We start from the raw sequence: 57,159 nt of genomic DNA on the forward strand, positions 1-57,159 counted from the left end.
AGCTCGTAGGTGAGGCGGCGCAGTTTCGCTTTGCCCGCCCGCACCGCTCAGCTGCCGGAGAGGTCCCCGCCCCGCCCGCACCGCTCAGCTGCCGGAGAGGTCCCCGCCCCGCCCGCACCGCTCAGCTGCCGCTGAGGTCCCCGTCGCCGCCGGTCAGGAGGCCGATGACCTCCTTCGAGCTCAGGCCGCGCCCCCGGGCGCTCTCCTCCTCGTAACGCCGGGAGCCCAGTTCCTCGCGCAGCCGCTCCAGGGCCGGCGCCACCTCGGCCTCCTCCACCGCCGACCGCGGGCTGTGCTCCCGCCAGCCTCCGGCCGCCGCGAGAATCCGCGCCGACGTGGCGCACCGGCCCAGCTTCACCAGGATGATCCCGGCCGCCTCCGCCAGATGCGCGGTGAAGGCCTCGGCGCAGCCCGCCTCCACGGCCAGCACCAGCGCATCGGTCACCCCAAGCAGTCCCCCGGCCGGTCCCCCCGAGGGTTCGAAGACGCTGATGCGCGCCGAGAGGCCGAGTACGGCCGCCTCGAACTGCGGCGGCCTGCCGCCGTAGGACTGGGCGCCCCGGGCCGAGTCGACGTACCGGCGCGCCCTCGGGATCTCCCCGGAGGTGAGGGCGATCGAGGCCCGCAGGAAGTCCACGTAGGCGCGCGCGTCCAGCACATGCCTCCGCTCGGCCTCCGCCTCGGCCTCGGCCAGGCCGTTCCAGGCGGCCTCCAGATCACCGGTCTGGTAGGCGAGTTCGGCGAGTCGGCCGATCAGGAACGGGGTCTCCGCGTGGGCGCCGACCTCCTGGGCCAGCTCCAGCGCCTCCTGATAGGCCGCCCGCGCTTCCTCGTACCTCCCGCGCTTCATTCCCGCCTCGGCGGCGGCGCTCGCCACCTGGCCGCGCAGATAGCGGTCGCCGACCCGGCGGCTCAGCAGGCGCAGTTCGGCGAGGTCCGCGTCGACGCCGTCCATGCCCTCGGGTCCGTGCGGGGTGTCCACCACCATCTGGGTGCGCGACATCAGGGTGAAGCCGTACTCCCAGTCGCCGCCGTACTCCCGGGTGCAGGCGACGGCGGCGTCGAAGTGCGCGTGCATGTCGCGGGTGAGGTCACGGTGGACGTACGACGTCATCGGCCAGAGCAGCCCGGGGAAGCGGGCGGATTCGGGGCCGCACGCGCCGAAGGCCCGGGCCACGCGGGTGATCATGGCCTGGAGCTCCTCGTCCTCGTAGATGTTCTCCGTCGGCCTGTTCTCCACGGCGAGGAAGAACCGCAGCATGTGCAGGTGCATGCGGGGCCAGTGACGGGGGTCGGCCGGGTCGGCGGGGTCCTCGCCCAGTGCTGCCGCCCGGTCGGCCCAGGAGAGGCCCTCGATACGGAAGTTGCGCAGCCACCAGAACCACCCCATGGCGAGCACCAGGCGCAGCGCGTCCCGTTCGCAGGGGCTGCCGTGGACCGTGCGGTGCAGGGCGGCGCGGATGTTGTCGAGGTCCGCCTCCAGCCGTCCGATCCAGGGCATCTGCCCACCGGAGCGCAGCTGCGGGTCGGCTTCCTCGGCCAGCGCGGTGAAGTGGGCGAGGTGGGCCGTGTGCGCGGCCGTCCGGAGGGCCGGGGTCTCGGCGGCGCGCTCGGACGCGTACTCGTGGATGGTCTCCAGGAAGCGGTAGCGCATCTCGCCGCCGTCCGCGGGTGCCGCGACCACGAGCGACTTGTCCACGAGTGCGCCGAGCAGGTCGGCGGCGTCGGGTCCGGCCACGGCCTCGGCGGCGGCCAGGTCCCACCCGCCCGCGAAGACGGAGGCCTGCCGCAGCAGGGTCCGCTCGTCCGGCGACAGGAGGTCCCAGGACCAGTCCACGACCGCCCGCAGCGTCTGCTGCCGGGGCAGCACGGTGCGGCTGCCGCTGGTGAGCAGGCGGAAGCGGTCGTCGAGGCGGTCGGCGATCTGGCGCGGGGTGAGCAGCCGGAGCCGGGCCGCGGCCAGTTCGATGGCGAGCGGAAGGCCGTCCAGCCTGCGGCAGATCTCCGCGACGGCGTCCGGGGTCCCGGCGACGGCCGGCTCTGCTCCCGCTCCCGTCTCGAAGTCCGGCCGCACCGCCCGTGCCCGCTCGGCGAAGAGGCGGTGGGCCGGGTCGGGCGGCAGCGGGCCCAGCGGGCGCACGGCCTCGCCCGGCACCCCGAGGGGCTCGCGGCTGGTGGCGAGGATGCGCAGTCCCGGGCAGTGCGTGAGGAGGGTCTCCGCGAGGGCCGCCGCGGCGTGGACGACGTGTTCGCAGTTGTCGAGCACGAGGAGGAAGGGGCGGTGGCGCGACCGGAGGGAGAGATGTTCGACGAGCCGCTCGGTGGGGTCCGCACGCGGCACGTGCCCGGCGCCGCCCTGCAGAAGAGTCGTCTCGCGCAGGCCGAGCGCGGAGAGCACGGCGCCCGGTACTGCCGACGGGTCGTCGACCGGGGCCAGTTCCGCGAGCCAGGCGCCCTGGCCTGCGGCGGACTGCTCGGCCAGCCGGGTCTTCCCCGAGCCGCCGGGGCCGGTGAGGGTGACGAGGCGGGCGTTCGACAGATCGGAGCGGATGAGGCGGAGCTCGGCTTCGCGGCCGACGAAGGAGGTGAGCCGGGGGCGGATGTTGCCCTCGGCGGGGTACGTACCGCCCGCATGTGGCGTGGAGGGCTCCCGCGCGTCGAGGAGCTCCCGGTGGAGCTCGGTGAGCTCCGGCCCGGGATCGGTGCCCAGGCCGTCGGCGAGGGCCCGGCGGATCTCCTCGTACGTGACGAGCGCGTCGGCCTGCCTGCCCTCGGCCCGCAGGCCGCGCAGCAGTTGGGCGTGGAGCGGCTCGTTGTACGGGTGGGCCGCCGTCAGTTCCCTGAGCTCGGGTACGAGTCCCGCCGTGGCCCCGCGCCGCAGGTCGGCCTCGACGCGCTGCTGGAGCGCGGTGAGCCTGCGTGCCTCGGCCCTGAGCCCCTGCTCGTGTCCCGGGAGATCGGCGAGTGCGGGACCTCGCCAGAGGGCCAGGGCGTCGCGCAGGGTGCGCGCGGCGGCCTGGGGGTGGCCCGCGTCGAGCTCGGCGGCGCCCTGGCGGGCGAGGCGTTCGAAGACGTACAGGTCGACGGAGTCGGAGCCCGCGGCGAGCGCGTAGCCACCGGGGGTGGCGGTGACCGTCTCCCTGCCGAGGGCACGGCGCAGCCGGCCGACGAGTGCCTGGAGCGCGGCAGGGGCGTCCTGCGGCGGTTCGTCCGCCCATACGTCGTCGATGAGCGCGGCGACGGGTGCGGGGCGGCCCGCGCGCAGGGCGAGTGCCGCGAGCAGGGTGCGCAGCCGCGTACCGCCGACGGGCAGCACACCGCCGTGCTCGTCTCGCGCCTCGGTGACGCCCAGGATCAGGTACCGCACCGGGCCATTGTGTCCTGGCGGGACCGGCGCACCGCAGCCCGCCGGGGAAGCGGTCAGGCCTGGAGCGTCCGGCGGGCCGGGACCACTCCGCCCGCCACCGCGCGCTGGCGCGGGGCCGCCGTGCCCGTCCAGCAGGTGCCCCGGCGGGTGACCAGGCGGCGGAGCCAGAGTTCCGTGGACGCCAGCTCGGCCAGGCCGTCCAGGGGCAGGGGCTCGCCCTCGCACGCCGCGCGCAGGGCCTTGCGGACGACGCGGGCCTCGATCAGACCGGCGTCGGCGAGCAGCGGGGCGTCGAAGAGGGAGATCAGCTCCGGGAGCGCGGTACGCAGGCCGATCCGGCCCGCCGCGTTCGCGGTGGCCTGCGACGGGGTGCCCCAGCCGGGCGGGAGGTCGTGGATGCCCGCGCCCGCGAGCACCCTGCGCAGGATGGCCGCCCGGGCTCCGGGCTGGACCCGCAGCGATTCGGGGAGGGCACGGGCGGCGCGCACGACCTGGTTGTCCAGGAAGGGGGCGTGCAGCCGCTGGCTGCGGATCTCGGCTGCCTGCTCCAGAATCCGCTGGTCCGCGGCGTGCCGGGCCAGCGCCGCGCGGGCCCGGGCCTCTCCCGGGCGCTGGACCGACGCCGGGCGGATCGCCGCCTCCTGGAGACGAACCGATACTTCCGCGAGGGCCTCTCCGGTGAGCCAGCGCGCCGCCGGACCCGGCCGGGACCAGGCCAGGGAGGCGAGCGAGGCGTCGGCGGGGGTGTCGAGGTCGGGGGCGTCGCGGTTGGCCTCGGGCAGCAGGGAGGCCGCCGTTTCGAGACCGGTGCGGTACGACGTACGGGCCAGCCTGCGGGCGGCGCGGTAGACGGCCAGCGGGACGAACAGGGAGTGCGTGGAGGGCCCTTCGGCCCTGGCGAGCGCGGCTACGGGCCGCAGGAGATGGCGTCTGCGCCGGTCCATGAGGAGGTCGGCCAGGCGTGCGGGGTGCGCGTCCAGGACCTGCCGGGCGCCATGGCCGACGAAGTGGTCGGCGCTGCCCGCCGCCAGTCTGCGGCGGTGGCGTTCGGCGACGACCAGGGAGGGGGCGGGCTCGTCGGTGAGCGGACCGCTCTCCAGCGACGCGTAGGGCAGGGCCTCCTCGCCGGCGGCGACGACCACATGGTGCAGCCGTGGGTCGGCCGCGATGACCCGGGCGCGCTCCAGCTCGTCCTCGCGTCCCTGGGTGGAGAGGTCGTTGAAGGTGACGGCGAGCAGCCGCTCCCCCGCGCCCGTGCCGTGGCCCAGCACGGTGCCCGGCAGCCCGGGCAGTCCCGCCGCCAGCAGGGCGAGGGTGGCGGACGCGCTCCCGCCGGAGAGGTCCGAGCCGATACCGGGCACGGGCGCCCCCCGGGCCGCGCGGCGTTCCGCCGGCCCCATGCCGGGGACCGGCCCCGGGTCGGGCGGCAGGGTCTCCGGGGCGTGCCGCGGGGCCGTGAGCCGAGCGCGCACGGCCTCGACCAGCGCGTCCCGTACGCCCTCGACGGCGCTCACCGGGTCGGCCTGGGGCGCGGCCACGGCGAGCGAGGCCACCGCCTCGTACCCGGTGATCTCGCGCGAGCCCTCCCGCAGGATCAGCGCGTGGCCCGGCGGGATCCGCTTCACGCCCGCGTACGGAGTGCCGTCGCCCAGCGCCTCCGGGGTCTCCGGGCAGGCCAGCAGCGCGGCCAGGTGGCCGATGTCCAGCTGGGCCTCGATGAGGTCGGCGAGCGGCAGGGCTGCGGTGGCGTAGGCCGTGCCGTTGGCCCAGGGCGTGTGGAAGACGGGGCGGGCTCCGGCGAGGTCTCCGGCGACGGTGATGCGGCGGCCGATCTGCACCACGGCGGTGTAACTGCCCGGCCAGGCCGTCAGATGGCGCAGCGCCCCGCCCCGGGCGGCGAGCAGCCCGACCCGCAGCTGCTCGTCGGTGGCCCCGCAGCAGCCGAGGACGGCGAGACGGGTCGTGGGCGCGCCCTCGGGGGTGGCGACCGTGATCACCCGGATCTCGTCGGGGCGCCAGTCGCCGACCGCCCAGAGCGGATCGGGGTCGCCCCACAGGAGCTGGGAGCCCACGGGATGGACGGTGCGCCCGTCCCCGTGGTGGCCGACCGCGCCCACGGTGCCGAAGCTCGCGGCGATACTGCTCCACCCCACCAACCAACGCACCGCCGCCTCCACAGGCTGTGGACGAACCGGCGGACCAGGACACGGGAACGCCGTTGCGGGACATGCTGCCACGACAACGGCGACCCGGAGGGGGTACGGGCGGCGCACACCGGATGTGCATGCGCCCCTGGCAAAGGCCCGGCCGCACCGGGCCGGTCCCCCGGCAACGAAGCTGGCGCCCGCGGGGGTTGGGGCGGTCGGCTCCCAAGAAGGGCCCCGCCTCGGCCGGTTCCCGCGACAGACACAATCCGGCCATAGTCGGACCACTTCCCGGTGCACCGCTCGACCGGCGCTATTCGGCCATTCTCCGATCGCTGAGATACCGCGCGTTTCGCCGCCGGCCGCCCTCCGCGGGGCCCTCGCCCGGCTCCTGGCGCCCCCCGGGAGCCACCTCCGGGTCCACCGGCGGAGCTCCCGCGCACCGGCCGCGGCGGGGCGGTGGCGTGCGGGCCGGCGCATCCCCCCGGTGCGCCGGCCCGCACGTCCGCTCCCCGTGGCACATCCCGTACGGCGCACAGTCCGGGAGGTGTTCGTCACCTCCCGGACCGGTTCGCCGCCCGCGGGGATTGGGGCGGCGGTCTCCCCCAGCCCGCAGAGTCCAGTTCGGCGGGCCGACCCACGCAGGACCCATCGAAGCGCTTGCGTACCGGCCGGACCAGAGCGCACGGCCGGGCGCACGGCCACACACCAGGAGCACGGTGCCCGTGCCCCCCGGACCGTACGGACAACATTCCCGCCATACGGAGGTCTGCCCCTTAACGGTGGGGATGCGGCGAACTACGCTGGGTTTACCGATGTTCTCAGCAGAGCGGCATATTCCACGGGGCTCGGCCAAATGCGTGTGCGGCCGGAGTGCCCGGGACCGTAGCTGGGGAGGACACGGTACGAATGCCGCGCGCCCGACGGTGACGCGGCGGCCGTCTGTGTGTCGAGGGGTGGCGCATGTCCAGGGAGCAACGCGGGCCGAACGAGAAGCTCGGCACGGTTCTCGCCCTCGCGGGAATCAGCAACGCCGGGCTCGCCCGGCGGGTCAACGACCTCGGAGCGCAGCGCGGTCTGACACTTCGCTACGACAAGACCTCGGTGGCCCGCTGGGTCGCCAAGGGCATGGTGCCGCAGGGTGCGGCGCCCCATCTCATCGCGGCGGCGATAGGGGCCAAACTCGGCCGTCCCGTCCCGCTGCACGAGATCGGTCTCGCCGACGCCGATCCGGCCCCCGAGGTCGGGCTCGCCTTCCCGCGTGACGTGGGCGAGGCGGTGCGTTCCGCGACCGATCTCTACCGGCTGGATCTGGCGGGCCGCAGGGGCGGCGGCGGCATCTGGCAGTCGCTGGCGGGTTCCTTCGCCGTGAGCGCCTACGCGACCCCCGCCTCCCGCTGGCTCATAACCCCGGCCGACCCGTCGGTCGCCCGGGGCCCGTCCGCCGTCCAGGGCCCGGTCCCCGGACCGGAGGGCGCACACGGGGCGCCCGGCGGCATCCCCGTGCAGCCCGGCCCCGACACCGCGTCCGACGTGTCGCTCCTGCGCGTCGGCCACAGCGATGTGACCAAGCTGCGGGAGGCCGCCCAGGACGCGCGCCGCTGGGACTCCAAGTACGGCGGCGGCGACTGGCGTTCCTCCATGGTCCCGGAGTGCTTACGGGTCGACGCCGCGCCTCTCCTCCTGGGTTCGTACAGCGACGAGGTGGGCCGGGCGCTCTTCGGCGCCTCCGCCGAGCTGACCAGGCTCGCCGGCTGGATGGCCTTCGACACCGGCCAGCAGGAGGCCGCCCAGCGCTACTACATCCAGGCGCTCCGCCTGGCCCGCGCCGCAGCCGACGTACCGCTCGGCGGCTACGTCCTGGCATCGATGTCGCTCCAGGCGACCTACCGGGGCTTCGCCGACGAGGGTGTGGACCTCGCGCAGGCCGCGGTGGAACGCAACCGGGGGCTCGCCACCGCACGGACCATGAGCTTCTTCCGGCTGGTGGAGGCGCGCGCCCACGCCAAGGCCGGCGACGCACCGGCCGCGGGGGCCGCGCTCAGGGCCGCCGAGAGCTGGCTGGAGCGGTCCCGGACCGGCGACTCGGACCCTGCCTGGCTCGGCTTCTACTCGTACGACAGATTCGCCGCCGACGCGGCCGAGTGCTACCGCGACCTCAAGGCGCCCCGCCAGGTGCGCCGCTTCACCGAGCAGGCCCTGTCGAAACCCACCGACGAGTTCGTCCGCTCGCACGGGCTGCGGCTCGTCGTGTCCGCGGTCGCCGAGCTGGAGTCGGGCAACCTCGACGCGGCCTGCGCGGCGGGCACCCGGGCGGTGGAGGTGGCGGGCCGCATCTCGTCCGCCCGCACCACCGAGTACGTGCGCGACCTCCTGCACCGCCTGGAGCCGTACGGCGACGAGCCGCGCGTCGCCGAGCTCCGCGAGCGGGCGAGACCGCTCCTGGTCGCCCCGGCGTAGGGGCTGTCCCGTGGGGGCCGCCGGAACGCCCCGGTATGCCCGGCCCTGTGACGGCCGCGCGCCACGCCCGCCGCAACCCGTGGTTTGAGCCCGTTGTCAGTGGGTCAGTGCACTATCGGGGTGGGAGGTGGCGTGATGATGACGCACGCGGCGTACGACTGCGATGTGCTGGTGATCGGCGGCGGGATCGTCGGTCTGTCGACGGCGTACGCGATCACGCGCACCGCGCCCGGCACCAGGATCACGGTGCTGGAGAAGGAGTGGGGTCCCGCCCGGCACCAGACCGGGCGCAACAGCGGGGTGATCCACAGCGGCATCTACTACCCGCCGGGCTCGCTCAAGGCCCGCTACGCGGTGCGGGGCTCCGCCGAGCTCGTCGAGTTCTGCCGGGAGCACGGCATCGCCCACGCGGTCACCGGCAAGCTGATCGTGGCGACGGACAGCGCCGAGCTGCCGCGGCTCCACGCCCTGGTGCAGCGCGGCCGGAAGCACGGCCTGCCGGTCCGGGAGCTCGGCCCCGCCCAGATCGCCGAGTACGAGCCACGGGTGCGCGGCCTCGCCGCGATCCGGGTCGGCACGACGGGGGTCTGCGACTTCACCGCGGTCGCCGCCCGGTTCGCCGCCGAGGTGACCGCCTCGGGCGGCCAGGTGCGTTACGGCGCGGAGGTCGTCGCCGTCGACAGGCGCCCCTGGGGCGTCGCGGTGCGCACGTCCGACGGACAGGTGGTCAGGGCCAGAGTGCTGGTCAACTGCGCGGGGCTGTACAGCGACCGGGTGGCCCGGCTCGCCGGCGACGACCCGGGAGCCAGGATCGTGCCGTTCCGCGGGGAGTACTACGAGCTGGCCAGGCCCGAGCTGGTGCGCGGGCTGGTCTATCCGGTGCCGGACCCGGCGTTCCCCTTCCTCGGGGTGCATCTGACCAGAGGCGTCGACGGCACGGTCCACATCGGGCCGAACGCGGTCCCGGCGCTGGCCCGCGAGGGGTACGGCCGGACGGCCGTGCGCCCGGGCGAGCTCGCCGGCACCCTGGCCTGGCCGGGCTCCTGGCACCTCGCCCGGCGGCACTGGAGATACGGGGCGGGCGAGCTGCACCGGTCCCTGTCGAAGAGCGCCTTCACCCGGGCCGTCCAGCGGCTCCTGCCCGAGGTCACCGAGGCCGACCTGCGGCCGTCCCCGGCCGGCGTCAGGGCCCAGGCGGTGCTGCGGGACGGCACGCTGGTGGACGACTTCCTGATCAGGGACGCCCCGCACACCGTGCATGTGCTCAACGCCCCCTCACCCGCGGCCACGGCTTCCCTGCCCATCGGGAGGGAGGTGGCGCGACGGGCCCTGCTGCGGGCTCGCGCGACGGGATGGACGCCTCCCGCCGTAGAATCGGGTCATTGTGTCTGAGCCTGTGAACCCCACCCCCAAGACGCCCGGCCCCAGCCCGGAGACGCCCGGTTCCGCCCCGGAGACTCCCCGTGCCACGCCGGAGACCGCACCCGGCCACGCCACGGAAGCGGATGCCGACGCCGCCGCGCGCCGGGCCGCCTCCTTCGAGCGCCAGCGCAGGCTGCGCCAGGAGCCCCGCTTCCCCGGCGGTCCCGCCGCCGACCCGGCGGGCTCGCACCACGAGCGCCGCATCCGCAGCTTCCAGCCGCGCCGCAGCCGGGTCACCACCGGCCAGGAGGACGCCCTTCAGCGTCTGTGGCCCTTGTGGGGCCTGGACATCGACGGCCGCAGCGTCCTCGATCTCCCGGAGCTCTTCGACGGCCTGCCCGTGGTCCTGGAGATCGGCTTCGGCATGGGCGAGGCCACGGCGCAGATGGCGGCGGACGACCCGGGCACCGGAATCCTGGCCGTCGACGTGCACACCCCCGGCCAGGGCAATCTGCTGGGACTCGCCGAGCGGGCGGGGCTGACCAACGTCCGGGTCGCCAACGGCGACGCGATCATCCTGCTCCGCGAGATGCTGGAGCCCGAGGCGCTGGACGGGCTCAGGGTCTTCTTCCCCGACCCGTGGCCCAAGAAGCGGCACCACAAGCGGCGGCTGATCCAGCCGGAGTTCCTCGACCTCGTCGCGGGGAGGCTGAAGCCGGGCGCGGTCGTCCACTGCGCGACGGACTGGGAGCCGTACGCCGAGCAGATGCTCGAGGTGCTGACGGCGCACCCCCTGTTCGAGAACACCCAGGCGGACGGCGGCTATGCCCCGCGGCCCGCGTTCCGGCCGCTGACCCGCTTCGAGGGCCAGGGTCTGGACAAGGGCCACGTCGTGCACGACGTGCTGTTCACCCGTCGCTGATCAGCCACGGCCGGGCGCCCGGGCGAAGGCGCCGTGGCCAGGTGTCAGTCCCCCTCGTTAGGGTCGACAGGTGTCCGAGGGGTCCGTGCAGCACCAGCAGCCGGCCGTCCCGGTTCTCGAGGAGCAGCGGCTCGACGAGTTCCTGGGCGCCGTCCCGGAGCGTGGCCAGTGGCGTTACCGGCCGCGCCGCGTCGGCATGGTCTGGCGCAGCAAGGCGTTCCGCGCCGGGGCGGTGATCACGGTGCTCGCGCTCTGCGGTCTGTTCATCCTGGCCCTGGTGCGCGAACAGACCGGCACCGAGGGCTTCCTGGTGGGGCTGGGCCTGGCCGTGCTGCCCGTGCCGCTGCTGATGTCGGCGTTCCGCTGGCTCGACCGGGTGGAGCCAGGCCCCTGGCGGAATCTGCTGTTCGCGTTCTTCTGGGGCGCGTGCGCCGCCGCGCTGGTGGCGATCCTGGCCAACTCCTTCGCGACCCGCTGGATAGCGACGGCCACCGCCGACCCGGGAAGCGCCGACACCCTCGGGGCCACAGTCATCGCGCCGGTCGTCGAGGAGAGCGCCAAGGCCACGGCGGTCCTGCTGATCTTCCTGTTCCGCAGAAGGGAGTTCGGCGGAGTCGTCGACGGCATCGTGGTCGCCGGATTCACCGCGACCGGCTTCGCCTTCACGGAGAACATCCTCTATCTGGGCAACGCCTTCGGCGAGGACCAGGAGCTCGGCACCACGGGCTTCGCCTCGGTGACGGCCGGGACCTTCTTCGTGCGCGTGGTGATGTCCCCGTTCGCGCACCCGCTGTTCACGGTGCTCTCCGGCATCGGCCTCGGCATGGCGGCGCTCGGAGGGCGGCGCCACCGGATACGCCGGATCACGCTGCCGCTGCTCGGGCTCGTGCTCGCCATGGGCCTGCACGCCCTGTGGAACGGCTCGTCGGCCCTCGGCCCGTACGGCTTCTACGTGGTCTACGGCGCGTTCATGGTGCCGTGCTTCGCCCTGGTGACCTGGCTGGCGATCTGGTCGCGCCAGCGGGAGCTGCGCACGCTCTCCACCGAGCTCCCGGTGTACGCGGCGGCCGGCTGGCTCGCCCCCGCCGAGCCGCTCGCCCTGGCCTCGATGCGGGCGCGGGGCATGGCCCGGGACATGGCCAGGCACTGGAACAGCCATCCGGACCGCGGCCGGGGCAGGGCCGCCGCCCGCACGGTCGCGGAGTACGAGTCGTTCGCGACGTCCCTGGCGATGCTGCGCCGCAGGGCCCGGCACGACGGCGCGGGCCCCGACTTCGCCCTCCGCGAGCAGGAGTTGCTGCACCACCTGTGGCACCGCAGGCTCGTCGCGTCCCCCGCCCTGACGCACGCCGCCCACGCGACGGGCCGGGTGCGCGTGCCCCGGCCACCCGCGCCTCTCCCGTTCCCCCGTCAGATGCCCTACGGGGACGCGGCCGTGCGGCAGCCGCCCGCGCCGCACCGCCACTACGGCGGCTACAACCCCTACCGGGAGGACAGCGGCGGCGCCCAGGGCGGCCGCTGAAGGTCAGGCGGAGGCTTCGGTGAGCTCCGCCAGGTCCTGCTCGGTCAGCCGCAGATCGGCCACCGCCACCAGCGCGGGCAGCTGTTCGACCGTACGGGCGGAGGCGATCGGCGCGGCCACGGTCGGCCGGGCGGCCAGCCAGGCGAGGGCGACCGTCGCGATCTCCGCGTCGTGCTCCTGGGCGACCTTGTCGAGCGCGGCAAGGACCTTGCGCCCGCGCTCGGTCTCCAGATGCTTGCCCGCACCCTGGGCCCGGGCGCTCTCCACGGAGGCCCCCGGCCGGTACTTGCCGGTGAGGAAGCCCGAGGCCAGCGCGTAGTACGGGACGGCCGCGAGCCCGGCGCCGGCCGCCGTCTCCTGGAGCGCGCCCTCGTAGGTGTCGCGCGAGACGAGGTTGTAGTGCGGCTGGAGCGCCACGTAACGGGCCAGGCCCTCGCGCTCGGAGAACTCCAGGGAGGCCCTGAGCCGCTCGGGGCTGATGTTGGACGCGGCGATCTCCCGCACCGAACCGGCCTTCACCAGCTGGTCGAGCGCGGTGACGATCTCCTCGACGGGGACGCTCTCGTCGTCGAAGTGCGTGTAGTAGAGGTCGATGTGGTCGGTGCCGAGCCTGCGCAGCGAGGCCTCGGCCGCCGCCTTGATGGTGGTCGCCGAGAGCCCCTTGTACTCGGGGTGGGCGCCGACCTTGGTGGCGATGACGACATCGTCGCGGCGGGAGCGGGCCGCCAGCCACGTGCCGATGAGCCTCTCCGACTCACCGCCCTCGTTGCCCGGTATCCAGGCGGAGTAGGAGTCGGCGGTGTCGATGAAGTTGCCCCCGGCCGCCGTGTACGCGTCGAGAACCGCGAACGTCCGCTCCTCGTCGGCCGTCCAGCCGAAGACGTTGCCGCCGAGTGCGAGGGGGAAGACCTGGAGGCTCGAAGAACCGAGCGGGCGCAGAGATGTCATACCCAAGGTCAACCGATCGCCCGAAGGAGCTATTCCGCTTCAGCGGGCGCATGGGCCGCACACGGGACCGGCGGCCCTGACGTCGGGGGGTCGTGCGTCAGGGCCGCCGGGGTACCGGTGCGCCGGGTGCCGGCGCGTGGGCTCAGATGGTGAGGCCCTTGCCGCGCAGCCAGCTCATGGGGTCGACGCCCGAGCCATCGGCGGTGTGGATCTCCAGGTGGAGGTGCGGGCCGGTCACGTTGCCCGTGGCGCCGACGCGGCCGATGGTGTCGCCGGTGGTGACCTTCTGGCCCGCGGTGACGTCCATCGAGGACTGGTGGCAGTACCAGATCTCGGTGCCGTCATCGAGCTCCAGGACCGTGCGGTAGCCGTACGAACCCGACCAGCCGGCCGACTTCACCGTGCCGCTGTGCACGGCCTTGACCGGGGTGCCGGTCGGCGCCGCGAAGTCCAGCCCGGTGTGATAGCCGGAGGACCACATCGAACCGGCCTGACCGAAGGTCGAGGTGATGGTGTACGAGGAGGTCGGGACGGCGTAGCTGGCGGCGAGCTTGGCAAGGCGCTCGGCCTCGGCCTTCTTCTTCGCCGCCTCTTCGGCCGCCTTCTTCTCGGCGGCCGCCTTCTTCTCGGCGTCGCTCTGCTGCTTCGCGGCCTGGGCCGCGGCCGCCTCGGCGGCCGCCTGCTCCTGAGCGGCCTTCGCCTCGGCGTCGGCGCCGGCCTGCTGCTGCTCGGCCTGCTGGAGAATCCGGGCGCGCAGCGCCTCGCCCGCGTCGGTGGCGCCCTGCTCGGCCTCGGCGGCGGTGATGCCCGCGGTGGTGAGGGGGGAGGACGCGGCGACCGTCTCGTGGTCCGAGTCGGAGTCGCCGGACATGAACGCGCCGACACCGGGAAGGGACTTGGCGTCGGGGAGGTTGTCCGCGATCGAATCGGGAAGGGAGATGGAGACCGGCGGCTTGCTCTGCGCGGTGGCCATGCCACCCGCACCGACGGCCGCGATGACACCGACACCGAGGACGGTGGAGCTACGGGCGAGGCCGCGCTGCTTGGCTACGCGGTGCCTGCCGCGTACGGGACGGATGGACTCCTCGGTGGGGTTCCATTCCTCCCATGACCTGTCCTCATCACCGAAGCTTCCGGGCCTGAAGGATGACGGGGCCTCGGGGGCAGGCTGGTTTGACGCCACGTGGGCGCACTCCTTTCCTTCCTTCTCGCCTACCGGGTTAGCTGACGGGTTCGGAGCAGGAAGGTCTCCTACGGGCCCCTTCGTCTCTCACGAGACACAGGTGTCCGATTCACCCCATGTAGGTGGTTCCCCGGTTCCCTTGCGGAATTCGGCGCTGCGCACGGTGCCGCCTCTTGCGACGACAGGTACAACCGCGCTGCGTTATCGAACGTTAATAGACACCCGGGTCCGATTCCAAGCTGTTCCCACAGATCGTTCAGCGCTCTGGCCTGGACTTTAAGGGCCCAAACGGTCGCAAACGGGCGAGTTGAGCACCCCGCGACACCCCCTCAGTTTCTGACGGTGTGTCAAATGTTATGCGGAGAGATGCCCCTCGGCTACGGAGTGTCGCCGTCGGTCATTCACTGTCCCGTCCCACGATCTTCACGGTCGTCCGCCGGTCCGGCTGCCCCCGGGCCGGCCGGCCGACCGCGAGGAGCGCCAGGTCGTCCGTCGACCTGCCCCCGGTGTGCAGCCGCACGTCGTCGGTGAGCGCGGACAGCAACTCCTCCGGCCCCGGGAAGATCCGGCCGCGCAGCCGGGCCTCCGGGTCGTAGAACACACCGTGCGCGTCCCGCGCCTCGGACAGCCCGTCCGTGAACGCCAGGAACGTCGAACCGGCCGGCAGCGGCCACTCGTCCGAACGGTCCGGCCAGGTGCCGAGCCCCATCCCCAGCGGCAGCGCCGGCACGGTGGGCGCCAGCACGTCGAGCGCCCCGTCCGGGTACAGCAACAGCGGCTCGGGATGGCCCCGGTTGATGGTCCGCAGCGTGGCCGAGCCCGCCGGGATCTCGGCGAGCACCGCGGTCACGAACCCCTCCGTGGAGTCGAACCCCCCGCGCCGCGCGCCCTCACGCGCCAGCGCCCGCTCCAGCCGCTGGACCACGCCCTCCAGCGACCGCTCCTGCTCGGCGGCCTCCCGGAACGCCCCGATCACCACGGCCACCGCCGCCACGGCGTCCAGCCCCTTGCCCCGTACGTCCCCGACCACCAGCCGCACCCCGTACGGGGTGTCCGTCACGGCGTACAGGTCTCCGCCGACGAACTCGTCCGCCTGCGCCGCCTCGTAACGCGCCGCGATCTGGAGTCCGCCGATCCGGGACTCGGGCATCGGGAGCACCGCCCGCATCGCGGTCTCGGCGATGACCCGGGCCGAGGCCAGCTGCTCGTTCCCGCGCCGCACGACGCCGTTGATGACGACGGCGAGCACGGACACGGTGAACAGGGTGAGGAGATCGGTCAGCGGGGCGACCCTGAACACCACACCGTCCGAGATCCGGATGGCGAGCACGACGAGGATCGCGGCCACTCCGACGCGGACCGTGGAGGCCAGCGAGAAGAACGGGGCCGCGACCAGCGCGGCGGCGGCGAAGAGCGGAACGGCGGTCACCTCGGCCGGTGTGCCCAGGTCGAAGGCCACACCGACGCAGATCATCAGCGCGGGCAGCATGCGCACGAACCGCCGCGCACGGGCGTTCCCGGCAGCACCCCCTCGCCGTCCGTCCCGCATCCCCACCTGTGCGCTCCTGCCCCGTCCGTCCACGGCTGCGGACGGTACCGCGCCCCACCCAGGCTGGCCGGAGCCGCGCCGAGCGGCGACCCGTCATCGGCCAAAGGGAGGAGCGCGCCGGAGCCCCGCCCCGCCGGAGGTCAGCCGGAGAGCCGGTGCTGCGCGTAGACCGTCAGTGCATCCCGTACGAAGACGGCCGTTCCGTCCCCGTGCCGATCGTAGTTCTTCGCGAAGCGCGGATCGGCGGCGTACATCTCGGCGAGGCCCGTCACATAGGAGCGCGTGGGCTCCCTCGTGACCGAGAGCCAGTCGCAGTGCCGGCGCGCGATGTCCTGCACCTCCTCGGCGCCCGCGTCCCGTCCGGCCGCCCTCGCCCGGCCGTAGTCCCGGGCGATGGTCTCGTGCTCCTCCTGGAACCGGGCCCGCTCGGCGGGGCCCAGCCCGCGCCACCACCGGCCGCTCCGCTCGTACGCCTCCCGGCCCCAGCGCTCGGTGACCTCCTGCTCGTACACCGTGTGATCGAAGCCGTCGAACACTTCCTCGGCCATGAGCCCCTCCCCTTCCTCGGTCCTCCGGAGAGTGGTCCGCACCGAGGAGATCTGCCGCCCGATGCGCTCCCGCTCCTGCTCCAGCAGGCCCAGATGGGCCCGCAGTGCCGCGGAGGCGTCCCGCTGCCCCTCCAGTACGTCCTTGATCGCGGGCAGCGAGAGCCCCAGCTCCCGCAGCAGCAGGATGCGCTGGAGCCTGACCAGGGCCTCCTGGTCGTAATAGCGGTAGCCGTTGGCACCCGTGCGGCTCGGCACCAGGAGGCCGAGGTCTCCGTAGTGCCGGAGCGTGCGGCTCGTGGTGCCCGCGTGGCGGGCTATCTCCTGTATGGACCACTCCATGCGGGAAACGGTAGATCTTTACGCAACGTCAAGGTCAAGCCCGGAGCGGACGACCGCACGCGGGCATACGACAGAGGCCCGGATCCTTGGAAGGATCCGGGCCTCTGTCTTCAGTAGCGGGGACAGGATTTGAACCTGCGACCTCTGGGTTATGAGCCCAGCGAGCTACCGAGCTGCTCCACCCCGCGTCGTTGTGAGAGCAACTCTACGCCATCCCGGAGGCTGCCCTGACCACCCCGCCCTGCCGCCCGTCCACACCTCCGGACACAGGGGAACCCCTCATCACCGATTTCTCGCACCAACAATGGGTGCTTTTCCCGCAGTTGGCAGGCATAGTGCCGTGATCAAGGGTGTTTGCCGCACCCCCGAACCTGCTCATCGCCTGTCTGGAGGGCCTCCCACCATGTCCACACCGCTCAGACCTGCCCGGACCCCCGGTTCCGCACAGTCGCCGCTCCGCGCCTCGCTCGTCAACGGGCTGATCGGCGCCGTGTTCGGGGCGGTGATCAGCGCCGCCGTCAACTACCTGGTCATCGGTGTGCCCGACAGCGCTTCCGCCAACGCGCTCAACCACGCGATATCCGGGCTGTTCAGCGGGTTCGCGGCCGGGTTCATCGGGCTCATGGTCCATCTGCGCGGGACGGCGCGGGAGCGGGAGGACGCGACGGCGTCCCCGGCCGGAGGCGCGGAAGCACCTCCGGCCGAGGGCGCGGCAGCAGCACCGCAGGCGTGACCCCGTGCCGTGCCCCGGCCCGCACCCGGGGCACGGCACCGCGCGATTGCGGGCCCTGCCCGGCGGCGGGACGCTGGAAGGACCAGCCATTCGGTGTTCGGTCCCGTCTGCGCGGCATCCAGAGGTGCCTGCGTCGACCTCAGCAGCCTCACCCGATGCACGGAGCCAGGGGAGGCCGGGCGCACGCGCGCTAGGAGACGACCATGGACGGCACCACACTCGAAACGATGCGAGGCGCGTTGCGCGGCCCCGTCATCGGCCCCGACGACCAGGAGTACGGGCAGGCCCGCACGGTCTACAACGCCATGATCGACAAGAAGCCGGCCGCCGTGGTCATGTGCCACGACACGGCCGACGTCATGGCTGCCGTCGACTTCGTGCGCGAGCACGACCTCTCCGTCGCCGTACGCGGCGGCGGACACAGCGGTCCCGGCCTCTGCCTCGCCGACGACGCCGTCACCCTGGACCTCTCGCCCATGCGCGGCGTACGCGTCGACCCCGCCACCCAGACCGCGCAGGCCGACGGCGGCGCGAAGCTGGGCGACCTCGACCACGCCACCCACGCGTTCGGCCTCGCCACCCCGGCGGGCATCATGTCCACGACCGGTGTCGGCGGGCTCTCCCTCGGCGGCGGCCACGGCTACCTCACCCGCAAGTACGGCCTCGCGGCGGACAACCTGGTCTCGGCCGACGTGGTACTGGCCGACGGCACCTTCGTACCCGCGAACGCGAGCGAGAACGCCGATCTGTTCTGGGCGCTGCGCGGCGGCGGCGGGAACTTCGGCATCGTCACGTCCTTCGACTTCGAGCTGCACCCCGTGGACACCGTGGGGGTCGGGGTCACGGTGTGGCCGCTGGACCTCTTCCACGACGTGATGCGCTGGTACCGCGAGTTCCTGCCGCAGGCGCCCGACGACCTGTACGGCTTCTTCGCCTCGCTGACCGTCCCGCCCGGCCCGCCCTTCCCCGAGGAGATCCACGGCCGGAAGATGTGCGGCGTCGTCTGGTCCTCGACCGCGGACCCGGACGCGCTGGAGGAGACCCTCCGCGTGGTGGACGAACCGGGGCCGCCCGCCTTCCACTTCACCTCGCCCATGCCGTATCCGGCGCTGCAGACCATGTTCGACGAGCTGCTCCCGACCGGTCTCCAGTGGTACTGGCGCGGTGACTTCTTCGACCGGATCACCGACGAGGCCGTCGATGTGCACGCCTCCTTCGCCGAGAAGCTCCCCACCGGTCTGTCGACCATGCACCTGTACCCGGTCGACGGTGCGGCGGGCCGCGTCGGGCCCGACGACACCGCCTGGGCCTACCGCGACGCGCTCTGGTCCGGCGTCATCGCGGGCATCGACCCCGATCCCGCCAACGCGGGGGCCCTGCGCGACTGGGCCGTGGGCTACTGGGAGGAGCTGCACCCGCACTCCATGGGCGGTGCCTATGTGAACTTCCTGGGCGCCGGTGAGTCCCAGGACCGGGTCCGGGCCACCTATCGCGGCCACTACGACCGCCTCGCCGAGGTCAAGCGGACGTACGATCCGCACAACCTCTTCCACGCAAACCAGAACATCGAGCCCGCGCCGCCGCACTGACCGTCATGCCGGGCTCGCAATTCCGGGGGAAAGCCGTGCTGGGAGGGTTACAGTCTGCATGCACCGCACGATGATCCGGACGCCCCCGGAGCGGCGCGGCACCGGTAGCGGCACCTCGTAGCCGTACCGGTCGGGACCAGTCCGGCATTTCTCCCAGCGGCTCGGTCACAGGGCTCTCACCGCACACCTACGTACAGGACACCGAGATGACCGACATGCCCGCCCGCACGACCCAGCGGCACCCGGACAGCACGACCGCGACCGACGGGCCGGGCACCGCGGCACCGCTGCCCACTCCGCAGTACGCCGGGCTGTTCATCGAGCCCGATCTGCCGCCGGTCACCGACGAGCCGGAATGACCCCCGCGGCCGTCGGCCGGGCCAGTGACCGGCCCGGCCGTACGGTCGTTGGGAGACCATGCGCATCCGTATCGGTGTGGTCGTCCTCGCAGTGGTCCTGCTGATCGCCGCGTTCATCTCGAACATCCCCACCCGGGCCGAGACCGAGACGGCCTGCCGGCGGGCCCTCGACAACACGTCGACGTGGACCAACCGGCCGGACGTCTGCCTGGACGTGTCCGCGGAGACCTACCGGACGTTCCTCCTGATGTACGAGCTGCGCGAGGAAGGCCTGGACTGAGGGCGGACCCGCCGGGTGTACGACGACCTCAGCCCTGCTGTTCCTTCCACTCCGCCTGGGCCTCGTCGAGGCTCTCGGCGAAGGTGTCCAGGAACTCCTTGGCGCTCGTCTTGCCGAGCAGCACCTTCTGGAAGCCCGCTTCGCTGTCGGCCTTGGACAGGGTGTTCCAGTCAGGCAGGTAGTACGGCAGCTGGACGATCCTGGTGTCCCCGGAGAACAGCGCGTCGGCGCCCAGCTTGGTGGTCTCGGCCTTGTCGAGCCACGGGTCCTTCGCCGCTTCCTTGTTGGCCGGGATGAGGCCCGCGGACTCGCTGAACTTGGAGTTCGAGGCGTGCGAGGCGGCGAACTCGATGAACTTCCAGGCCGCCGCCTTGTTCTCCGAGGACTTGAGCAGCCCGAGGCCTGACACCGGGTTGGAGACCATCACCCGGGTGCCGTCGGCCAGTTCGGGCTGCGGGATGCCGCGGAACTTGGACACGCCCAGCGAGCTCACATGGTCCTGGTACGAGCCCAGGTTGTGGTTGAGCATGGCGATGCTGCCGGAGTCGAACTGGGCGACCATCTTGGTGAAGTCGTTGTTGAGGTCGGCCTCGGGGGTGGCCTTCTTGTACAGGCCGACGTACTTCTCCAGGGCCTTGACGTTCTTGGGGTCGTTGACCGTGGTCTTCGTCCCGGACTCGTCCCAGAAGGACTGGATGCCGGACTGCCCGTACATCGCGTCGAGCGCCTGGGCGATGGAGCCCGGGCCGCCCCGGATGGTGTAGCCGAACTGGTTCTTCCGCTTGTCCGTCAGCTTCGCGGCGGCCGCGTAGAACTCGTCCCAGGTGTCCGGCTCGTCCAGTCCGGCCTTCTCGAACAGGTCGGTGCGGTAGTAGAGGACGCCGTTGGTGGCGGAGATCGGCACCGTGTAGACCTCGTCCCGGCCGGCCGCGCTCCGTACGTTCTCGATCATCGCCTCGTTGAGCTTGCCCTTGAGCGAGCTGTCCGCGATCCGGCCGTCCAGCGGCTCCAGCGCGTCCTGCGCGGTGATCCCCGCGACCATCGCGGCGCCGACCCCTCCGACGTCCGGCAGGCCGCCGCCCTGGATGGCGGTGTCGTACTTCGACTGGGCCTCGGTGGACGCGATGCCGACGTACTGCACGTCGATGTCCGGGTTGGCCTTCTCGAAGTCGGCGATGATCTCCTTCCAGATCGCCGTGCGGACACCGCCGTTCTCGTCCCAGAAGACGATCTTCCCGGTGCCCGAGCCCTCGGCGCCCTTCGCTCCTGCCATGCCGCTGCCGTCGTCACCGCAGGCTGTCGCGGTGAGGGCCAGGGCGGAGACCAGGGATACGGCGGCGGCGAGACGGCTGCTGCGGGGCTTGATCATGTATCGGCTCTCTTCTCTGGGATACGGAAGCGCGGGAGCCCGGCGGTCCCTCCGTTCTCGGCTCTCATATCGCGTCTCATATATGACATACGAAGGGCAACGCGAAGAACGTAAGTCGGCCCACACCCATGGTCAATGCCCGTGCAGCAGAAAGTTCCGCGCACGCGGAAGCGCCCCGTCCGGCGGACGGGGCGCTTCCGTGGGCTGCGGCCTGGCTCGGCCGCGTACCTCGGTCAGGCTTCGGCGGCGACCTTGCCGGCCGGGACGGCGCCGGAGGTGTCGTCGTCCTTGGCGGAGCGGACGAGGCCCGGGATGAGCGCGGCGACAGCGGCGGCGACGAGGGCGACTCCGCAGCCGATCATCAGGCCGACACGGAACCCGTCCTCGGAAGCGAGCGAGAAGCCGCCGAGGTTGATGGTCATCTGGGCCAGCACCACGCCGATGACGGCCGATCCGATGGTGGTGCCCAGCGAGCGCATCAGGGTGTTGAAGCCGTTGGCGGCAGCCGTCTCCGAGAGCGGCACCGAGCTCATGATCAGCGCGGGCATCGCGCCGTAGGCGAGGCCGACGCCGCTGTTGATGACGATGCCGACGACCATCAGGCCCCAGGCGGAGCCCATCAGGAACAGGGAGAGGCCGTAACCGGCGGAGATCACGAGCGCGCCGAGCACGAGGGCGATCTTGGGGCCGCGGGCGTTGATCAGCTTTCCGCCGAGCGGGGAGACGATCATCATCATCACGCCACCGGGAGCCATCCACAGACCGGCGGCCAGCATCGACTGACCCAGGCCGTAGCCCGTGGCCTCCGGGAACTGGAGCAGCTGCGGGGCGATCAGCATGAAGGAGTACATGCCGACGCCGACCAGGATCGACGACACGTTGGTCAGCAGCACGCGCGGGCGGGCGGTGGTGCGCAGGTCGACCAGCGGGTCACGGGTGCGCAGCTCGTAGAAGCCCCAGGCGCCGAGCGCCACGACCGCGACGGCGAACAGGCCGAGCGTGGTGCCCGACCCCCAGCCCCAGTCCGCGCCCTTGGAGATGGCCAGCAGGAGCGAGACCAGCCCGATCGCGAGGCCGACCGCGCCGGGCGCGTCGAAGCGCTGCCCCTTGGCGCCGGCCGGGATGTCGGGGACGAAGGACCAGATGAGCACGGCGATGGCGAGCGCGAGCACCGCCGAGCCCCAGAACAGGACGCGCCAGCTGGTGTACTCGGCGACGGCGGCCGATATCGGCAGACCGAGGGCGCCGCCGATGCCCATGGAGGCGCTGACGAGGGCGATCGAACCGCTGAGCTTCTCCGTGGGCACCACGTCACGCAGCAGCGCGATCCCCAGCGGCACCATGCCCATGCCCATGCCCTGGAGCCCGCGCCCGACGATCATCGGCACCACGGAGGAGGCCAGCGCACACACCACGGAGCCGACGATCAGCGGGACCGAGCAGGCCAGTAGCATGCGGCGCTTGCCGAGGAGGTCGCCGAGCCGGCCGGTGACCGGCACGCACACGCCCGCGACCAGCAGGGTGACGGTGACCACCCAGGCCGCGTTCGAGGACGAGGTGTCCAGGATGCGCGGCAGCTCGGCGATGAGCGGGGTCACCAGCGTCTGCATCACGGCGGCGACGGTGCCGGCGAGTGCCAGCGTCGTGATCACACCGCCTGCGCGGGCTGTGGGCTGGGACGTGTCCATATGTCGGGCCTCGGCTATCCGGTCGGTTCGATGGGAAGATTGGCATCGTACACATCTATTGCATCATGCATGTCGTGTGGCATATGCAAGTCTTGGTAAACATACGATGAAGCCGGCACGCACGACGGCACGACGACACACCGGCCCGCCCGGCAGGAAGCAGGAGGTGCCCGCGATGAAGAGGGCAACGCATGAGGTCGAGTACGAGCAGATGCTGCTCAGCCGGCACGGCCTGCTGACCCACAGAAAGGGCCGCCGCAAGGACGGCCTCCTGGAGCGCAGCGCATACGTCCTGCTCAGCCGCATCCGCGTCCAGGGCCCGATGTCCGTCGGCGAGCTCAGCGAGGCCTTCGACCTCGACGTCTCCACCCTCAACCGGCAGACCGCCGCGGTCATGCGCGCCGGCTTCGTGGAGCGCATCCCCGACCCGGACGGGGGCATGGCCCGCAAGTTCCGCATCACGGAGGAGGGCGCGAGGACCCTCGACGTGGAACGCGAGGGCATGGTCAGCTCCCTGGAGCGCGTCATGGCCGACTGGGCCGACGAGGACATCTCCGCCTTCGCCGGCTACCTGCGGCGCTTCAACTCCGACATCGAACGCATCGGCGGCCGGCCCTGGCCGCGCCCCTGAGACCCGCGAGGCGAGATACGGCCACCACGGCAGCCGGATACAGGACGGACTCCGTCCTGTACGGCTCCTAGCCTGCGACGTGCACGACCACCAGCACGCCTCAGGAGCCCGGAATGAACATCGTCTCCATCCGCATCATCACCGATAACGTCGCACGCCTCGTCACGTTCTACGAACGAGCCACAGAGGTGAGAGCGACATGGGCCAACGGGGACTTCGCCGAGCTCAGAACCTCCGCGGCCACCCTCGCGATCGCGAGCACCCGTACCGTCCCGGTCTTCGCCCCCGGCTCCGCCCGCCCTGCGGAGAACCACAGCGTGATCACCGAGTTCCTCGTGGACGACGTGGACCGGGCATACGGGAACCTGCGTTCCTTCGTCACCGACGTCGTGACCGAGCCCACCACCATGCCATGGGGCAACCGGTCCCTGCTCCTCCGTGACCCGGACGGCAACCTGGTCAACTTCTTCACGCCCGTCACCCCTGCCGCCGTCGCGAAGTTCACCCGCTGACACGGCCCAGACCCTCGTGCGCCCCGTACCCGTTGAGGACGGAGCACTCCGCGAGGCCGAGTCGGCCGTCCATGCGAACATGGGTACGGGTACTCATGCCGCATCCCGCCACCCGACGGCATCATGTGTCTCACACCGGGCAACACGGGGGTTCGAGTCCATGACGACGTGCAAGAAGTGCGGAGCGCGGAAGCGCCGTTGGCCCCGCTCCTGTTCCCGGTGCCGTTCAGGATCTTCGGATCGGGCGGAAACAGCCGTGGAGACCGCCGAACTGGCCGCGGAACTGGGGCTGCTCGGCTGGATCGGGCGAGGCGTCATGACCATGGTGCGGCTGGCGCTGCGCGCGATCGGCTGACCGGAATCGCTCCCCGTGACGCACTGAGGCGCTCTCCTCGGCGGTGGGCGCACTCGCCCATCCTGTCGGGCCAGCAGCACTCACGCATGCGGCCCGGAACAGCAGTGGACCCCTGCTCACACGCGCTCTGAGCTGGGGTCCAGTGGTAGGCCGTGTGGGACTCGAACCCACAACCAACGGATTAAAAGTCCGCTGCTCTGACCAATTGAGCTAACGGCCCATGATGGATCACCCCCGAGCATAGCTGCCCCTGGCCCGGCAGCCGATCGGGTATCGGGTGCCGGGCCCTGTCGTGGTCGGGGCGGTCCGGGTCAGTCCGTGGTTTCGTCCGTGATCGTGCCCTTGTGAACCGGGGTGGTCTGTTTCAGGAACCAGTGGCGGGCCGAGACCAGCCACCAGACGGCGGCGAAGCCGAGGACCACCAGGACGGCCAGGGGTGCGTAGTTGAAGCTCTCCCAGGTGACCGGGGACACCTGGGGCAGCATGAACAGCACCGTGATCACCGCGACCCAGGACACCGCGACGATCCCGATGGGCCGGGACCAGCGGCCCAGGTGCCAGGGGCCCCGGACGAAGTCGTCGCCGCGCAGGAGGCGGAGCAGGGTGGGGATGACGTAGGCGATGTAGAGGCCGATGACCGCGATGGAGGTCACCGCCGCGTACGCCGTGACGTTGATCAGGTACGGGAGGCCGAGGGCCAGGGCACCGAGTGCGGCCAGCCAGACCGCGGCGACGGGGGTGCGGGTGCGGGGGCTGACCGTGTGCCAGACGCGGGAGAAGGGCAGCGCCCCGTCGCGCGAGAAGGCGTAGATCATGCGGCTGTTGGCGGTCACGGAGGCCATGCCGCAGAAGAGCTGGGCGCCGATCACGACGAGCAGCAGGAGTTTGCCCGTCGTGGCGCCGAGCGCGTCCAGGAGGATCTGGGCGGGCGGGGCGCCGGTCGGGGAGTTCAGGGCGCCGTCGTACGACTGGATGGCGAAGGTGAAGCCCAGCAGGAGCACGAACCCGGCGATCCAGGACGTCCAGATCGACTGCACGATGCCGCGCGGGCCCGCCACGGCCGCGTCGTGGGTCTCCTCGGTCATATGGGCTGAGGCGTCGTAGCCGGTGAAGGTGTACTGCGCCATGAGCAGGCCGATCATCACGACGTAGAACCCGCTGCCCCAACCGGTGTTGTTCACGAACTCGGTGAAGACGTACGACGCCGACTGGTGCGAGTCGGGTACGAAGGTCAGCGCGCCCACGATGACGGCGACCCCGACCACGTGCCACCACACGCTGACGTTGTTGAGGAAGGCGACGATGCCGACGCCGAAGGTGTTCAGCAGGCCGTGCAGGATCAGGATCGCCGCGAAGAGCAGGATCGTGCGGCCCGGGGTGACCTCGAAGCCGAACTGGAGGTTCAGATAGGCCCCGAGGAAGGACGCGGCGCCGAAGTCGATACCGGCGGTGACGGCGACCTGGCCCAGCACGTTGAACCAGCCGGCGAACCACGCCCACGCGGCGGCGGAGCGCGGCGGGGCGAGACGGTGGGCCCAGAAGTACAGGCCGGCGGAGGTCGGGTACGCCGAACAGATCTCGGCCATCGCGAGGCCCACGAACAGCGTCATCAGCCCGACGCCGACCCAGCCCCAGGTGATGACGGCCGGCCCGCCCGTGTTCATGCCGAACAGATACAGCGTCAGGCAGCCGGAGAGCACCGAGATGATCGTGAACGAGACGGCGTAGTTGGAGAACGCGGACATCCGGCGCGCGAGCACCTGGGTGTAGCCGAGTTCGGCCAGCCGCTCCTCGTCGGAAAGGGGAGCGGCCGGGGAAGGAGGAGCGGGCGGGCCCGCGGAAGCGTCGGGTGGTGGCACCGCCACGGCGGCATCGTCGTTTGTCATGCCCCCAGCGATGCCCTCGCCGGGGGCACGGCATGCGCCCCTCACTCCATGCGTCGTACCGCTAAGGACGGGGGTGCGTTTCGAACCCGTTCAATGGCCCGGCATCCCGGCAGGTCGCGCACAACGCCGCAGGGCCCGTACGGCACCGGAGTGCTGTACGGGCCCTGCGTCGGTCGATCAGCGGCGATCAGCCGTTGCGCTTCCAGCGCGGCTTGTCGTCGCGGCGGCCGAAGGTGCCGGTGCCGGTACCCGTGCCGGTGCCACCGCGGTGGTCGTCACGGCGGCCGGTCGGACGGTCGCCGCCACCGGAGCGGAAGCCGCCCGAGGGGCGGTCGTCGCGGCGGTCGCGGTTGAACGGACGGTCGCTGCCGCCGGAGCGGAAGCCACCGGAGGGACGGTCGTCACGACGGTCGCGGTTGAACGACGGACGGTCGTTGTCACGACGCTCGAACGAACGGCCACCCCGGTCGTCGCGGCGGTCACCGCCGGAGCGGAAGCCACCGGACGGACGGTCGTCACGACGGTCGCGGTTGAACGACGGACGGTCGTTGTCACGACGCTCGAACGAACGGCCACCCCGGTCGTCACGACGGTCACCGCCGGAGCGGAAGCCACCGGACGGACGGTCGTCACGCCGGTCGTTGCTGCTGCGGAACGACGGCCGGTCGTTGCTGCCCCGGTAGCCGGAGCCACCGGAGGGACGGCCACTGCGCTCGCCGACACGGTCGTTGCCGCCGCGGTAACCGCCACGGTCGTCACGGCGGTCACCGCGGTCGTCACGGCGGTTGAAGTTGCCCCGGTCGTCACGACGGTCGTCGCGCGCGGCCGGCTGCTCGGGGACGGACGCTGCGGCGACGAGCGCCGCCTCGGCCTCGGCGGCGGCCTCGGCCACCGCGGTCTCCGGGTCGTCGCCCCGCTCGCGGGCGGCACGGGCGACCAGGCGGTCGGCCTCCTCGCGCAGCTCGACGGCACGGCGCTGGACGCGCTCCAGCTGCTTGGTGAGGTCGGCGGCCTCGCGCTCGGCCTGCTTGGCCGCGTTGTTCGCGGAGTCGGCCTGGACCTCGGTCAGCGAACGGGCACCGGTGATCTCGGCGACCTCGGGCTCGAAGACGCCCGCGCCCTGCACGATGTGGCGCGAGGCGTCGACGCCCGCGTCCTCCATGAGGCGGAAGATCTGACGGCGCTGGTGCGGGAGCGCCAGCGAGACGACGACACCGGACTTACCGGCGCGGGCGGTACGGCCCGAGCGGTGCAGGTAGTCCTTGTGGTCGCCGGCCGGGTCCACGTTCAGGACGAGGTCGATGCCGTCGACGTGGATGCCGCGAGCGGCGACGTCGGTGGCGACGAGGGCGTTGACGTAGCCCTTCTTGAAGTCCTCGAGAACGCGGGTACGGGCGCCCTGGGTCATGCCGCCGTGCAGCGCGTCGGCCTTCACGCCGGACTCGATGAGCTGCTCGGCGATGCGGTCGGCGCCCAGCTGGGTGCGGACAAAGATGATCGTGCGGCCCTTGCGGGCGGCGATGGCGGCCGTGACGGGCGCCTTGTCCTTCGGCTTCACGACGAGGACGTGGTGCGACATGGTCGAGACGTTGCCCTGGGCGCTGTCGACCTCGTGGGTGACCGGGTTGCTCAGGTAGCGCTTGACGAGCGTGCCGATCTCGTTCTCCATGGTGGCGGAGAAGAGCATGCGCTGGCCGCCGCCGGGGATCTGGTCGAGCAGCTCGGTGACCTCGGGCAGGAAGCCCAGGTCCGACATCTGGTCGGCCTCGTCGAGCACCGCGACCTGGACGCTCGAAAGGGAGCAGGCGCCGCGGTTGATGATGTCGCGGAGACGGCCCGGGGTGGCGACGAGGACGTCGACACCGCGCTCCAGCGCGTAGATCTGGTTGCCCATCGACGTACCGCCGCAGACGACCTTCATCTTCAGGCCGAGCACGTCGCCGTAGGGCTGAAGCGCGTCCGCGACCTGCATTGCGAGCTCACGGGTCGGCGTGAGGATGATCGCGCGGGGCTTCTTCTTCTCGGTGTGACCGCCGGCCAGCGCGGCCAGGGTCGGCAGACCGAAGGAGAGCGTCTTGCCGGAGCCGGTACGGCCACGGCCCAGGATGTCCTTGCCGGCCAGGGCGTCCGGGATGGTCGCGGCCTGGATCGGGAAGGGGGCCGTCACACCGTTCTGCGCGAGCTTGCGGACGATGCCCTCGGGCAGGCCCAGGTCGGCGAAGGTGATGCTCGGCTCGGCGTCCTCGGCGGGAGCGTCCTCGGAGGCGACGTCCTCGGCGGCGGGCGCCTCGTCGGCGGCCGGGACCGCCTCGGGGGCCTCGGTCACGACGGCCTCAGCGGCCTCGACGACCTCGGCCGCCTCGATGTTCTCGACGTCGTTCTCGACGTTCTCGGGCATGACGGTGCGGTCAGAACTGGAAATTGACATGCGAAATGCGAAACCTTCCGGAGTCTCGGCACGCGCCCGTAACTCCGTGATTCGCAATTTCGACCGCCTCAATGCGGTCCAGCCACGGCAAGGGAGAGTACGCGCCACACGGCGCTCTTCTGTGTCGGCGCCGGGCAATGGGATCAAACGATCTACTACCATACGCACCCTCCCCCACTTCGCGCAAACCGGGTCCGCCGAGACCCCGCTCACACGGGCGCGACCTGCGGTGATGCCACCGGAGTCGGCCACACCTCCACCCGGCCCTGCGGCCCCATCGCGTCGGTACGGAACTGCGCGGCCGGCGAGGCCGAGGGCGGCTCCTGAGGAGGCGACGGCTCCGGTTCGGGCGAGGGCGGCGGCGTCTCCGGGGTGACCGGCGGGGGTGTCGGCTCACCGGGGCCGGGCACGCTGGGCTCCGGGGTGGGCAGGTGGCCGCCCAGGGTCGGCTCCGGAGTTCCGGGGCCGCCGGGCTCCGGCCGCGCCGCCCCCGGGGTGGCCGCGGGGCCGCCCGAGGCCTTGTCGTCCGGCTTCCGGGACGCGCCCCGGTCGGACTGTGCCTCCGCACGGCGGTCGCCGGGGCCGCCGTACCGGCCGGTGCCCGAGACGGTCCCGCCGTCCGGCCGGCTGTCCGATGCCCCCTTCTGGCTGGAGGGGCGCGGAGGCTCGGGCTTCCCGGCGTCGCCGCCGACGCTCATACAGCCTGTGGACACGGCGATCGTCAGCACGCTGACGGCTGCCCGGCGGACGCGGACGGACAACTGGCGCACGGGGTGCACCTCCGGGGCGGAGAGGGACGGCGGTGAGGGGGAGCGATGTGTTCAACTCCCCTGCCCCCGCCGGGGACACGCCCGGACACAACACCCGCACACCCGCCGGCCCCCGGGCCCGTCCCTCAGGACGCCCCGAAACCGCCCAGGAGTTCGGCCCCCAGGAATACCGCCCCGAGCCCCACCAGCAGCGACGCCAGCACATTGGCCGCCGCGAGGAAGCCTCGGCCCGTCTCGGCCAGCCGCAGCGTCTCGTACGAGAACGTCGAGTACGTCGTCAGGGCCCCGCACAGTCCCGTGGCCAGCAGCGCGTGCGCCGGCCCGGACACCGCGGCCCCGGTCAGCAGCCCGAGCAGGAGGCTCCCGGCGGCGTTGGCGGTGAAGGTCCCCCACGGGAACACGTACGGCAGACCCGCCCCGTGCCGCGCCTGGACCGCACGGTCCGTCAGATGGCGCAGCGGGGCCCCGACCGCGCCCCCGAGGGCGACGAGCAGCCAGTTCACGCCGTGCCGCCGGGCCGGGCCACCGGACGCCGGTCCACCAGCGCCCGGGTCAGCACCGCCGCGCCCCACACCGCGAGGAGCGCCGCCACAGCGGTCCCCGCCATGTACGCGACCGCCCGCGCCACCTCCTGACGCACCAGCAGGCCGGACACATCGGCGGCGTACGTCGAGAACGTCGTGAACCCGCCGAGCACGCCGACCCCCAGGAACGGCCGCGCCAGCGGACGCGTCACCCTGCCCCGCTCCGCGGTCAGCACCATCAGTACGCCGATCAGGGCACAGCCCGACACATTGACGGCGAAGACCGTCCAGGGGAACTCCCCCTCGGCGGCGGGCCAGGCCAGGGACGCCGCGTAACGCGCCGTGGCCCCGGCCGCGCCGCCCGCCGCGACCGCGGCCAGGACCCGCCAGGGGGGGATCATCCGTACCCCAGTTCGTGCAGCCGCTCGTCGTCGATGCCGAAGTGGTGGGCGATCTCGTGGACGACGGTGATCTCCGTCTCGGCGACCACGTCCTCGCGGGTCTCGCACATCCGCAGCGTCGGCCCCCGGTAGATGGTGATCCGGTCCGGCAGCACCCCGGCGTACCACTCGCCGCGCTCGGTGAGCGGCGTGCCCTCGTAGAGGCCGAGCAGCTCCCGGTCCTCGGGGTCCTCCGGCTCCTCCTCCACGAACACCGCGACGTTGTCCATCAGCCGCATCAGCTCAGGCGGGACCCGGTCCAGAGCCAGGCTCACCAGCTCTTCGAACTCCTCGCGCGTCATCTCCAGCACCCCGCCATTGTCACGTACGCACGCCCCGGACGGGCGGTACCCGCCCGTCCTCAGGGCCACCCGCCCGGCCCACCCCGGCCCGCGGCCCGCATGCCTGCCGCCCGAACGGGGCATACGCGCCCAATGGCACGCCCGTTCCACGCCGCAGCCGCCCATGTCCGCCGCCTCCACCTCTCCCGCTCGCGTACCGCCGCCCAGGCAGGCGGACTCGTGCCCGCCGCGCACCCCTGGAAGCGCGCGTCCGGCCTGCTGGCCGTGGTCGTCCTGGGGGCGTGGCTCGGGCTGCTGGTCGTCGGAAGCGTGCGTACGCCCGTGGGCCCCATGGACACCACCATGACCCTGCGGCCCTCGGTGAGCGGCGGTACGAAGATCAACGTGTCCCCGCTCGGCGCGCTGGAGCTGGACTCCCACCACGCCCCGGTCCGCCTGGACGTGGACGTGGACCAGCTGGACCCGGAGCGCTCGCAGGCCCTGGTCAAGCACCCCGAACGCCTGGCCGGACTCCAGGACGAGGTCACCGACGACGTCGCGACCGGCACCCGTGAGCTGGCCGTCCGCTCCTGCGTGGCCGTGGTCTCCGGCGCCACCGCGCTCGGTCTCCTCGTCTACCGCCGTCCGCGCAGGGCCCTGGCCGCCGGGGGGCTCGCCCTGGCGCTGCTGGCCGCCTCGGGCATCAGCGCGTACGCCACCTGGAACCCGAAGTCCGTCCTGGAGCCGAAGTTCTCCGGGCTGCTCTCCAGCGCCCCCTCGGTCGTCGGCGACGCACGGTCGATCGTCACGGAGTTCGACGTCTACCAACAGGAACTGGCCAGGCTCGTCACCAACGTCACCAAGCTCTACGACGCCACGTCCACGCTCCCCGTCTACCAGCCGGACCCGGCGACCATCCGGGTCCTCCAGGTCTCCGACATCCATCTCAACCCCGCCGCCTGGCACATCATCGGCTCGCTCGTCGAGCAGTACGAGATCGACGTGATCATCGACTCCGGGGACACGATGGACCACGGGACGGCCGCGGAGAACGGTTTCCTCGACCCGGCCCGCGACCTCGGAGCCCCCTATGTGTGGGTGCGGGGGAACCACGACTCGAAGGAGACCCAGGCCTACCTGGAGAAGATGAGGAACGTGCACGTCCTGGACGAGGGGAAGGCCGTCACCGTGGCCGGTGTGCGCATCGCGGGCACCGGGGACCCGCAGTTCACCCCCGACCGCACGCGTCCCACCGGCGGCAAGGCGGCCGAGCAGCTCGCGGGCATGCGTCTCGCCTCGGCGCTGCGCGACCAGAAGCGGGCGGGCACCCCGGTGGACATCGCGGTGGCGCACGACCCGAACGCGGCCCGGGAGACGGACGGAACGGTTCCGCTGGTCCTGGCCGGCCATGTGCACCACCGGGTCAACGAACTGCTCCCGCTGGGCACGCGGCTGAAGGTCGAGGGCTCCGCGGGCGGCGGCGGACTGCGTGCCGTGCAGAACGAGAAGCCCGAGAAGGTGCGCGCCTCGGTGCTCTACCTGGACCGCACGACCCGGCATCTCCAGGCGTGGGACGAGATCACCCTCGGCGGCCTCGGCCTGACGACCGCCGAGGTCAGCCGCCATCTGCCGGAGGAGAACCTGAAGACTCCCGCGCCCTCTCCGAGCCCCTCCACGACCTCCCCCTAAACCGTTTTGGCGATACCTCCTGCCATCACATATGCTTCTCACGTCCCCGACGCGCTGGAAAGCGCGCAGGTGGGCCCTTAGCCCTCATCGTCTAGTGGCCCAGGACGCCGCCCTTTCAAGGCGGTAGCACGGGTTCGAATCCCGTTGGGGGCACGCTTTACCGTGTGCGAGACTTGTCTCGCACATTAGCTAGGTCCTGTGGAGCAGTTTGGAGTGCTCGCCACCCTGTCAAGGTGGAGGCCGCGGGTTCAAATCCCGTCAGGACCGCTGCAGCCCGTATGAGCTGCGTGGCTGGGTAGCTCAGTTGGTACGAGCGATCGCCTGAAAAGCGATAGGTCGCCGGTTCGATCCCGGCCCCAGCCACCACCCGAAGGCCCCGTCCACAGGACGGGGCCTTCGTCGTACGCCATCCGCCGGCTCAGCCCGTTCCCGCCCGGCCGTTACGCCGCCGCCGTACCGCCTGCACGGTCAGCCCCACCAGGACCACGGCAACCAGAGCCATCAGCGCCGCCGCGTCCGGCACCCGTTCCCCCAGGCGCTGGGCCCACTGCTCGACGGCGAACGAGTCGTCCACGTCCAGCGGTCCGGGCAGCGCGGCCGTCCCGTCGTACACGAGGAAGAACCCCCCGAGCCCGATGAACAGGAGGCCGGACAGCAGCGAGGTGCTGTGCAGTCCGAAGCGGCCCACGCGGAGCGGCCTGCCGCGCAGCCAGGCCCGGCGGCCGAGGTCGAAGCGTTCCCAGAGCAGGGCGAGCACGAACAGCGGCACGGCCATGCCCAGCGCGTAGGCGGCGAGCAGCAGCCCTCCGTAGACGGGGCTGCCGCCGACCGCCGCCACCGTGAGGACGCCGCCGAGGATCGGGCCGGCGCAGAATCCCGCCAGCCCGTACACCGCGCCGAGGGCGTACACGGACAGCGCGGTCGTGGGCCGGATACGGCCGCCGACCGCCGCGATCCGGCGGGAGGCGAAGCCCAGGCCCAGGATCTGGGCGAGGCCGAGGGCGATGATCAGCCAGCCCGCGCCGAGGACGAGCGCGTCCCGGTGGCCGTGGAAGAGCCGTCCGGCGTACGAGCCCGCCGCGCCCAGCGGGACGAGGGTGGTGGCGAGCCCTGCGTAGAAGATCCCCGTACGGGCCAGCAACCGTGAGGCGGTGCCCGCGGAGTACGCGAAGAAGGACGGCAGCAGCAGGGCGCCGCACGGGCTGAGCAGGGCGAGCAGACCGCCGAGCAGGGCCGCGAAGTAGCCGATGTCCGGGGTCACTTCGCGGGGTCCCCGGCGCTTCCGACGTTCGCGGCCTCCGCCGCGGCGGACTCGATGGCCTGGGTGAAGACGGCGGTCGGCTGCGCTCCCGCGAGGGGGTGGCCGTTGATGAGGAAGGACGGGGTGGACGTGGCGCCGATTCCGTAGGCCTGGTCGCGGTCGGCGCCGACCGCCGCGTTCGCCTCCGCGCTCTCGGTGTCGCGTGCGAAGCGGTCCAGGTCCTTCACCCCGGCCTGCTGGGCGAGGGCCCGCAGACGGGCCGTGCCGAATCCCTTCTCCTTGGCGTCCTCGGCGTAGGCGGCCCGGTGGAAGGCCCAGAAGCGGTCCTGCTGTCCGGCGGCCCAGGAGGCACGGGCGGCGGCCTCGGACTCCTTGCCGAAGATGGGGAAGTTGCGCCACTCGATGCGCAGGGTGCCGTCCTCGACGTACTTCTCGATCAGTTCGGGTTCGGTGTCCCGGGCGAACTTTCCGCAGTAGGAGCACCGGAAGTCGGCGTACTCGATGAGAACGACCGGGGCGTCGGTGCGGCCCCGGGCCAGCTTGTCGTCCGCGTCGCGCCGGGCCAGTTCCGCCAGCTGCCGGTAGAGGTCGGAGTCCGGGCCGCTCGTCGTCACGGTGGCCGGGGTGCCGGAGTTCTGGTCCTTGGGGGCGGTGGCCCGGTAGGAGACGAAGCCGAGCAGCCCTGCGGCGATCACGACGACGAGGCCGAGGAGGACCGGCTTCTTCGCGGAGGACGAGGGACGGGTGGGCGTGGGCATGCGGCGCTCCGTGCGAGTGCGTGGGGGGAGGGGAGGAGAGGCGCGGGGTCCGCCTGCACCCTCGGCACGGAGAGTTCGGCGGCTGCGGGCATGCCCCGGGACATGGCGCCGTGGGGGACGGGGTGATCAGCTGCCCGGAATAGTACGTCCTGTCACGGTCTCGTCGCGCTCGGCGACTGCCTCGTGGCGGACACGCGGCGGAAGGGACAGGGCCCTCGGGCGGAAGTGACGGGGCCCGCGCGAAATGCGTTCGCCACTCCTCGCGCCCGGGTGAGATCCTGGGGTCCGTATGTCTACTTCCTTCGCCGATCTCCAGTCCCAGCTCGGGCAGCTCTCGCTCCGCGACGCGCACCGGCTCGGCCGCCGGCTCGAGGGTGCCCGACGCATCCGTAAGCCCGAGGCCCGCCAGTCCGTTCTGGACGAGATCTCCGCCGAGGCAGGCAAGGCGTCCGAGCGGCTCGCGGGCCGCGCCTCGCGGATGCCCGCTCTGTCGTACCCGGAGCAGCTTCCGGTCAGCCAGAAGAAGGACGAGATCCTGGAGGCGATACGCGACCACCAGGTCGTGATCGTCGCGGGCGAGACCGGCTCCGGCAAGACCACGCAGATCCCCAAGATCTGCATGGAACTGGGGCGCGGCGTCCGGGGCATGATCGGGCACACCCAGCCCCGCAGGATCGCCGCGCGCACGGTCGCCGAGCGCGTCGCGGACGAGCTGAAGACCCCGCTCGGCGAGGCCGTCGGCTGGAAGGTGCGCTTCACCGACCAGGTGAACCCGGACGCGACCTTCGTGAAGCTGATGACGGACGGCATCCTGCTGGCCGAGATCCAGACGGACCGCGAGCTCCTCGCGTACGACACGATCATCATCGACGAGGCCCACGAGCGTTCGCTGAACATCGACTTCCTGCTCGGCTATCTGGCGAGGCTGCTGCCCAAGCGCCCCGATCTGAAGGTCGTCATCACCTCGGCGACGATCGACCCGGAGCGCTTCGCCAAGCACTTCGGCGAGGCGCCCATCGTCGAGGTCAGCGGGCGTACATATCCGGTGGAGGTGCGCTACCGCCCTCTCCTGGAGGAGGACTCCGCCGACTCCGACCGCGACCAGATCACGGCGATCTGCGACGCGGTGGACGAGCTGGACCACGAGGGCCCGGGCGACGTGCTGGTCTTCCTCTCCGGCGAGCGGGAGATCCGCGACACGGCGGACGCGCTGAACAAGCGCAACCTCAGACACACCGAGGTACTCCCCCTCTACGCCCGGCTCTCGCACGCCGAGCAGCACCGCGTGTTCCAGCGCCACACCGGACGCAGGATCGTTCTGGCGACGAACGTCGCGGAGACCTCGCTGACCGTCCCCGGCATCAAGTACGTGATCGACCCGGGCAACGCCCGTATCTCCCGCTACAGCCACCGCACCAAGGTCCAGCGGCTGCCGATCGAGCGGATCTCCCAGGCCAGCGCCAACCAGCGCAAGGGCCGCTGCGGCCGTACGTCGGACGGCATCTGCATCCGGCTGTACTCCGAGGACGACTTCCTGACCCGTCCGGAGTTCACCGACCCGGAGATCCTGCGGACCAACCTCGCCTCCGTCATCCTCCAGATGACCGCGGCCGGTCTCGGCGACATCGAGAAGTTCCCCTTCATCGACCCGCCGGACCACCGCAACATCCGCGACGGCATCCAGCTGCTCCAGGAGCTCGGCGCGCTGGAACTGGCGGAGAAGTCCTCCCAGGAGGGGAAGCGGGGGCAGAGGCTCACCCCGCTGGGCCGCAAGCTCTCCCAGCTGCCCGTGGACCCCCGGCTGGCCCGCATGGTCATCGAGGCCGAACGCAACGGCTGTGCCCGCGAGGTCATGGTCATCGCCTCGGCGCTCTCCATCCAGGACCCGCGCGAGCGGCCCTCGGAGAAGCAGACCCAGGCCGACCAGAACCACGCCCGCTTCAAGGACGAGACGTCCGACTTCCTGGCGTTCCTGAACCTGTGGCGCTACATCCGGGAGCAGCAGAAGGAGCGCGGCTCCTCCAGCTTCCGCCGGATGTGCAAGCAGGAGTATCTGAACTTCCTGCGCATCCGTGAGTGGCAGGACATCTACTCCCAGCTGCGTACGGTCGCCAAGCAGATGGGCATCGAGCTCAACGACCAGGACGCTCCCGAGCAGGCGGTGCACACCTCTCTGCTGGCCGGACTGCTGTCGCACATCGGGCTGAAGGACACCGAGAAGAACGAGTACCTCGGCGCCCGCAGCGCCAAGTTCGCGATCTTCCCGGGCTCCGCCCTGTTCAAGAAGCAGCCGCGCTTCGTGATGTCGGCCGAGCTGGTCGAGACGTCGAGGCTGTGGGCGCGGGTCAACGCGAAGGTCGAACCCGAGTGGATCGAGCCCGTCGCCCAGCACCTGCTGAAGCGCACCTACAGCGAGCCGCACTGGGAGAAGGACCAGGCCGCGGTCATGGCGTACGAGCGGGTGACGCTCTACGGCGTACCGATCGTCGCCCAGCGCAAGGTCAATTTCGGCCGTATCGACCAGGAGGCGTCCCGCGATCTGTTCATCCGGAACGCCCTGGTCGAGGGGGACTGGCGCACGCACCACCAGTTCTTCCACGACAACCGCAAACTGCTCGGCGAGGTCGAGGAGCTGGAGCACCGCGCCCGGCGCCGCGACATCCTCGTGGACGACGAGACGCTCTTCGACTTCTACGACCAGCGCATCCCCGAGCACATCGTCTCCGGCGCGCACTTCGACTCCTGGTGGAAGCACAAGCGCCGTGACGAGCCCGACGCGCTCGACTTCGAGCGCTCGATGCTCATCAACGAGAAGGCCGGGGCCGTCACCAAGGACGACTACCCGGACTCCTGGCGCCAGGGGAAGCTCAAATTCCGGGTGACCTACCAGTTCGAGCCGGGCGCGGACGCCGACGGTGTGACCGTCCACATCCCGCTCCAGGTCCTCAACCAGGTCACCTCCGAGGGCTTCGACTGGCAGATCCCGGGCCTGCGCGAGGAGGTGGTCACCGAGCTGATCCGCTCGCTGCCCAAGCCGATCCGCCGGCACTACGTCCCGGCCCCGAACTACGCCACGAAGTTCCTCGACCGCGCCGTCCCCCTCCAGGAGCCCCTGCCGCTCACGCTCGCGCGTGAGCTCCAGCGGATGGTCGGCGTGCCCGTCACGGCCGACGACTTCGACCTGACCCGCATCCCGGACCATCTGAAGATCACGTTCCGGATCACCGACGAACGGCGCCGCAAGGTCGCCGAGGACAAGGACCTGGAGGCGCTGAAGATCCAGCTGCGCCCCAAGGCGCGCCAGGCGCTCTCCAAGGCCGCGGCAGCCACCGCGGGGCCCTCCGGCGAGTCCATCGAACGGTCGGGGCTCACCGACTGGACGATCGGCACGCTGAACCGGGTCTTCGAGACCCGGAGGGCGGGCCAGCCGGTGAAGGCGTACCCGGCCCTCGTCGACCAGGGCGAGAGCGTGGCCGTACGGCTCTTCGACACGGAGGCCGAGCAGCAGCAGGCGATGTGGCGCGGCACCCGGAAGCTGATCCTGCTGAACATCCCGGTGAACCCCGCCAAGTTCGCCTCGGACAAGCTCAGCAACCAGCAGAAGCTGGCGCTGTCCCGCAATCCGCACGGCTCCGTCCAGGCACTGTTCGACGACTGCGCGACGGCGGCTGCCGACCGGCTGATCGCCGCGCACGGCGGCCCGGCCTGGGACGAGGCCTCGTTCCGGAAGCTGTACGACAAGGTGCGCGCCGACCTGGTGGACCTCACCGTCCGCACGATCGGCCAGGTGCAGCAGATCCTGGCGGCCTGGCAGGCCTGCGAGCGCCGGCTGAAGTCCACGAACAGCCTGGTCCTGATCAACAACGTCACGGACGTGCGGGACCACCTCGCCCGCCTCGTGCCGCCCGGCTTCGTCACCGCGACCGGGCTGCCCCGACTGCCCGACCTGATGCGCTATCTCGTCGCCGAGGACCGCCGGCTCCAGCAGATGCCGACCAACGTCCAGCGCGACACCACGCGCATGGAGAAGGTCCACGAGATGCAGGACGAGTACGCCTGGCTGCTCGAACAGCTCCCGCAGGGACGGCCCGTGCCCCAGGAGGTCCTGGACATCCGCTGGATGATCGAGGAGCTCCGGGTGAGCTACTTCGCGCACGCGCTGGGCACCGCTCAGCCCGTGTCGGACAAGCGGATCGTGAAGGCGATCGACGCGGCGGCACCGTGAACGGGCCCTCCGCCGGGCCGTAGTGGCACCCGCACGCTGAGTGAGTTCGACCTGGCCCCGGGACCTCCTGTAGAGTCTGTCTTCGCAGCCAGCCGCAAGGCCGGAAGCGAAAACCTGGTCCTGTGGAGCAGTTTGGAGTGCTCGCCACCCTGTCAAGGTGGAGGCCGCGGGTTCAAATCCCGTCAGGACCGCAGTGACGAAAGCCCGGATCCCCTGGATCCGGGCTTTCGTGCGTCTTGACGCGGGCGCGTGCCGCCGGTAACTCCGTAGGACGGAGTCCGCCCCTGTTTCCCTCGACGCGGGGCGGCCGGGTCCACCGGGAGGCCGCACGCATGTCTGCGCCCACGGAAAGGCACGAGACCCGCGCGCTGCTGCGCGCCCATCTGGCGGCCGCTTCCGGCTACCGCCATCTCACCCGGCACTGTCCGATCTGCCACCGCCTGCTGCGGCTCGCCATGGAGCCCCTGACGGCCCCACAGGCGCCGTACAGCTCGCGGGAGCCCCGCACGACGGACGGTCCGCCGCCGGCCCCGGAAACCGCCGCCGACGCCCCCGGAAGGGGGCGGGGAGCGGTGGCCGGCCCGCACCCCTCCCAGGGGGAGCCGGGCGGGCCGGAGAAGGACGAAAGCCCTCCCGCCGCATGACCAACTGCCGCAGCCGGCCGCCTTCGCGCCGTGGCAGGCTCGTAGGTGGAACGTCCACGCCACTGTGACGGGAGTCACTTCACCAGTTTTGGACAGGGTGGACTTTACGCACTTCCTACAACTGACGAATTTAATATGTGCAATTGCACTCCTCCCGCGTACATCCCGGGCCGTTCCGCCCGAGCCGGCCCACGACGCCAGGGAACCGGGCGAACAGGCCCGAACAGGCCCGCCCACACCCGCACGCGGACGTCCCCGCAAACCGACCCGTCGGCAGGTTCGGGCAGACGTCAGGGCCCTTTCGGGCACTCCCGGGCACCGGCTCCCGGTGCACACATCCCGGGGGCGCCCTCAGCACGCCCCCCCGCACGCCCCGGGCATGAAAAATCGCGCTGGACCCGGCGGAGTCCAGCGCGATTCAACGACGTACCCACATGTCACAGGCATGGCGCCCGTTGGGGCAGGCGCCCGTCGTATGGAGCTATGAGTGGGCACTCCAAGGGTTGGGGGACCCTTCAGCGCCCTGTTGTGGCTGCGGCGACAGGGGTGTGTCAGGCCTCGCTGCGCTGCTGCGGAATACCCGCAAGCAGTGCGCGGACCTCTGCCTCGCGGTACCGGCGATGTCCACCGAGCGTGCGGATGGACGTGAGCTTGCCAGCCTTTGCCCAACGGGTGACCGTCTTCGGGTCCACGCGGAACATCGTGGCAACCTCAGCCGGGGTCAGCAGCGGCTCGGCATCAGGGGTGCGAGCGGTCATGAGCGGCCTCCTCGGGAGAACCGAACCTTCTCGGTTCTTTCCTCTAAATTCTGCACCTTGACCCGCGTTGCCCGAAATGGCGGACGCGGGCCGAGTCGGTTATAGGACGAACGGCTTGTCCTCGGCACTACAACTACACCATCCGTCCAGCCACGTCGGCCAAACCGATGGAATTGCCCTCCCAGGTGTTCATCAGCGACGGAAGCCGATGGACCATGCCATAGCGGACAGTCACGCCCCAGTAACGATCAGTCACAGGACGACCAGGAGTCGCCAGAAGTCGTCAGACCCCCCATAGCGTGCAATGCAGAGCATTCCGCCCATAGTTGGGCGGACAGAGTCCTCCCCGGACTCCTTGTCCTATTTTGGCATGAGGAGTAGGGAAGGGCGCAAGGGCCCCGTTAGTGCTATCCGTCACGCTTGAGGCAAAGGCCCGGTTCGGGACGTAGGTCCCGCACCACATGAGCCACTTCCCGCCTCGCCTGTCACACGCATCACACCCGGAGCCGGTTCACAGCCCGTCAGATCCCCTCAGGGCATCTCCGTTCACCTCCACCGCGCTCCCTCGGCGCCCGCAGATGTCGGACACCTCACACGGTGTACCTTCCCTGCCGATAGCGCCTCTATGCGACGGTGCGTTCCAATTCACACGGCTTCGGGCTAGTTGGAGGACTGCATGTCCCGCACGGCCCGCCAGCGCTCGGCGAGACGGCCGTACGCCACACCCGCCGCATCGGTGTCCCCGGCGCGCAGAGCCGCGATGCCCTCGGCCACATCCGCGGCCGACCGGTCGGCCGCGAGCCGCTCATCGCTGAGCGCGTGCACCAGGCCGCCGTAGTCCAGCTCCACCAGGGCGCGCGGATGGAACTCCTCCAGCCAGCGCCCCACCTCCACGAGCCCCTCGGTCAGCGGCCCTTCGTCGACGGTCTCCCGCAGGGTCCGCAGCGCCCTCGCCAGCCGGCGCCTGGCCTGCACCATCGGCGTCCGGTAGCGCATCAGCGGCCGGCCGCCGCCGGCACCGGCGGCGACGTACTCCCGCTCCTCGTCGTCGAAGAGCACGAACCAGCGCACCGGTACGTGCCACACCGTGGTCCTGATCCAGGGACGGGCGTCCGGGTTCCGCTCGGCCCACCGCTCGTAGTCCGCGGCCGCCTGACCCCGCACCACCGGAGGCAGCACCGCGTCGAGCACGGTGGCCGAAAACAGACCCCCCAGTTCACTCAGCGCCATCCATCCGCGCATCCGGGTCCGCCACGGGCAGACGCAGACCACCCCGTCGACCAGCGCCACGAAGGCGTCGTCGCTCTCGTGCACCGGAACCGCCACCGGGGGCGTGGGAACCAAGTCCGCCAGCGAGCGACGCAGTTCGTCCTGGGCCGTGGGGAGCTCGGAGCGCTGGGCATAGCGCGTCCAGTGACTCCGCTCGGGTTCCCGGAAGGCGGCGAGCGGCTCGTACACCCGCAGGTAGGACGCGTAAGGGACGAGCACCGAAGACACCACCGACATGCGGTAAATCGTGTCACGCCGGTACTCCACAGGGGGGTGATCCGGTGCAGTGGAACAGATCTACGTGTCACGAGGACTTACGCTCTTGCCCAGTCGGACCGGCCGGGTGCCGGCCGGTCCGCGGCCCTCCCCACCTTCAGGAGGGTCATCCGCCGCTTCGTACTTGGGAGTCACCACAGTGACCGATGTGACCGGCGTACCTGTCGACGCACTGCGCACCCTGTTCCACTCGGATCAGGGGGGCCACGAGCAAGTCGTGATCTGCCAGGACCGTGCCACCGGCCTCAAGGCCGTCATCGCCCTCCACTCCACCGCCCTGGGCCCCGCCCTCGGCGGCACCCGCTTCTATCCGTACGCCTCCGAGGAGGAGGCCGTCGCGGACGCGCTGAACCTCTCGCGCGGCATGTCGTACAAGAACGCCATGGCCGGCCTCGACCACGGCGGCGGCAAGGCCGTCATCATCGGCGACCCGGAGCGGATCAAGACCGAGGAACTGCTCCTCGCCTACGGCCGGTTCGTGGCCTCGCTCGGCGGGCGCTACGTGACCGCCTGTGATGTCGGCACCTACGTCGCCGACATGGACGTCGTCGCCAGGGAGTGCCGCTGGACCACCGGCCGCTCCCCCGAGAACGGCGGCGCCGGCGACTCCTCCGTCCTCACCGCGTACGGCGTCTTCCAGGGCATGCGCGCGTCCGCCCAGCACCTGTGGGGCGACCCCACGCTGCGCGGCCGCAAGGTCGGTGTCGCGGGCGTCGGCAAGGTCGGACACCACCTGGTCCAGCACCTGCTGAGCGACGGCGCCGAGGTCGTGGTGACCGATGTGCGCGAGGAGTCCGTACGCCGGATCACCGACCTGCACCCCGAGGTCTCCGTGGCCGCGGACACGGACGCGCTGATCCGCACGGAGGGCCTGGACATCTACGCCCCGTGCGCGCTGGGCGGTGCGCTCGACGACACGAGCGTGCCCGTGCTCACGGCGAAGGTCGTGTGCGGCGCGGCCAACAACCAGCTCGCGCACCCGGGCGTGGAGAAGGACCTTGCCGACCGATCGGTTCTGTACGCACCCGACTACGTGGTGAACGCCGGTGGCGTGATCCAGGTGGCCGACGAGCTCCACGGTTTCGATTTCGACCGGTGCAAGGCGAAGGCGTCGAAGATCTTCGACACCACGCTGGCCATATTCGCACGTGCGAAGGTGGACGGGATTCCGCCGGCCGCGGCGGCCGACCGCATCGCCGAGCAGCGGATGGCCGAAGCCCGCCGTCGCTGAGGCGTCACCGCACCGTCGGCCCCCCGTCACCGGACCGTGCGTCCGGCCCGGTGACCGGGGGCCTCCGCACGGCCGGGGGACGGTCCGCCGGCCGTGGGGAGACAAGACTCACTCCGGTCGGCGGGTCGGCCGCCCACAAGAGGTTAAAATCGGGTGTGACCAGCGAGGACGGGCTCCTCCGCGGTCCTGCACGGAGGCACGTGATGCGGGCGGCGTACCGTATGGCCGAGGAAGCAGGTACCGTTAAAGCCACGGGCGCGGTCTCTCTGCTGAGAGTCCGTCCTGAAACATGAACGCGTGTCAAGACTCTGGGGCCGTCGAGCCCCGTCACCGAGGGGGTCGAGCCATGGGGCGCGGCCGGGCAAAGGCCAAGCAGACAAAGGTCGCCCGCCAGCTGAAGTACAGCAGCGGCGGGACTGACCTGTCGCGTCTGGCCAATGAGCTGGGCGCATCGCCTTCGAGTCAACCACCGAACGCCGAGCCGTTCGAGGACGACGACGAGGAAGATGACCCGTACGCACAGTACGCGGATCTGTACAACGACGACGAGGACGCGGACGAGGACGAACAGTCCGGTCCGTCGTCACAGCGCCGCGGCGCTTGACCTCGCGCTGACACATCGACCCGGTCCGGGCCTGCCCGGACCGGGTTCTGTGCTGTCCCGGTCCGGAACGGACGAAGCCTGCGGGCCATGAGCCGCGCGGAGCTCCGGCCGCCACCGGCCCACCGGCCCGCTGGAGTGCCGGGCCGGTGGTGACGGTGTCCTAGCGTGCGTAGCTTCCGGTCAGCTCGGCGCCCGTGGCGTGGTCCCCACGCTCGGTGATCTCACCGGCGACCCAGGAGTCGACACCCCGGTCGGCCAGCGTCGTCAGCGCCGCGTCCACCGAGTCGGCCGGGACGATCGCGATCATGCCGACGCCCATGTTGAGCGTCTTCTCCAGCTCCAGCTGCTCGACCTGTCCGGCCTTGCCGACCAGGTCGAAGACGGCGCCGGGCGTCCAGGTGGCGCGGTCCACCGTGGCGTGCAGACCGTCCGGGATCACCCGGGCCAGGTTGTTGGCCAGGCCGCCGCCGGTGACGTGGCTGAAGCCGTGCACCTCGGTCGTGCGGGTCAGCGCCAGGCAGTCCAGGGAGTAGATCCTGGTGGGCTCCAGCAGCTCCTCGCCGAGCGTCCTGCCGAACTCCTCGACCTGGCGGTCGAGCGTCCAGCCGGCACGGTCGAAGACCACATGGCGCACGAGCGAGTACCCGTTGGAGTGAAGACCGGAGGACGCCATCGCGATCACGGCGTCACCCTTACGGATACGGTCCGGACCCAGCAGCCGGTCGGCCTCGACCACGCCGGTGCCCGCACCCGCGACGTCGAAGTCGTCGGCGCCCAGCAGACCCGGGTGCTCGGCCGTCTCGCCGCCGACCAGGGCGCAGCCCGCCAGGACACAGCCCTCGGCGATGCCCTTCACGATGGCCGCGACACGCTCGGGATGCACCTTGCCGACACAGATGTAGTCGGTCATGAAGAGCGGCTCCGCGCCGCACACGACCAGGTCGTCGACGACCATGCCGACGAGGTCGTGGCCGATCGTGTCGTACACGCCCATCTGCCGGGCCAGGTCGACCTTCGTGCCGACGCCGTCGGTGGCGGAGGCGAGCAGCGGACGCTCGTAACGCTTGAGCGCCGAGGCGTCGAAGAGGCCGGCGAACCCGCCGAGACCGCCGAGGCCCGCGACCTCGGGGCGCTGCGTCTTCTTCACCCACTCCTTCATCAGCTCGACGGCACGGTCACCGGCTTCGATGTCGACGCCCGCCGCAGCGTAGGAAGCACCTGTTGTCTCAGACATTGCCCGGGTTCTTTCGTGTGGGAATACGGGGCTGGTGGGGAAGCGGCCGGTCGGTCCGGGTCACGGACGACGCAGCGCGTCGGCCGCCGCGGTGGCGGCGGGGCCGGCCGCCAGCTCGGTCTCCAGCAGCTGCTTTCCGAGCAGCTCCGGGTCCGGGAGCTCCATCGGGTATTCACCGTCGAAGCAGGCGCGGCAGAGGTTCGGCTTGGCGATCGTCGTCGCCTCGACCATCGCGTCGAGCGAGATGTACGCGAGCGAGTCGGCCCCCATGGAGGTGGCGATCTCGTCGACGGACATGCCGTTGGCGATCAGTTCGGCGCGCGTCGCGAAGTCGATGCCGAAGAAGCAGGGCCACTTCACGGGCGGGGAGGAGATCCGGATGTGGATCTCGGCCGCGCCCGCCTCGCGGAGCATCCTGACCAGGGCGCGCTGGGTGTTGCCGCGGACGATCGAGTCGTCGACGACCACCAGGCGCTTGCCCTTGATGACTTCCTTGAGCGGATTCAGCTTGAGACGGATGCCCAGCTGGCGGATGGTCTGTGAAGGCTGGATGAAGGTCCGGCCGACGTAGGCGTTCTTGACCAGTCCGGACCCGAACGGAATTCCGCTCGCCTCGGCGTAGCCGATGGCCGCGGGGGTTCCGGATTCCGGCGTTGCTATGACCAGATCGGCGTCGACGGGGGCCTCGGCCGCAAGCTTCCGGCCCATCTCCACACGGGAGAGGTAGACGTTCCGCCCGGCGATGTCGGTGTCGGGGCGGGCCAGATAGACGTACTCGAAGACACAGCCCTTGGGCTTCGCTTCTGCGAAGCGGGAGGTGCGGAGGCCGTTCTCGTCGATGGCGACGAGCTCGCCCGGCTCGATCTCACGGACGTAGCTGGCGCCGCAGATGTCGAGGGCGGCGGACTCGGAGGCCACCACCCAGCCACGCTCCAGCCGGCCGAGGACCAGGGGGCGGATGCCCTGCGGGTCGCGGGCGGCGTAGAGGGTGTGCTCGTCCATGAAGACGAGCGAGAAGGCGCCCTTGACCTCGGGGAGCACCTTTGCGGCGGCCTCCTCGATGGTGAGCGGCTTGTCGTTCTCGTCCCGCTGTCCGGCGAGCAGGGCGGTCACCAGATCCGTGTCGTTCGTCGCCGCGACCTGGGTGGCGCGACCGTCCTTACGGGGAAGGTCGGCGACCATCTCGGCAAGCTGGGCCGTATTGACCAGGTTGCCGTTGTGACCCAGGGCGATCGAGCCGTGCGCGGTGGCACGGAACGTCGGCTGCGCGTTCTCCCACACCGAGGCACCGGTGGTGGAGTAGCGGGCATGACCGACCGCGATATGGCCCTGGAGCGATCCCAGAGACGTTTCGTCGAAGACCTGCGAGACCAGTCCCATGTCCTTGAAGACCAGGATCTGGGACCCGTTGCTCACTGCGATGCCCGCGGACTCCTGTCCACGGTGCTGCAGGGCATACAGTCCGAAATAGGTGAGCTTGGCGACCTCTTCGCCCGGAGCCCAGACACCGTAGACGCCGCAAGCGTCCTGGGGGCCTTTTTCTCCGGGGAGCAGGTCGTGGTTGAGTCGTCCATCACCACGAGGCACGGCACCGAGTGTAGGCGAGATCGACCACCGGTCCGAATTGGGTGACCGCCCCAGAGGGGTCCTACGACCGGTGAGGCCGTGCCCCCGGGGCCGTTTCCGCAGGCACCGCGGGCCGCTCGGTTCGACTACTCCGGGTGATCATGGCCTGTTCTCCTCCCCGCTCCCCGGACCCCGGCAGGACGGTCGTTGCGGGGATGCGCGGCGGTTACCGGCGGGTCCGGGGTCCCGACGGCCCGGCGCCCGCGCGGACGCTCTCGTGGCGCTCGGTGAGCCGGGGTCCGATGCGGAGCGAGGGGTGGCCGAACGCTCGTTTCGTGTCGAGCCTCACACCGGGCGGCCCGTGCGGAGAGGCCCCCGGGCCACCTCGGAGGGCCCTCGGCCGGCCCGGGACGCTCCTGGTGCGGTCCAGGAGCGGCCCGCGATCCCGGTCCGTGGACCTTGCGATCGGGTACGGGCGGGCCGTGCGAGCCGGTACGAGCAGACCTGGCTCGCCTGTACGGGCGGACCGCGTCAGCCGGGTACGGGCGGACCGCGAGCCGGTACGGGGGCTGCCCGGGGTGCGGGTTCGGGCTGGGCCGCGCCGCCGTGACGGGGTCCGGGCGCCGGGACGGGCGTCCGCACTTCGAGATCGCCGTTGACACGGTCATGGCCTGTTGGCAGGCTCCTGCCTCATGCAGCCCCTCGGTGATCTTTCGGTCACGCTCGTGGAGCGCCGCCATGTCGATCTGGGACGTGTCGCGAGCGCCATCTGTCGCCGCGCCTGAGCTGTCACGCTCCCGGGCCCTTCCCTGGCCTCGGTAGAGCTTCCGCTCCGCAGAACCCTCGTTCCGCAGAGCTTCCGTTCCGCCCTCCTTTCCGCCTGCTCATGACCGGGTGTGCGTCCGCGTACGCCCGTCTGCGGCGGGTTCCGTCGTGTCCCTCTCCCCCGTGCGCCGCTCCTTCCGGCGCCCGAGGCCCGCCCAGGAGACCTCATGCCCTCTCGCGATTCGAACGTCAGTACGGAAAAGTCTGTCGAGGCGCCGCTGAGCCGCCGCGCCTTCACCACGGCCGTGGGAGCGACGGCGGCCACCGCCGCCGTCGGGATACAGGCCGCCACCCCGGCCGCCGCGGCCTCGGGTGCGGCATCCGGGGACGTACCGCGGGAGCAGCCCTTCCGCGCCGCCCGGGGCAAGCACGCCCGCCGACCCAACATCCTCTTCATCCTCGGTGACGACCTCGGCTGGGCGGATCTCTCCTCCTACGGCGCCCCGCACATCCGCACCCCCCACCTGGACGCGCTCGCACGGCAGGGCGTCCGCTTCACGGATGCCTACTCCGGGTCCGCGACCTGCTCCCCCACCCGGTTCAGCCTCTACACGGGCCGCTACCCGGGGCGTACGAAGGGCGGGCTCGCGGAGCCCATCGCCGACAAGTCCGTCGGCCTCGAACCGACCCACCCGACGCTGGCGTCCCTGCTGCGCGGTGCCGGTTACTCGACCGCGCTGATCGGCAAGTGGCACTGCGGCTACCTGCCGGACTACAGCCCGACCAAGTCGGGCTGGGACGAGTTCTTCGGAAACTTCGGCGGGGCGCTGGAGTACTACTCGAAGCTCGGTCTGGCCGGGGAGTACGACCTGTACGAGGGCGACGCCGAATACAAGGACCTGCGCTACTACACCCGCGTCCTCACGGAGCGCGCGAGCGAATACGTGCGGCGCGACCACGAGAAGCCGTGGCTGCTCAACCTGAACTTCACCACCCCGCACTGGCCGTGGATCGCCGACGGCGACACGGAGGCCAGCGCCGAGATCGTCCGCCGTATCAAGGCCGGCGACAGATCGGCGCTCTGGAACGCCGACGGCGGCTCGGTCGAGAAGTACACGGAGATGGTCGAGGACCTGGACCGCTCGATCGGCCAGGTGCTGAAGGCCCTGAAGCGGTCGGGCCAGGAGGAGGACACGCTCGTCTTCTTCGCCAGCGACAACGGCGGCGAGCGCTTCTCGTACAACTGGCCCCTGTCCGGCAACAAGAGCTCGCTCCAGGAGGGCGGCATCCGGGTCCCGTCGGTGCTGCGCTGGCCCGCGCGCATCAACGGCAATCAGGTCAGCGATCTCCCCGTGTTCTCGCCCGACTGGACGGCGACCCTGCTGGAACTCGGCGGTGCGCGGCCCGACCCCGCTTACGCCCTGGACGGCGTCAGCCTCGCCGGCTACCTGCTGCGGGACGAGAAGCCGAAGGAGCGCGACCTGTTCTGGCGCGTGCGCGGCGAGCGGGCGCTGCGGCGCGGCGACTGGAAGTACTACAGGGGGAAGAGCGGGGCCGACCAGCTCTTCCAGCTGAGCGAGGACCAGCGCGAGCAGGCCGACCGGGCGAAGGCCGAGCCCGAACTGCTGGCCGAGCTGCGGGCGTCGTGGGAGAAGACGAACGCGGGCCTGCTCCCGTATCCGACGGCTTCCTGAGCCATCCGTCCCGGGTCGGCCCGGGCCCGGGCTGTCCGGGGCCCGGGCTGTCCGGGGCCTGGGCAGGCCGGGGCCTGGGCAGGCCGGGGCCTGGGCTACCCCGTACCCGGTCGGCCCGGCCCCGGCTGCTCCCGCTCCCCTTCCGGCGGCCGCGGTGGTCAGTCCTTGGACGCCGAGGCCGTCGCGGTAAGCCCTTCGCCGCTCTTCGCCGTGAGCGAGAGGGTGCGGTGGTCGATGGCGTACTCCGCCTTCCCCTCCAGCGCGGCGAGCAGTGCGCGTTCCAGCTTCATCTGCGGTCCCGGGCACATCTTCCTGGTGGAGGCGAGCGGGCCGAAGGTGATCGTGGAGCCGGAGACCGCCGCCTTGCCGTGGAAGGAGTTGCAGCCGAGGCTCCCCTCCACCGAACCGTCCTCGGTGAAGGAGAAGCGCGTCCCGTCCTGCGTGCCCGTGGGCAGGGAGGAGGCGGTGCTTCCGGAGACCAGCCCGGTGACCTTCCACGCGGTGCCGGTGAGCGGGGCCGGGGGCTCGGACGTCAGGACGATGGAGGCGCCCTCCGCCGTGGTCAGGGTCAGTGTCTTCTCGTCCCCGCTGCCGGCCACCGCTGCCTCCAGCTTCCCGCCGAGAGCGCCGCCCAGCGCCGTCTCGAACCGCTGGACCTCCTTCTCGCACGCCATGCCCGTGGTCGTGCTCCGCCCGACGGTCACGGCGGTGCCGTCGACACGCACATCGGCGGAGAAGCGGTTGCAGCCCAGATTGCCGGTCGCCTTCCCCCCGGATCCGATCTCGACATGGGCACCCTCCGGAGCAGCGGTCTTCTTGCCGTCCACGGTCAGGGAGGACACGCTCCAGTGGACACCGGTCAGGGGCAGCTCGGTCCGTACGGTGCCACTGCCGTCACCGGACTCGGAGTCTCCGGATCCCGCTCCGGAGCCCGACTCCGTACCGCAGGCGGCAAGAGTGAGAAGGGCCAGGACGCTGACAGCCATACGTTGTTTGCGCATGGCCCTGGGACGGATCGACCAGCCGATCCGGTTCCCCCTCAGCCCATCAGCGGCAGCAACGGGGCGAGGTCGGCCCGCTCACCGCTCGCGCTGACCTGCGCCGCTTCGACCGCCTCCGTCCACCGCGCACGACCGGTCGCGAGCCGGATCCAGGTGAGCGGGTCCGTCTCCACGACGTTGGGCGGTGTGCCCCGGGTGTGCTTCGGGCCGCCGATGCACTGGACGACGGCGAAGGGCGGGACGCGCACCTCGACCGAGCCGCCGGGCGCCTTGTCCGCGAGCGCGTCGGCGAGCAGCCGGGTGCAGGCGGCGAGCGCCTGGCGGTCGTACGGGATGTCGAGGCCTGTCGCCCGGTGGAGGTCGTCGGTGTGGACGACGAGCTCGACGGTGCGGGTGACCAGGAAGTCGCCCAGCCGCATCGTCCCCGCCCCGGCCGTCACCAGCCGGTCGTCGAAGCCGGCGGGCACCCGCTCGGTGAACCGCGCCTCCGTCTCCGCGCAGAGCGCGTCCAGGTCGGGCCGCTCCGCGGCGAGTTCCCTGGTGAAGTCGGCGATCCCGGCAGCCCTTCTGGCGGTGGAGAACGGCCACTCCAGCAGCGCGGTCTCCGGCTTGGGCCCCCCGGCCGGCACCGGGAGCTCCACAGCCCGGCTCACCCCGCCCAGGGCCATGGTCAGATGCGCCGCGAGCTCCCGCACCGTCCACTCCCCCAGCCCCGGCAGGGCGAGCTGCTCGGGCGTCAGGACGCGGACGGCTTCCCGTACGTGGGCGAACTGGGCCAGGACTGCGGTCCGCGTCCGGGCGAGGTCGTAGGCGCGAGGGCGCTTCTTGGCCGGTGGCATGGGTGCGAGACTAACCGGCGCCTACGACAGTGCCCCGTGCTCCGGTCGGACCGCACCGGCCGCCGGGGCCCGTCCGCTCACCTCTTGGGGAAGTCCGCCGCGTCGGGGTGGACGGTGCCGGTGCAGCCCCGTCGCTCCGTCGCGTCGTCGACGTACGCCCTGAAGAGCGCCCGCAGCCGGTCGGCGGCTATCCGGTCGTACGGATAGGACACCCACATCACGTGCAGGGCCGGCCGGCCGGAGCAGACCGAGGACGCCCACCAGGTCTGCCCGGAGTCGGTGCCCGCCGTGCCCGGTGCGAGCTCGGTCGGCTGCTTGAAGTGCGCGGTGCGCAGCCCTCGCGTCCCGTCGCCGACATACGTCTCGGTCTTCACCCACCAGGGGAAGTGCTTCAGCACGTTGCCCAGCGACTGCGGATAGTCCGAGGTCTTCACGAAGCCCGGATAGATCCTGCGGGTCTCCTTCTCCCCCACCGTCAGCAGACAGGCGTCATGGTCGCTCGCCTTCCCCGCCGGGGCGGCCAGCGCCCTGTCGGGGAGCTGTCCGCGCTCCTCGGTGGCGAGGAAACGCTGGTACCAGGCGCAGGTGCCGCCCGTACTCGCCGGGGCGCCGAACTCCGTCGCGGGCGCGGCGAGTGTGGCCGGCAGCTCCGGGAGCTCGGCCCGGCATCCCGTCCGTCCGGCGGCCCGGTCCGCCGCCTGGCGGGCCAGACCGGCGAGCGTGCGCCGGTCCTCGGGGGTGACGCGCTCGTCGTACCGGGCGACGGCCGACACCTCTATGGAGGAGATGGCTCCGCCCTTCTCGCAGAGCGCCCGCGCCGTCACCTTGTACTCGTCGTACTCACCCAGCCTGCCGTCTCCCAGCGGATGCGGAAGGGCATGGCTGAGGACCGGCCCGGTGGTCCTGTCCTCGTCGCCGTACGGCTGGCGGAACGGCTCGTCACTCGTCTCGTCGATCTCCGTCTCGTCCGCATCGGTCTCCTCGGCGTCCGGCTCGGCCGAGCGCCGCAGGACGGCCATCGAGAAGTGTCCGTAGGTCGTTCCCGGGTCTCCGACCCTGTAGACCAGGCAGCCGCTGGACCGCTCGGCGAGATCGGTCTCGTACTCGTCGGAGAGCTTGACCCGGTCGATCCCGCCGCCGTTCAGCCCGAGGACGGGGTCGGGATCGATGAGACCGCCGCAGGCCTCGGTGATGCGCCTGCGGCTCTCGTCCCTGTCCCTGAGGTCGATGAACTCCTGCACGAAGGCCCAGATGCTCAGCCCGATGCCGACCACGGCGAGCACGCACAGCAGCTTGTTGGCCACGTCGCGCCCGCGCCCGGGCAACGGCCGGGGCTCGCCGCCCGGTCGCGTACCGCGTGACTCGTCCATAACCGTCCCCCCGTGCGCCCCCTGCGCAACGTTCCCCAAGCTAGCAGCCGGTACTGACAGCCCCTCGGAGAGAAGTCCAGGGCCGGAAACGGCAAAGCCCCCGCCCGGGACGACCGGACGGGGGCTTCGCGACAAGCGGCGGGTGACTCAGGCGAACAGACCCTCCAGGGTCCCCTCGTGCGCCGTGCGCAGCTCGCTCAGCGGAATGCTGAACTCGCCCTGGATCTCGATCTCCTCGCCGTCCACGACACCGATGCGGGCGACGGGCAGACCCCGCGCACCGCACATGTCGTTGAAGCGGAGCTCCTCGCTGCGCGGAACCGACACGACCGCACGGCCGGCCGACTCCGAGAACAGGAAGGTGAACGCGTCCAGACCGTCCGGGACGACCAGCCGGGCACCCTTCCCACCCCGCAGGCAGGACTCGGTGACCGCCTGGATCAGACCGCCGTCGGAGAGGTCGTGCGCCGCGTCGATCATGCCGTCGCGGGAGGCCGAGATGAGGATCTCGGCGAGCAGCTTCTCGCGGCCCAGGTCGACCTTCGGCGGCATACCGCCCAGGTGCTGGTGGACGACCTCGGACCACGCCGAGCCGCCGAACTCCTCGGCGGTGTCGCCCAGGAGGTAGAGCAGCTGGCCCTCCTCGGCGAACGCGACCGGCGTGCGCCGGGTGACGTCGTCGATCACACCGAGCACCGCGACGACGGGCGTCGGGTGGATCGCCGTCTCCCCGGTCTGGTTGTACAGCGAGACGTTGCCGCCGGTGACCGGGGTGCCCAGCTCCAGGCAGCCGTCCGCGAGACCACGCGTGGCCTCGGCGAACTGCCACATGACGTCCGGGTCCTCGGGCGAACCGAAGTTCAGGCAGTCCGAGATGGCGAGCGGCTTTGCGCCGGAAGCGGCGACGTTGCGGTACGACTCGGCCAGCGCGAGCTGCGCGCCCGTGTACGGGTCGAGCTTGGCGTAGCGGCCGTTGCCGTCGGTCGCCATGGCCACGCCCAGGTTCGACTGCTCGTCGATCCGGACCATGCCGGCGTCCTCGGGCATCGCGAGCACGGTGTTGCCCTGCACGAAGCGGTCGTACTGGTCGGTGATCCAGGACTTGGAGGCCTGGTTCGGGGAGCCGACCAGCTTGAGAACCTGCTCGCGCAGCTCCGCCCCGTTCGCCGGACGGGCCAGCTTGCCGGCGTCGTCGGCCTGGAGCGCGTCCTGCCAGGACGGGCGGGCGAACGGCCGGTGGTACGTCGGGCCCTCGTGGGCCACGGACCGCGGCGGTACGTCCACGATCTGCTCGCCGTGCCAGAAGATCTCCAGCTGCGAGCCCTCGGTCACCTCACCGATGACGGTGGCGATGACGTCCCACTTCTCGCAGATCTCCATGAAGCGGTCCACGTGCTGCGGCTCGACGATCGCGCACATGCGCTCCTGCGACTCGCTCATGAGGATTTCCTCGGGCGAGAGGGAGGAGTCGCGCAGCGGCACGGTGTCCAGCTCGACGCGCATGCCGCCGGAGCCCGCGGAGGCCAGCTCGGAGGTGGCACAGGAGAGCCCGGCGCCGCCGAGGTCCTGGATGCCCGCGACGAGCTTCTCCTTGAAGATCTCCAGGGTGCACTCGATGAGGAGCTTCTCCTGGAACGGGTCGCCGACCTGCACGGCGGGGCGCTTGGTGGGCTTGGTGTCGTCGAAGGTCTCCGAGGCCAGCACGGAGACGCCGCCGATGCCGTCGCCGCCGGTGCGGGCGCCGTAGAGGATCACCTTGTTGCCGGGCCCGGAGGCCTGGGCCAGGTGGATGTCCTCGTGCTTCATCACGCCGATGCAGCCGGCGTTGACGAGCGGGTTGCCCTGGTAGCAGGCGTCGAAGACGACCTCGCCGCCGATGTTCGGCAGGCCGAGGCAGTTCCCGTAGCCGCCGATGCCGGCGACGATGCCCGGCAGCACCCGGCGGGTGTCGGGGTGGTCGGCCGCACCGAAGCGCAGCGGGTCGACGACCGCGATCGGGCGGGCACCCATGGCGAGGATGTCGCGGACGATGCCGCCGACGCCGGTTGCCGCGCCCTGGTAGGGCTCGATGTACGAGGGGTGGTTGTGCGACTCGACCTTGAAGGTGACCGCGTAACCCTGGCCGACGTCGACGACACCGGCGTTCTCGCCGATCCCGACGAGCATGGCGTCGTTCTCGGGGACCTTCTCGCCGAACTGCTTGAGGTGGACCTTGCTGCTCTTGTAGGAGCAGTGCTCGGACCACATCACGGAGTACATGGCGAGCTCGGCGCCGGTGGGACGGCGGCCCAGGATCTCGCGGATCCGGGCGTACTCGTCCTCCTTGAGGCCGAGCTCCTTCCAGGGCTGTCCGGCGTCCGGGGTTTCGGCCGCGTGCTTGACCGTGTCCAGGCTCATGCGTTGACCAGCTTCTTGATGATCGAGGTGAAGAAACCCAGGCCGTCGGTGCGACCGGTGCCGATCAGCGGCTCGACGGCGTGCTCCGGGTGCGGCATCAGACCGACGACGTTGCCCGCGGCGTTGGTGATGCCGGCGATGTCGCGCAGCGAGCCGTTCGGGTTGACGTCGGCGTAGCGGAACGCGACGCGGCCCTCGGCCTCCAGCTCGTCGAGCGTGCGCTCGTCGGCGGTGTACCGGCCGTCCACGTTCTTCAGCGGTACGGAGATCTCCTGGCCAGCCGTGTAGTCCGAGGTCCAGGCCGTCTCCGCGTTCTCCACCCGCAGCTTCTGGTCGCGGCAGATGAAGTGGAGGTGGTTGTTGCGCAGCATCGCGCCGGGCAGCAGGTGTGCCTCGGTCAGGATCTGGAAACCGTTGCAGATACCGAGGACCGGCATGCCGGCCTTCGCCTGCGCGATGACGGTCTCCATCACCGGCGAGAAACGCGAGATGGCGCCGGCGCGCAGATAGTCGCCGTAACTGAATCCGCCCGCCAGGATCACCGCGTCGACCTGGTGGAGGTCCTTGTCGCGGTGCCAGAGGGATACGGGTTCGGCACCCGCGATCCGCACGGCCCGGAGGCTGTCCTGGTCGTCGAGCGTGCCGGGAAAAGTGACGACTCCGATACGGGTGGTCACTTCTCCTCCTCCACCTTGACGGTGAAGTCCTCGATGACTGTGTTGGCGAGGAAGGTCTCCGCCATCTCGTTAATACGGGCGAGGGCGGCATCGTCGACCGGCCCCTCGACCTCGAGCTCGAAACGCTTTCCCTGACGAACGTCCGCGATTCCGTCGAAGCCGAGACGGGGCAGTGCGCGCTGCACAGCCTGTCCCTGCGGGTCGAGGATCTCCGGCTTGAGCATGACGTCGACTACGACGCGTGCCACTGGCACTCCCGGTGGTGTGGTGCGGCTGTGTCTCCGAGGGGTTCCCCAGATCCCCGCGGGTCCACTCAGCGTACCTGGCCAGAAATTCTACGCGGGTAGATATCAAGCAACTCCGATCACGCCGTGATAACGGACCCGGACTACGCACAGGGAAAGCCCAGGAAAAAAATCTTCACCCGGATTGCACGCGGGCACACGGAGGCAACACGCGGATGTAATTGAGCGGGCTTCACAATGCGCCTCCTGCCGCTGTACAAATGAATACCGGGGAAAGCACGATTGCCCCGGAACAGTCGACACCCGTCGATCCGTATCCGCCCAGCCGCCGGAAGGCCGGCATCAGCGCATGTCAGACGCGACGGTGCCGCAGGAAAGGACCGATATCCGTGGCTCAGCGTGTAGTGGTGACGCTCTCCGACGACATCGACGGGGGAGAAGCGGCGGAAACGGTCACCTTCGCCCTGGACGGGAAGTCGTACGAGATCGACCTCAATCCCGCCAACGCAAAGAAACTGCGCAAGACACTGGCTCCGTACGTGGCGGCCGGCCGAAAGCAGACAAATACCGGCAAGCGCGGCAAGGCGCCGGTGTCGTACCACCACACCTCGCTCGCGCCCGACCCCGCGGCCGTGCGCGCATGGGCCCGCTCGCACCGGATGGAGGTGCCGGCCCGCGGCCGGATCCCCAAGAAGGTCTACGAGGCGTTCCAGGCCGCCAGTTGAGGACCGCGCCCGGAATGTTCTCTTCCGGTTACCCGCGGGCGAGACCCCCGGGGCGACGCCCCGGGGAGCCGACTTGCACAACACCCCTGCTGGTCGGCTAGAGTCTGGAGCACGCCGAAGGGCAAGGCCGAAAAGCCGAGTCCGACGCAGCGTGCGGGTGTAGTTCAGTAGTAGAACATCCCCCTTCCAGGGGGAAGGCGCAGTGTGCAATTCCTGTCACCCGCTCTGCACTGCCTTACCGATCCACTCAGTGGATCAGGTAGAGTAGTGAGCGCTCCACCGGTGAAAGCCGAGTGGCAGCAATGCGGACGTAGCTCAGTTGGTAGAGCGCAACCTTGCCAAGGTTGAGGTCGCCAGTTCGAACCTGGTCGTCCGCTCTTGATTCAAAGGCCCCGGTCGATTTTCGACCGGGGCCTTTGACGTTTCTGTTGTCTTCCCATGACGTATGTCATGAGCAGTGATGACAGCGCGCACTGCTCCCGGCCGAGCTCCGGCGGAAGTCTGGAGACATGACCAGCGACGGCATTTCCCGCTCGGAAACCGGCGCCGCCGACGCTCTGCGACGGCGTTGCCCGGACGGCTTCGAGGAAGTGAGCGGGATCTCACGCTCCACGGCACCCGGTGAGCTCTTCGCCCCGCACGGCACGGACCGCGCCGGAAAGACCTCGGCCGAGCTGCTGGAGGGGCCGGCCCGCCCCGAGGGCGGTTCGGTCCGCGTCCTGGACCACGACCCGTACCGCGAGCGGGCGGCGATCCGGCAGAGTCACCGCACGGGACGGAAACGGGAGCGGCACGACGGGAGGCGGGGGACACCATGGCAGAGGTGATGACGGGCCGGCGGCTGGGAAAGATACGCCGATGGCCCCGGCCGAAGGCCCTTCGGCCCGGGCGGCCCGGGCGGCCCGCGAAGACCGACACGGCGAAGGTCGAGCTCTACACGCGTGCCACCTTCCAGATGATGGCGGGCGTCGAGGCCGGGGGTCTCGCCGTGCCCCTTCTCCTCGGCGACCGGCGGACCTCCGACGTCTGGCTGTTCCTGCTGCTCCTCGCCCACTCCGCCCTGTGCGCCGTGATGTCCTCCAGAGGTCTCGACCGGCGGCTGGGACACCGGGAGAGTCCGGTGCGGACGACCATGGCCGCCGCCGCCGTGACGGGTGCCTGCCTCCTCACGAGTGTCCTGCTCCTCGACACCGGGGCGGTCTCCAAGGAGGACGACTTCGGCCTCCTGCTGATGGGATTCGCCGCCTTCGGCCTGGGCTCGCTCTCCCTCGGGCTGCCGACCACGAGCGCCCGGGTGTGGCTGGTGCTCGGCGCGGCCACCTCCACCTCCGCGTTCACGGCGGCGCTGGGCATGGGATGGCGGCAGACCTGGCTGAACTTCACCGGCGTCGCCTGCGCGGGCGCGGTGTTCGTCGCCACGTACGTCTTCTCGGCCTGGCTGGCCGGTGTCGTAGGGCGGTTGGACGCCGCCCGCGAACTGGAGACCCGCGTCGCGGTCGCGGAGGAACGGCTGCGGTTCGGGCGGGACATGCACGACGTGATGGGGCGCAACCTGGCGGTGATGGCCCTGAAGAGCGAACTCGCCGTCCAGCTCGCCGAGCGGGGAAGGCCGGAGGCCGTATCGCAGATGGCCGAGGTGCAGCGGATCGCGCAGGAGTCCCAGCGCGAGATCCGCGACATCGTGCGCGGGTACCGGGAGGCCGGGCTGCGCACCGAACTGGAGGGCGCGCTCAGCGTGTTGA

Annotated in this window: 45 protein-coding genes, 8 tRNA genes, 1 pseudogene and 1 riboswitch (1 of these 55 only partly in view); of the genes and pseudogenes, 26 read left to right on the top strand and 28 right to left on the bottom strand. The window is 71.2% G+C overall.

Annotated elements, in window-relative coordinates; genetic code table 11:
- Window positions 1-121: 121 nt before the first annotated feature.
- Window positions 122-3,367, bottom strand: coding sequence for an ATP-binding protein (locus ACWCQM_RS05805; RefSeq protein ID WP_450914093.1), 3,246 nt, complete (start codon window positions 3,365-3,367; stop codon window positions 122-124).
- A 53-nt stretch (window positions 3,368-3,420) separates the two neighbouring features.
- Window positions 3,421-5,532, bottom strand: coding sequence for an asparagine synthase-related protein (locus tag ACWCQM_RS05810; RefSeq protein WP_450914094.1), 2,112 nt, complete (start codon window positions 5,530-5,532; stop codon window positions 3,421-3,423).
- A 942-nt stretch (window positions 5,533-6,474) separates the two neighbouring features.
- On the opposite strand from ACWCQM_RS05810, the gene ACWCQM_RS05815 reads away from it, so the two are divergent.
- The 4 genes from ACWCQM_RS05815 to ACWCQM_RS05830 all read left to right on the top strand — a co-directional run bounded on the left by ACWCQM_RS05815 (window position 6,475) and on the right by ACWCQM_RS05830 (window position 11,777).
- On the top strand, window positions 6,475-7,971 hold the full coding sequence (locus ACWCQM_RS05815; protein ID WP_450914095.1) for a sporulation protein: 1,497 nt from the start codon (window positions 6,475-6,477) through the stop codon (window positions 7,969-7,971).
- A gap of 135 nt (window positions 7,972-8,106) precedes the next feature.
- Complete coding sequence (gene lhgO, locus ACWCQM_RS05820) at window positions 8,107-9,363, top strand: L-2-hydroxyglutarate oxidase (RefSeq protein WP_450914096.1); 1,257 nt, start codon at window positions 8,107-8,109, stop codon at window positions 9,361-9,363.
- A complete protein-coding gene (trmB, locus tag ACWCQM_RS05825) occupies window positions 9,356-10,255 on the top strand; it encodes a tRNA (guanosine(46)-N7)-methyltransferase TrmB (protein WP_450914097.1) in 900 nt (299 codons plus the stop codon). The genes lhgO and trmB overlap by 8 nt, the downstream gene beginning before the upstream one ends.
- Before the next feature lie 70 nt (window positions 10,256-10,325).
- Complete coding sequence (locus ACWCQM_RS05830; RefSeq protein WP_450914098.1) at window positions 10,326-11,777, top strand: PrsW family intramembrane metalloprotease; 1,452 nt, start codon at window positions 10,326-10,328, stop codon at window positions 11,775-11,777.
- 3 nt (window positions 11,778-11,780) lie between these two features.
- Here the strand turns inward: ACWCQM_RS05830 and ACWCQM_RS05835 are convergent, their stop codons facing one another.
- The 5 genes from ACWCQM_RS05835 to ACWCQM_RS05855 all read right to left on the bottom strand — a co-directional run bounded on the left by ACWCQM_RS05835 (window position 11,781) and on the right by ACWCQM_RS05855 (window position 16,532).
- Window positions 11,781-12,725, bottom strand: a complete 945-nt coding sequence (locus ACWCQM_RS05835; RefSeq protein WP_450914099.1) for an aldo/keto reductase — start codon at window positions 12,723-12,725, stop codon at window positions 11,781-11,783.
- Window positions 12,726-12,867: 142 nt separating this feature from the next.
- The gene (locus ACWCQM_RS05840; RefSeq protein ID WP_450914100.1) at window positions 12,868-13,908 is read right to left on the bottom strand and encodes a M23 family metallopeptidase; all 1,041 of its coding nucleotides are present in this window, start codon (window positions 13,906-13,908) and stop codon (window positions 12,868-12,870) included.
- Between the two features lie 11 nt (window positions 13,909-13,919).
- A riboswitch (cyclic di-AMP (ydaO/yuaA leader) is annotated at window positions 13,920-14,072 on the bottom strand.
- Between the two features lie 233 nt (window positions 14,073-14,305).
- Window positions 14,306-15,463, bottom strand: coding sequence for a PP2C family protein-serine/threonine phosphatase (locus ACWCQM_RS05845; protein WP_450914487.1), 1,158 nt, complete (start codon window positions 15,461-15,463; stop codon window positions 14,306-14,308).
- A gap of 134 nt (window positions 15,464-15,597) precedes the next feature.
- A complete protein-coding gene (locus tag ACWCQM_RS05850; protein ID WP_450914101.1) occupies window positions 15,598-16,344 on the bottom strand; it encodes a MerR family transcriptional regulator in 747 nt (248 codons plus the stop codon).
- 114 nt (window positions 16,345-16,458) lie between these two features.
- Window positions 16,459-16,532: transfer RNA gene (locus ACWCQM_RS05855), tRNA-Met, on the bottom strand.
- Window positions 16,533-16,747: 215 nt separating this feature from the next.
- On the opposite strand from ACWCQM_RS05855, the gene ACWCQM_RS05860 reads away from it, so the two are divergent.
- From ACWCQM_RS05860 to ACWCQM_RS05875, 4 genes are all read left to right on the top strand, one after another.
- Window positions 16,748-17,077 (top strand): hypothetical protein, encoded by a 330-nt coding sequence (locus ACWCQM_RS05860; protein WP_450914102.1) that lies wholly within the window; start codon window positions 16,748-16,750, stop codon window positions 17,075-17,077.
- Between the two features lie 203 nt (window positions 17,078-17,280).
- Window positions 17,281-18,666 (top strand): FAD-binding oxidoreductase, encoded by a 1,386-nt coding sequence (locus ACWCQM_RS05865; protein ID WP_450914103.1) that lies wholly within the window; start codon window positions 17,281-17,283, stop codon window positions 18,664-18,666.
- 206 nt (window positions 18,667-18,872) lie between these two features.
- Window positions 18,873-19,025 (top strand): hypothetical protein, encoded by a 153-nt coding sequence (locus tag ACWCQM_RS05870; protein ID WP_267074538.1) that lies wholly within the window; start codon window positions 18,873-18,875, stop codon window positions 19,023-19,025.
- Window positions 19,026-19,083: 58 nt separating this feature from the next.
- Complete coding sequence (locus ACWCQM_RS05875; RefSeq protein WP_073750943.1) at window positions 19,084-19,305, top strand: hypothetical protein; 222 nt, start codon at window positions 19,084-19,086, stop codon at window positions 19,303-19,305.
- A gap of 28 nt (window positions 19,306-19,333) precedes the next feature.
- Here ACWCQM_RS05875 and ACWCQM_RS05880 read toward each other — a convergent pair whose 3' ends face one another.
- On the bottom strand, window positions 19,334-20,674 hold the full coding sequence (locus tag ACWCQM_RS05880; protein ID WP_450914104.1) for an ABC transporter substrate-binding protein: 1,341 nt from the start codon (window positions 20,672-20,674) through the stop codon (window positions 19,334-19,336).
- Window positions 20,675-20,907: 233 nt separating this feature from the next.
- A complete protein-coding gene (locus ACWCQM_RS05885) occupies window positions 20,908-22,362 on the bottom strand; it encodes an MFS transporter (RefSeq protein ID WP_450914105.1) in 1,455 nt (484 codons plus the stop codon).
- A gap of 175 nt (window positions 22,363-22,537) precedes the next feature.
- On the opposite strand from ACWCQM_RS05885, the gene ACWCQM_RS05890 reads away from it, so the two are divergent.
- Together ACWCQM_RS05890 and ACWCQM_RS05895 are read left to right on the top strand one after the other, a co-directional pair.
- Window positions 22,538-22,993, top strand: coding sequence for a MarR family winged helix-turn-helix transcriptional regulator (locus ACWCQM_RS05890; RefSeq protein ID WP_450914106.1), 456 nt, complete (start codon window positions 22,538-22,540; stop codon window positions 22,991-22,993).
- Between the two features lie 113 nt (window positions 22,994-23,106).
- Window positions 23,107-23,505, top strand: a complete 399-nt coding sequence (locus ACWCQM_RS05895; protein WP_450914107.1) for a VOC family protein — start codon at window positions 23,107-23,109, stop codon at window positions 23,503-23,505.
- Window positions 23,506-24,003: 498 nt separating this feature from the next.
- On the opposite strand, the gene ACWCQM_RS05900 is transcribed toward ACWCQM_RS05895, so the two are convergent.
- The 7 genes from ACWCQM_RS05900 to ACWCQM_RS05930 form a co-directional block, all read right to left on the bottom strand.
- Window positions 24,004-24,080 (bottom strand) — tRNA-Lys (locus ACWCQM_RS05900).
- 91 nt (window positions 24,081-24,171) lie between these two features.
- Window positions 24,172-25,746: an amino acid permease gene (locus tag ACWCQM_RS05905; RefSeq protein ID WP_450914108.1), complete on the bottom strand. Its 1,575-nt coding sequence runs from the start codon at window positions 25,744-25,746 to the stop codon at window positions 24,172-24,174.
- A gap of 187 nt (window positions 25,747-25,933) precedes the next feature.
- Window positions 25,934-28,174, bottom strand: coding sequence for a DEAD/DEAH box helicase (locus ACWCQM_RS05910; protein ID WP_450914109.1), 2,241 nt, complete (start codon window positions 28,172-28,174; stop codon window positions 25,934-25,936).
- Between the two features lie 209 nt (window positions 28,175-28,383).
- The gene (locus ACWCQM_RS05915; protein WP_450914110.1) at window positions 28,384-28,944 is read right to left on the bottom strand and encodes a hypothetical protein; all 561 of its coding nucleotides are present in this window, start codon (window positions 28,942-28,944) and stop codon (window positions 28,384-28,386) included.
- A gap of 125 nt (window positions 28,945-29,069) precedes the next feature.
- A complete protein-coding gene (locus ACWCQM_RS05920) occupies window positions 29,070-29,447 on the bottom strand; it encodes a fluoride efflux transporter FluC (protein ID WP_450914111.1) in 378 nt (125 codons plus the stop codon).
- On the bottom strand, window positions 29,444-29,869 hold the full coding sequence (crcB, locus tag ACWCQM_RS05925; RefSeq protein WP_450914112.1) for a fluoride efflux transporter CrcB: 426 nt from the start codon (window positions 29,867-29,869) through the stop codon (window positions 29,444-29,446). The genes ACWCQM_RS05920 and crcB overlap by 4 nt, the downstream gene beginning before the upstream one ends.
- Window positions 29,866-30,219, bottom strand: a complete 354-nt coding sequence (locus ACWCQM_RS05930; protein ID WP_015578045.1) for a metallopeptidase family protein — start codon at window positions 30,217-30,219, stop codon at window positions 29,866-29,868. The genes crcB and ACWCQM_RS05930 overlap by 4 nt, the downstream gene beginning before the upstream one ends.
- Window positions 30,220-30,342: 123 nt before the next feature.
- Here ACWCQM_RS05930 and ACWCQM_RS05935 point away from each other — a divergent pair, with 123 nt between their 5' ends.
- The 4 genes from ACWCQM_RS05935 to ACWCQM_RS05950 all read left to right on the top strand — a co-directional run bounded on the left by ACWCQM_RS05935 (window position 30,343) and on the right by ACWCQM_RS05950 (window position 32,244).
- Window positions 30,343-31,878, top strand: a complete 1,536-nt coding sequence (locus tag ACWCQM_RS05935; protein WP_450914113.1) for a metallophosphoesterase — start codon at window positions 30,343-30,345, stop codon at window positions 31,876-31,878.
- Window positions 31,879-31,958: 80 nt separating this feature from the next.
- Window positions 31,959-32,031, top strand: a tRNA-Glu gene (locus tag ACWCQM_RS05940).
- A gap of 39 nt (window positions 32,032-32,070) precedes the next feature.
- Window positions 32,071-32,145, top strand: a tRNA-Asp gene (locus ACWCQM_RS05945).
- A 22-nt stretch (window positions 32,146-32,167) separates the two neighbouring features.
- Window positions 32,168-32,244, top strand: a tRNA-Phe gene (locus ACWCQM_RS05950).
- A gap of 52 nt (window positions 32,245-32,296) precedes the next feature.
- Here ACWCQM_RS05950 and ACWCQM_RS05955 read toward each other — a convergent pair.
- Both ACWCQM_RS05955 and ACWCQM_RS05960 read right to left on the bottom strand, forming a co-directional pair.
- Window positions 32,297-33,139 (bottom strand): cytochrome c biogenesis CcdA family protein, encoded by an 843-nt coding sequence (locus ACWCQM_RS05955; RefSeq protein WP_450914114.1) that lies wholly within the window; start codon window positions 33,137-33,139, stop codon window positions 32,297-32,299.
- Window positions 33,136-33,897 carry a DsbA family protein gene (locus ACWCQM_RS05960; protein ID WP_450914115.1) on the bottom strand — a complete coding sequence of 254 codons (762 nt, stop codon included), beginning with the start codon at window positions 33,895-33,897 and terminating at the stop codon, window positions 33,136-33,138. Before ACWCQM_RS05960 ends, ACWCQM_RS05955 begins: the two co-directional genes overlap by 4 nt.
- Window positions 33,898-34,186: 289 nt before the next feature.
- Between ACWCQM_RS05960 and hrpA the strand changes: the two genes are divergently transcribed.
- The 3 genes from hrpA to ACWCQM_RS05975 all read left to right on the top strand — a co-directional run bounded on the left by hrpA (window position 34,187) and on the right by ACWCQM_RS05975 (window position 38,766).
- Window positions 34,187-38,122: an ATP-dependent RNA helicase HrpA gene (gene hrpA / locus ACWCQM_RS05965; RefSeq protein WP_450914116.1), complete on the top strand. Its 3,936-nt coding sequence runs from the start codon at window positions 34,187-34,189 to the stop codon at window positions 38,120-38,122.
- A gap of 116 nt (window positions 38,123-38,238) precedes the next feature.
- Window positions 38,239-38,313, top strand: a tRNA-Asp gene (locus ACWCQM_RS05970).
- A gap of 141 nt (window positions 38,314-38,454) precedes the next feature.
- Complete coding sequence (locus ACWCQM_RS05975) at window positions 38,455-38,766, top strand: DUF6274 family protein (protein WP_450914117.1); 312 nt, start codon at window positions 38,455-38,457, stop codon at window positions 38,764-38,766.
- Between the two features lie 551 nt (window positions 38,767-39,317).
- On the opposite strand, the gene bldC is transcribed toward ACWCQM_RS05975, so the two are convergent.
- Both bldC and ACWCQM_RS05985 read right to left on the bottom strand, forming a co-directional pair.
- Complete coding sequence (gene bldC, locus ACWCQM_RS05980; RefSeq protein ID WP_003949541.1) at window positions 39,318-39,524, bottom strand: developmental transcriptional regulator BldC; 207 nt, start codon at window positions 39,522-39,524, stop codon at window positions 39,318-39,320.
- A 660-nt stretch (window positions 39,525-40,184) separates the two neighbouring features.
- Complete coding sequence (locus tag ACWCQM_RS05985; protein ID WP_450914118.1) at window positions 40,185-41,030, bottom strand: hypothetical protein; 846 nt, start codon at window positions 41,028-41,030, stop codon at window positions 40,185-40,187.
- A 178-nt stretch (window positions 41,031-41,208) separates the two neighbouring features.
- On the opposite strand from ACWCQM_RS05985, the gene ACWCQM_RS05990 reads away from it, so the two are divergent.
- Together ACWCQM_RS05990 and ACWCQM_RS05995 are read left to right on the top strand one after the other, a co-directional pair.
- A complete protein-coding gene (locus tag ACWCQM_RS05990; protein WP_450914119.1) occupies window positions 41,209-42,300 on the top strand; it encodes a Leu/Phe/Val dehydrogenase in 1,092 nt (363 codons plus the stop codon).
- Window positions 42,301-42,646: 346 nt separating this feature from the next.
- A complete protein-coding gene (locus ACWCQM_RS05995) occupies window positions 42,647-42,904 on the top strand; it encodes a DUF3073 domain-containing protein (protein WP_073750911.1) in 258 nt (85 codons plus the stop codon).
- A 160-nt stretch (window positions 42,905-43,064) separates the two neighbouring features.
- Here ACWCQM_RS05995 and purM read toward each other — a convergent pair whose 3' ends face one another.
- On the bottom strand, window positions 43,065-44,138 hold the full coding sequence (gene purM / locus ACWCQM_RS06000) for a phosphoribosylformylglycinamidine cyclo-ligase (RefSeq protein WP_073750909.1): 1,074 nt from the start codon (window positions 44,136-44,138) through the stop codon (window positions 43,065-43,067).
- A 60-nt stretch (window positions 44,139-44,198) separates the two neighbouring features.
- Entirely contained in the window at window positions 44,199-45,725 is a 1,527-nt protein-coding gene (gene purF, locus ACWCQM_RS06005) for an amidophosphoribosyltransferase (protein ID WP_073750907.1), read from the bottom strand.
- 671 nt (window positions 45,726-46,396) lie between these two features.
- Here purF and ACWCQM_RS06010 point away from each other — a divergent pair.
- Together ACWCQM_RS06010 and ACWCQM_RS06015 are read left to right on the top strand one after the other, a co-directional pair.
- Window positions 46,397-46,489 carry a putative leader peptide gene (locus tag ACWCQM_RS06010; RefSeq protein WP_359415444.1) on the top strand — a complete coding sequence of 31 codons (93 nt, stop codon included), beginning with the start codon at window positions 46,397-46,399 and terminating at the stop codon, window positions 46,487-46,489.
- Window positions 46,490-46,696: 207 nt separating this feature from the next.
- Window positions 46,697-48,163 (top strand): sulfatase family protein, encoded by a 1,467-nt coding sequence (locus tag ACWCQM_RS06015; protein WP_450914120.1) that lies wholly within the window; start codon window positions 46,697-46,699, stop codon window positions 48,161-48,163.
- Window positions 48,164-48,321: 158 nt separating this feature from the next.
- Here the strand turns inward: ACWCQM_RS06015 and ACWCQM_RS06020 are convergent, their stop codons facing one another.
- From ACWCQM_RS06020 to purS, 6 genes are all read right to left on the bottom strand, one after another.
- The gene (locus ACWCQM_RS06020; RefSeq protein WP_450914121.1) at window positions 48,322-49,149 is read right to left on the bottom strand and encodes an META domain-containing protein; all 828 of its coding nucleotides are present in this window, start codon (window positions 49,147-49,149) and stop codon (window positions 48,322-48,324) included.
- Between the two features lie 53 nt (window positions 49,150-49,202).
- Complete coding sequence (locus ACWCQM_RS06025; protein ID WP_450914122.1) at window positions 49,203-50,003, bottom strand: sterol carrier family protein; 801 nt, start codon at window positions 50,001-50,003, stop codon at window positions 49,203-49,205.
- 77 nt (window positions 50,004-50,080) lie between these two features.
- Window positions 50,081-51,373 carry a hypothetical protein gene (locus ACWCQM_RS06030; protein ID WP_450914123.1) on the bottom strand — a complete coding sequence of 431 codons (1,293 nt, stop codon included), beginning with the start codon at window positions 51,371-51,373 and terminating at the stop codon, window positions 50,081-50,083.
- Between the two features lie 147 nt (window positions 51,374-51,520).
- Window positions 51,521-53,770, bottom strand: a complete 2,250-nt coding sequence (gene purL, locus ACWCQM_RS06035; RefSeq protein ID WP_450914124.1) for a phosphoribosylformylglycinamidine synthase subunit PurL — start codon at window positions 53,768-53,770, stop codon at window positions 51,521-51,523.
- On the bottom strand, window positions 53,767-54,447 hold the full coding sequence (gene purQ / locus ACWCQM_RS06040; protein ID WP_073750899.1) for a phosphoribosylformylglycinamidine synthase subunit PurQ: 681 nt from the start codon (window positions 54,445-54,447) through the stop codon (window positions 53,767-53,769). Before purQ ends, purL begins: the two co-directional genes overlap by 4 nt.
- Entirely contained in the window at window positions 54,444-54,695 is a 252-nt protein-coding gene (purS, locus tag ACWCQM_RS06045) for a phosphoribosylformylglycinamidine synthase subunit PurS (RefSeq protein ID WP_033296931.1), read from the bottom strand. Before purS ends, purQ begins: the two co-directional genes overlap by 4 nt.
- 386 nt (window positions 54,696-55,081) lie before the next feature.
- Here purS and ACWCQM_RS06050 point away from each other — a divergent pair, with 386 nt between their 5' ends.
- The 5 genes and pseudogenes from ACWCQM_RS06050 to ACWCQM_RS06070 form a co-directional block, all read left to right on the top strand.
- The gene (locus ACWCQM_RS06050; RefSeq protein ID WP_198959799.1) at window positions 55,082-55,417 is read left to right on the top strand and encodes a histone-like nucleoid-structuring protein Lsr2; all 336 of its coding nucleotides are present in this window, start codon (window positions 55,082-55,084) and stop codon (window positions 55,415-55,417) included.
- A 153-nt stretch (window positions 55,418-55,570) separates the two neighbouring features.
- A tRNA-Gly gene (locus ACWCQM_RS06055) sits at window positions 55,571-55,642 on the top strand.
- Between the two features lie 79 nt (window positions 55,643-55,721).
- Window positions 55,722-55,794: transfer RNA gene (locus tag ACWCQM_RS06060), tRNA-Gly, on the top strand.
- A gap of 132 nt (window positions 55,795-55,926) precedes the next feature.
- Window positions 55,927-56,193 (top strand): annotated as a pseudogene (locus tag ACWCQM_RS06065) (ABC transporter ATP-binding protein); the annotation flags it as partial.
- Window positions 56,194-56,231: 38 nt separating this feature from the next.
- Window positions 56,232-57,159: the 5' portion of a sensor histidine kinase gene (locus ACWCQM_RS06070; protein WP_450914125.1), read on the top strand. 473 nt of this gene lie beyond the right edge of the window; the window shows 928 of its 1,401 coding nt (coding positions 1-928); it begins with the start codon at window positions 56,232-56,234; its stop codon lies off the right edge, out of view.

Source organism: Streptomyces sp. NPDC002125 (assembly GCF_053593715.1).

What these genes read in the sequence shown, in the direction of transcription:
- purM (WP_073750909.1), bottom strand. Translation starts at nt 44,138, where the DNA reads ATGTCTGAGACAACAGGTGCTTCCTACGCTGCGGCGGGCGTCGACATC.
- ACWCQM_RS06030 (WP_450914123.1), bottom strand. Translation starts at nt 51,373, where the DNA reads ATGGACGAGTCACGCGGTACGCGACCGGGCGGCGAGCCCCGGCCGTTG.
- ACWCQM_RS05875 (WP_073750943.1), top strand. Translation starts at nt 19,084, where the DNA reads ATGCGCATCCGTATCGGTGTGGTCGTCCTCGCAGTGGTCCTGCTGATC.
- ACWCQM_RS05835 (WP_450914099.1), bottom strand. Translation starts at nt 12,725, where the DNA reads ATGACATCTCTGCGCCCGCTCGGTTCTTCGAGCCTCCAGGTCTTCCCC.
- lhgO (WP_450914096.1), top strand. Translation starts at nt 8,107, where the DNA reads ATGATGACGCACGCGGCGTACGACTGCGATGTGCTGGTGATCGGCGGC.
- ACWCQM_RS06020 (WP_450914121.1), bottom strand. Translation starts at nt 49,149, where the DNA reads ATGGCTGTCAGCGTCCTGGCCCTTCTCACTCTTGCCGCCTGCGGTACG.
- ACWCQM_RS05905 (WP_450914108.1), bottom strand. Translation starts at nt 25,746, where the DNA reads ATGACAAACGACGATGCCGCCGTGGCGGTGCCACCACCCGACGCTTCC.
- ACWCQM_RS05995 (WP_073750911.1), top strand. Translation starts at nt 42,647, where the DNA reads ATGGGGCGCGGCCGGGCAAAGGCCAAGCAGACAAAGGTCGCCCGCCAG.
- ACWCQM_RS05850 (WP_450914101.1), bottom strand. Translation starts at nt 16,344, where the DNA reads ATGGAGTGGTCCATACAGGAGATAGCCCGCCACGCGGGCACCACGAGC.
- ACWCQM_RS05975 (WP_450914117.1), top strand. Translation starts at nt 38,455, where the DNA reads ATGTCTGCGCCCACGGAAAGGCACGAGACCCGCGCGCTGCTGCGCGCC.
- ACWCQM_RS05880 (WP_450914104.1), bottom strand. Translation starts at nt 20,674, where the DNA reads ATGATCAAGCCCCGCAGCAGCCGTCTCGCCGCCGCCGTATCCCTGGTC.
- ACWCQM_RS06015 (WP_450914120.1), top strand. Translation starts at nt 46,697, where the DNA reads ATGCCCTCTCGCGATTCGAACGTCAGTACGGAAAAGTCTGTCGAGGCG.
- ACWCQM_RS05815 (WP_450914095.1), top strand. Translation starts at nt 6,475, where the DNA reads ATGTCCAGGGAGCAACGCGGGCCGAACGAGAAGCTCGGCACGGTTCTC.
- ACWCQM_RS06025 (WP_450914122.1), bottom strand. Translation starts at nt 50,003, where the DNA reads ATGCCACCGGCCAAGAAGCGCCCTCGCGCCTACGACCTCGCCCGGACG.
- purL (WP_450914124.1), bottom strand. Translation starts at nt 53,770, where the DNA reads ATGAGCCTGGACACGGTCAAGCACGCGGCCGAAACCCCGGACGCCGGA.
- ACWCQM_RS05865 (WP_450914103.1), top strand. Translation starts at nt 17,281, where the DNA reads ATGGACGGCACCACACTCGAAACGATGCGAGGCGCGTTGCGCGGCCCC.
- ACWCQM_RS05885 (WP_450914105.1), bottom strand. Translation starts at nt 22,362, where the DNA reads ATGGACACGTCCCAGCCCACAGCCCGCGCAGGCGGTGTGATCACGACG.
- ACWCQM_RS05910 (WP_450914109.1), bottom strand. Translation starts at nt 28,174, where the DNA reads ATGTCAATTTCCAGTTCTGACCGCACCGTCATGCCCGAGAACGTCGAG.
- ACWCQM_RS05985 (WP_450914118.1), bottom strand. Translation starts at nt 41,030, where the DNA reads ATGTCGGTGGTGTCTTCGGTGCTCGTCCCTTACGCGTCCTACCTGCGG.
- ACWCQM_RS06010 (WP_359415444.1), top strand. Translation starts at nt 46,397, where the DNA reads ATGCAGCCCCTCGGTGATCTTTCGGTCACGCTCGTGGAGCGCCGCCAT.
- ACWCQM_RS05870 (WP_267074538.1), top strand. Translation starts at nt 18,873, where the DNA reads ATGACCGACATGCCCGCCCGCACGACCCAGCGGCACCCGGACAGCACG.
- ACWCQM_RS05935 (WP_450914113.1), top strand. Translation starts at nt 30,343, where the DNA reads ATGGCACGCCCGTTCCACGCCGCAGCCGCCCATGTCCGCCGCCTCCAC.
- crcB (WP_450914112.1), bottom strand. Translation starts at nt 29,869, where the DNA reads ATGATCCCCCCCTGGCGGGTCCTGGCCGCGGTCGCGGCGGGCGGCGCG.
- ACWCQM_RS05860 (WP_450914102.1), top strand. Translation starts at nt 16,748, where the DNA reads ATGTCCACACCGCTCAGACCTGCCCGGACCCCCGGTTCCGCACAGTCG.
- hrpA (WP_450914116.1), top strand. Translation starts at nt 34,187, where the DNA reads ATGTCTACTTCCTTCGCCGATCTCCAGTCCCAGCTCGGGCAGCTCTCG.
- bldC (WP_003949541.1), bottom strand. Translation starts at nt 39,524, where the DNA reads ATGACCGCTCGCACCCCTGATGCCGAGCCGCTGCTGACCCCGGCTGAG.
- ACWCQM_RS05890 (WP_450914106.1), top strand. Translation starts at nt 22,538, where the DNA reads ATGAAGAGGGCAACGCATGAGGTCGAGTACGAGCAGATGCTGCTCAGC.
- ACWCQM_RS05960 (WP_450914115.1), bottom strand. Translation starts at nt 33,897, where the DNA reads ATGCCCACGCCCACCCGTCCCTCGTCCTCCGCGAAGAAGCCGGTCCTC.
- ACWCQM_RS05895 (WP_450914107.1), top strand. Translation starts at nt 23,107, where the DNA reads ATGAACATCGTCTCCATCCGCATCATCACCGATAACGTCGCACGCCTC.